The organism is Pseudoalteromonas sp. CO325X (assembly GCF_004208955.1).
In the GTDB taxonomy this organism is placed as follows: domain Bacteria; phylum Pseudomonadota; class Gammaproteobacteria; order Enterobacterales; family Alteromonadaceae; genus Pseudoalteromonas; species Pseudoalteromonas ruthenica.
The window spans coordinates 1-57,671 of record NZ_SGPG01000029.1; the positions used below are offsets into that span (position 1 = coordinate 1).

Consider the following 57,671-nt stretch of genomic DNA (forward strand, 5'->3'; position numbering starts at 1 on the left):
CCCTTCGTCTAGAGGCCTAGGACACCGCCCTTTCACGGCGGTAACAGGGGTTCGAATCCCCTAGGGGACGCCACTTTCTTCAAGTACTTACTTGAAAAACACCATTTCTTCATAGCTATTAATATCCATCGCTTATAAAAAATTCCCGTTATTTTTTCTTTTCTTGCCACAGAAGTGCGAATTAAAGCGTGGTTTATTGGAAAAGGATAGGAGCCAAGGGACAACCTTGACTCAGGAGCGTAGCTTAAAAGCTGTTATCAGCCTTTTTCTGGATCAGTTCAATTGCATAGCCATCAGGGTCTTTAACGAAGGCTATTTCTGTAGTGCCTCCTTTTACCGGGCCCGGTTCGCGGCTTACTACGCCACCGGCGGCACGAATTTGCTCGCAAGCCTGGTAAATGTCGTCATACTCAATGGCAATATGGCCATAAGCATTGCCGAGATCGTAGCTATCTTCATCCCAGTTATACGTAAGCTCTAATACGGTAGTGTCTTTCTCCTCACCATAACCGACGAAGGCGAGGGTGTAGCGGTATTGCTCGTTGTCAGCACGGCGTAGCTCTTTCATGCCCAGTACATTGGTATAAAACTCGATCGAGCGCTCTAAGTTGCCAACACGCAACATGGTGTGTAATAAACGCATTTATGCTACCTCAGTCTTGTCTTTAAATTCACATAAGTCTTCGATAATACAGCTGCCGCAGCGCGGTTTGCGCGCCACGCAGGTGTAGCGGCCATGGAGAATAAGCCAGTGGTGTACATCAACCTTAAATTCTTTCGGCACGACTTTTTCAAGCTTTTGCTCCACCGCGACCACATCTTTACCCATAGCAAACTTGGTACGGTTAGAGACACGGAAAATGTGGGTGTCAACGGCAATGGTTGGCCAGCCAAAGGCGGTATTAAGCACGACATTTGCGGTTTTGCGACCAACGCCGGGTAACGCTTCTAAGGCCTCACGGTTTTCAGGGACTTCCCCCCCATGTTGTGACACCAAAATCTCGCACATTTTGTACACATTATTGGCTTTGGAATTATATAAGCCGATGGTTTTGATACTCTCACGCAGTGCCTCAAGACCGATATCCAAGATAGCTTGCGGCGTATTGGCACGCGGAAAAAGTTTTCTGGTCGCCTTGTTGACCCCGACATCGGTGGCCTGTGCAGATAAAGTCACTGCCACTAAGAGCTCAAAAGGAGAGCTATATTCCAGCTCGGTTTCTGGGTGCGGATTGGCTTCGCGCAACCGCTCAAGGATGAGTCGGCGCTTATCTTTGTTCATTGTTGCCCCTTGATTGTATGTCGTTAAAACGAGCCTAATCTAAACTGGTCACGCGTGCCCTTGGACCTTTTACTTCCTCAGCGCTAGGCGCGTGTTTGGCTTTAAGCTGCGCGTCAATTAAGTTTTTAGCTGCAATCAGCAAGCCTAAACCAATAAATGCTCCCGGAGGTAAGATCGCCAGCAAGAATTGGTTATCAAAGTGAATAATGTCTAGACGCAGGCTTTGTGCCCATGGCCCCAGCAGTAAGTCGGCGCCATCGAATAAGGTACCTTGACCAATGAGTTCACGCATAGCACCCAATAGCACTAAGATCATGGCAAAGCCTAGGCCCATCATGAGCCCATCCCATGCACTCAACAACGCATTGTTTTTAGAAGCAAACGCTTCTGCGCGGCCGATAATGGCACAGTTAGTGACTATCAGAGGGATGAAAATCCCTAAAGACTGGTATAAACCAAAGGTAAAAGCGTTCATCAGCAATTGGATAATGGTTACAAACGCGGCGATGATCATCACAAACACGGGGATGCGGATATCTTTAGGCACCCATTGGCGCACCAGAGAGACCGTTACATTAGAGCCCACTAATACCAGTAATGTCGCTATTCCCAGTCCCAATGCGTTAGTGACTGTGCTGCTGACTGCCAGCAGCGGACAAAGGCCCAGCAATTGCACTAGCGCTGGGTTGTTGCCCCATACACCGTCTTTAAATAAGGTTTTATATTGGCTCATGATTGCTCCTCAGCTAAGCAATGATTGTCTGCTGTTGCGAGCGTGTCAAAATGTTGTTGTGCATATAAAACGGTGCTTTTCACTGTTGTCACTACTGCGCGAGGAGTAATGGTTGCGCCGGTGAACTGATCAAACATGCCGCCATCTTTTTTCACTGCCCAGCGCTCATCGTCTGCGCCTTGCACTTGCTTATTGGCAAACGAGTAAATCCAATCACTGCGTTTAGTTTCTACTTTATCGCCAAGCCCTGGGGTTTCGTTGTGTTTGGTAACTCGCACTCCACTGACGGTGCCGTCAGGATAAACAGCACTGATCATATCTATATTGCCACTGTAGCCATTGGCGGCGGTACTTTGTAGCACTAAGGCGATGACCTTACCTTGCCTGCGAGCACGATACACTGTGTAGCTCTCACGCGGGCCTAACTGCGGGGTATTGACGGTGGTGCAGTCTAAATAAAGGTCGTTGTCATATTGCGATGCCGGCAACACTTGTTGTAACAAGCCTTGTAACTGCTTTTTCTCTTGGATCGCAATTTTGGACGCGGTGTATTGCTGCACTAAGGTCACAGCACCTGTAGTTATAAGCGCGAATGCAGCTAAAATCCCACCATTTTTCGCCATCGAAGAAATAATCATGATTTTGCTCCGTGACCATAAGTACGAGGCTGGGTGTAATGATCTATGAGTGGCACTGCCATATTCATCAGTAACACCGCAAAGGCGACGGCATCGGGGTAGCCACCAAAGCTACGAATAAGATACACAATAACGCCTATGGCAGCGCCATAAATTAACCGGCCGCGATTCGTGGTTGATGCCGAAACCGGGTCGGTAGCAATGAAAAACGCACCGAGCATAGTGGCTCCGCTTAACATATGAAATGCCAGCCCAGGTTGGTTGCCCGAGTCAAAGATATAGCCGATGCTTGCACACACAGCCAAGGCACTGAGCATCGCCACCGGAATGTGCCAATTGATCACGCGTTGTTGTAGCAATAACACGCCACCAACGAGATAGGCCATGTTGACCCATTGCCAAGCTACCCCAGCGTACTCGCCAAACACAGGTTTTTCCATGCTCTCGGCTACAGTTAGGCCATGGCTAATATCGGTGCGTAGGGTGTCCAGTGGCGTGGCCATGGTAACGCCATCAACACCGACACGGATCTGTTCGAGGCTAAAGCCGGCTTCGGTATAGTGTGTGAAGATGAGTGACAGCTCATCGCTAAAACTTAGCGTGTGCTGCATAAGCTCGCTTGGGGGCACCCATAAGGTCATTTGCACCGGGAAGGAGACAAGCAGTAGCACATAGCCTGCCATGGCCGGATTAAATAAATTAAAGCCCAGCCCGCCATAGAGCTGCTTAACAAAGACAATGGCAAAAAAACAGCCAATGACAATAACCCACCACGGGGCGAGGGGAGGAATACTGATAGCCAGCAGAAGTCCCGTGAGCCAAGCGCTGCCATCTTGCAAGGTTGGCCAAATTTTACGCCCGCGAATCGCCAGCATAGCGGCTTCGAATACACTCACGCACACTAAGGCTAAAACTAATTGCACCACTACACCCGCGCCGAAAAAATACCACTGTGTGGCAATGCCTGGAAGCGCCGCGAGCGCCACCAATAGCATTAACTGTGTCACTGATTTATGGCTGTGCTTATAGGGTGAACTCATCATATTGAGCTTCATGATGACTCCTCATCATCGTTTTTATCGGCTTCTCGGGCGGCTTTCTTGGCTTTGGCTCGAGCTATTGCGGCGGCCACAGCGGCTTTTTTCTTTTCCTCAGGCGAGGGGGGAACGCCACTATCTTCGGCTTCGGCTCTTTCAGCTGCCCCATCGGGCTGCTGCGTAGATGCATCGGATTTCGCTGCTTTTTTGGCTTTGGCCCGAGCTATTGCGGCGGCCACAGCGGCCTTTTTGTTATCCTCAGGGGAGGGGGCCTCAGTCTCGTCTGAGGCGCCTTCAGCTTCGGCATCGGGCTGCTGCGTAGATGCATCGGCTTTCGCTGCTTTTTTCGCTTTGGCGCGGGCAATGGCAGCGGCCACAGCGGCTTTTTTGTTATCCTCAGCAGAGGATGCCTCAGTCTTGCTCTCGGCACTTTCAGCTGCCCCATCGGGCTGCTGCGTAGATGCATCGGCTTTTGCTGCTTTTTTCGCTTTGGCGCGGGCAATGGCAGCGGCCACAGCCGCTTTTTTGTTATCCTCAGCAGAGGATGCCTCGGTCTCGCCTTCGGCACTTTCAGCTGCCTCGTGGGGCTGCTGCGTAGATGCATCGGCTTTTGCCGCTTTTTTCGCTTTGGCGCGAGCTATGGCAGCGGCTACGGCAGCCTTTTTATCTTCTGCGGCTGTGGGCTGGCTATCACTTTGTTCACTTTGCTGGGCTTTTTTCGCCTTAGCACGAGCAACAGCTGCGGCGACTGCGGCTTTTTTGTCATCCGCTGTTGCGCTTGGCGCTTGCTCAGGCTGTTGTTTTTGTGCCTTGTATGCACGAGCCTGCTCTTTTCTTTGCGCACGAGCTTGAGCAACCTCTGAGTTATCTGGCTCAGGGGCTTCACCTTGCGCTTTTTTGGCTTTGGCGCGGGCAATCGCTTCGGCGACTTTTTCCTTGTTATTACCTTGCTCTGTTTTCTTTGCTTTCACACGAGCCAGGGCTTCAGCCACTTTTTCCTTACTTTCACTGCTTTTAGCAGCGCTTCGGCTGGGCCGTTTGTGGCGGTTGCGGCGCTCTTCTTGCTCGCGCTCTAAGCGTGCTTTTCTCGCTTCGAAGCGCTCGCGTGCACGCTCAGCTTTTACTTGCTCTATCTGTTGTTCGCGAATTTCAGCTTTTGCGACTCTGTAATACTGTACCAGCGGAATTTCACTTGGGCATACGTAGGCGCAAGCACCGCACTCAATACAATCAAATAACTTATGTTCTTCGAGTTTTTGGTACTCTTTGGTTTTGGCAAACCATTGCAGCTGCTGGGGTAATAAGCTAGCAGGGCAGGCATCTGCGCAGGCACTGCAGCGAATGCAAGCGCGCTCATCACCGGGCGCTGGCATTTCTTGGTTACTGGGAGCTAATATACAGTTGGTGGTTTTGACTACAGGTATGCGCACACTGGGCAGGGTAAAGCCCATCATTGGCCCACCCATAATCACGCGCTGCATTGGCTCAGGATTAAAACCTTGGAAAGCTAATAAATGCTTTATTTCCGTTCCCAGTAAAGCCCAGACGTTACCTTGTAGCTCAAGAGTTTCGCCTGCAAGGGTGACAACACGTTCGATCAGTGGCTTTCCGAGTTCTACAGCCTGTTGAATGGCATATAAGGTGCCCACATTTTGTACCAGCACACCGATATCGGCGGGGATCCCGCCAGCAGGCACCTCTTTGGAGGTGAGTATCTGAATAAGCTGCTTTTCGCCGCCCGAAGGATATTTGGTTTCAATCGCTCGGACGATAATATTGTCGTAGTCGGCGCAGGCCTGAGTCATCGCCTCGATGGCCTTCGGCTTATCATCTTCAATACCAATGATAGTCAACTCAGGACCCAGTAAGTGCTGGATGATATGGATACCGCGCACGATTTCTTCACTGTGCGCTTGCATAAGCACATCATCGGCGCTGATATAAGGTTCACATTCGGCGCCATTAACAATCAAAATATCGATTGGCTGTTTGCTTGCGGTTTTAACATAGGTCGGAAAACCCGCACCGCCCATGCCAGAAATACCAGCATAATGAATGATATCAACTAGTCGCTCGGCACTAAGCTGCTGATAATTAGGGTGAGGCACAAGCTCACACCAAGTCTCTTGGCCATCGGGTTCAATAATAATACTCAGCTCAGGAATGGCTGAAGGGTGCGCCGAGGGCATAGGCGTGATATCCACTATCCGACCCGAGGTGGGTGCATGCACGGGCACTGACCAATTGGCATTGGGGCGAGTGAGAGCCTGGCCTTTTAATACCTGCTCACCTGCGCTTACTAATAACTGCCCCTCGGCACCAATGTGCTGTTTGATTGGCAGCACCAGTTTTTCGGGCAAAGGTAAGCTATGAATAGGGAGCGAGTTCGTTTTATGTTTATGGGTAGGCGGGTGAATACCACCTGGGCTTTGCCACAACTCACCGCGACGAATACGTGATAATAAAGAGTCCACACTACACCTCTTAATCTATCTGAGTCACGGGGATGGCATCGAGCTGCCATTTCCACGTTTGTTTACTTTGCGCTAGGGGGATCATATCAATGCAATCCACCGGACAGGGCTCAACACACAAATCACAGCCAGTGCACTCATCTTTGAGTACGGTATGCATTTGTCGTGTTGCGCCAACAATGGCGTCAACCGGGCATGCTTGAATACACTTAGTGCAGCCAATGCATTCGTCTTCGCGAATGTAGGCAACTTTTTTCTCTGGCTCTGCTTCCTCGCCACCGGCGAGCGGCTTCGCTTCTACTCCCATTAAGTCGGCTAGCTTCTTAACAGTCGCTTCACCCCCTGGCGGGCATTTGTTGACATCATCACCGTTGGCAATGGCTTCGGCATAAGGGCGACAGCCAGGGTAACCGCATTGACCACATTGAGTTTGTGGCAAAATGGCATCAATTTGCTCGACAACAGGATCGCTTTCAACTCGGTAGCGCACAGCAGCAAAACCGAGGATCACGCCAAAAATAAGGGCCAGTACACCAAGGGCGATTAAGGCATAAAATAAGGTCATATTAAAACGTTACCAATCCGCTGAAGCCCATAAAGGCCATCGACATAAGTCCCGCCGTTACCATAGCGATTGCTGCACCTTTGAATGGCACAGGTACATCGGCACCGGCCAAACGCTCACGCATAGCAGCGAATAGAACCAGTACCAGAGAAAAACCAACGGCAGCACCAAAGCCATATACGGCAGATTCAACAAAGCTATGCTGCTCTTTGATATTTAACAGGGCAACGCCGAGTACGGCGCAGTTAGTGGTAATTAACGGCAAAAAGATACCTAACAAGCGATAGAGCGTCGGCGAAGTCTTCTGCACCACCATTTCGGTAAACTGCACCACCACGGCGATCACTAAGATGAAACTCATAGTACGCAAAAAGGTGAGCTCTAAGGGCAGCAAAATATATTGATTAACTAGATAGCTGGTGACGGAGGCCAGCGTCAATACGAAGGTGGTGGCCATAGACATGCCCACGGCGGTGTCCAGCTTACTTGATACACCCATAAAGGGGCATAGGCCAAGAAACTGTACGAGCACGAAATTGTTTACCAACACGGTACTGACGAGCAGTAAGAGATATTCCGTCATAGCTACCTAAAAAACTGAAAAGAACCCGCGTATTATCCTTATTTCTCGGTCATTTCACAACAGTTGTAAGGGCTTATACGAACAATACAGCGGTGACGAGCACCGCTTTTAAGGCGTTTACCTAGCTCAATGGGCCTGAGCTGTCGCGCATCACTAATGAGGGGGTGAAAGTGCGAATAATTTCTTTATCTTGATTACGGGCTCCCCGAGTCTTACTAAAAAGCAAGCGTGCGGCATGCTGAGAGATAACATCATTATCTTGATGCGCGGTGGTCAGCTTTGGCCAAGTTTGTTTGGAGAAGGGTGAGTCTTCAAACCCCGTGATCGATAACTCATCGGGAATAGCCATATCCATAAGCCGTGCTGCAAAGAGTGCGCCTGCTGCAATTTCATCGTTACCACCCATCACCGCACTGATATCCAAACGGTTCCCTTCTTTAAGCAGGGCTTTAGCACCATTGACGCCAGATTCAAATGAGTAGTCGCCGCGATAAATTAGCTCCTCACGCACTTTAATACTATGATCTTGCAAGGCTTGCTCATAGCCAGCGAGTCGTTCGGTGGTTGATTTGTGCCCCTGATCACCGCAAATGAAAGCGATGTTACGGTGTCCTAAACTTATTAAGTGAGACGTAATTTCGTAAGCGGCGGCGTAGTCATTTACATATATACACGGGCTCTTCTGTTCGCTATCACCACGGCCAGAGAGAATGCGTACATAATGCATACCCATCTCATCGAGCATATCAATCAATGCTTGTTGTTCTGAAAGGGGTGGGGTTAACACTAGGCCTGCGATACGCGAGCGCTTGATCATGGTTTTAAGTTCTTCTTGCATAGTGCTATCGGCATAACTGCAAGGGTGAATGACCAGTTCATAACCCTCTTTTCGACAGTGAGACAGTACCCCGTTTTGCATATCAATTACATAATAGGCGTTGGGGTTATCATACACTAGGCCAATGGCATAAGATGATGTGCCTGCAAGGTTGCGGGCAGCTAGGTTGGGTTGGTAGTTTAATTCGTTTACAGCGGCCATAACGATATCGTGCGTTTTCTTGCGCACGGACGGCTCGTTATTTATTACTCGCGAAACCGTTTTCATTGATACACCAGCTAGTTTCGCGACATCATTTATCGTTACTTTCATGTTCTTTTCTTATTATGTCTGTGTTGGCACACAGGTGTTGTCATTAAGAGTAGCAGACACAGAGGTCACTATCGCGGTGGACCTGTTTTGCTTAAGCGTGCTCTATTATTTCCTTGCCGATAAAATCGCTTTGGTGTTGCTGTAGAGCAATTACAATCGCTTAAAACGCATACATAGCCATGCTTCTCCATGAGTGTATCTAAAGTTAAATGCAAATAGCAGAGAAAATTTTAAATTTTCCTCATGATACCGGTGTCAAAGACGAAATTATGCGCTATGATCCCTCCACTAAAATCGCAAATTAGCAGATTGACAGCGTTGTCATTTTAACTTAATGTTAACGCCGTTAGGTTGAATTTCGTATATTTGCAGGTAAAAGAGTCTCTTCGCTGACAATTCACTTTTTCACAGCGAGCCTTTCGTATTTTTACCTAGCGCTAATGATAGTAACAATAGCCCCATAAGCAAGGACTTAAAGGAAGTATAAAATGGTAGCAAGTCGTTCACAACTAGCGAGCTGGCAGAGCCTAGAAAAGCGCGCTCAGGAATTACAAAACACCCATTTAAAAACGCTTTTTGCAAACGATGATGCGCGTTTCAACACTTTCTCCGTTCAGGCTCCTGGCATTTTATTCGATTATTCTAAGCAGCTAATAAACCAGCCGGTGAAGGACGATTTACTTCGTTTGGCTGAGGACTGTGAATTAGCGCAGTGGCGCGACAAGATGTTCGCGGGTGAAAAAATTAATTTTACCGAACAGCGCGCCGTTTTGCATAGCGCGCTGCGCAACCGTGAGCAATCGGCGATTATCGTTGATGGCGAAAATGTGAGCGAGCAAGTCGAGACTGAATTGGAGAAAATGCGCGCCTTTGTTGCTAAAGTGCGCTCAGGTGAGTGGCTCGGATTTAGCGGCAAGGCAATTCGCCATGTTGTGAGTATAGGCGTGGGTGGCTCAAACCTGGGTCCACAAATGGCCACTGAGGCCCTCGCAAGCTTTGCTGATGACACCCTAGACGTACATTATGTTTCCAACGCCGATGGTGTACAAATTGCGAAAGTACTGGATGCGGTTGACCCTGAAACCACACTGTTCGTTATTTCCTCAAAGACTTTTACCACCTCTGAAACCATGACCAATGCTCAAACAGCGGTGCAATGGTTACAAGATGCTACGAGCGAAGCGGGTGCAATTGCTAAGCACTTCGTTGCTGTGAGCACCAATTTAGAGAAAACCTCTGCATTTGGCATTGCGCCTGAGAATGTATTTACCATGTGGGATTGGGTCGGTGGTCGATTTTCAATGTGGAGCGCAATTGGTTTACCTATCGCTTTATATTTAGGTTTCGATGCCTTTATAGAGTTGCTTGAAGGGGCATTTGAAATTGACCAACACTTCAAAAACCAGCCAATGGCGAACAACATCCCGGTGCTGATGGGGCTATTAAGTGTCTGGAATACCACTTTCTTAGACCATAAGGCGCAAGCTATTTTACCCTATGACCAAGCATTGCATATGCTCCCCGCCTATTTACAGCAGGGGGAAATGGAAAGTAACGGTAAGTCAGTTAATTTTTCCGGTTCTCGCGTTAATTACACCACAGTCCCGCTTATTTGGGGCATGACGGGAATAAATGGTCAGCACGCGTTTTACCAATATTTACACCAAGGCACCACCATCGTTCCGGCAGATTTTATTGGCTCGATTAAGCCGCAAGTGGAAGTGGGTGAGCATCATCGCGTATTGATGTCGAACTTTTTTGCGCAAACCGAAGCCATGATGAATGGTGTCAGCGCTGAGCAAATCCGCGATGAGCTCACAGCAAAAGGGATCAGCTCCGAGGAAATTGACCAATTGGTTGCTCACAAAGTACATCAAGGCAATCGTCCTACTTCTTCGATACTGTTAGACACCGTGGATGCGAGAGGACTTGGCCGCCTCATTGCGTTGTATGAACACAAAATTTTTGTCCAAGGTATCATCCTTGAAATTTGCTCTTTTGATCAGTGGGGTGTGGAATTGGGCAAAGGATTGGCTAAAAGCATTGAAGCTGAGCTGAGCGATGGCCAAGTCGGCGATCACGATAGTTCGACAGCCGGATTAATGAATTATTATCAAAGTAAACGATAAACAGAATTTGCTGCCAAGGCAGCACAGCCGAGTAGCGCTGGAGGGCTTAGAGGGGCAGTGTGGTTTTACTGACCCTCTAAGACTCTATTTCCTTTAAGGACCAGCACAAAAGAATACCTTTGAACGGGTAGCGCTGGAGTCTTTAGGGCCTGTATGTTTGTGAGAGGACGTATAGTTACCCTAAGACTCATTTATTCTAAAGCTCCGATAACACGAAAACTGTGTCGGAGCTTTGCCATTTTCATTTAGGTGGATTTGGCCGCTGACTTCGTATTCATCGATGTGAGTGTGAAAACTGTCACAGGATAGAGCCGCGAAAGGTTATACTGTCCTCATAATAACAAGTATTATTGGCTCGATAGATAGCCGATGAGAGCAGCCCCTAGGGTGTGAATATGCACCCACACGAAATGGGCACCAAACAGGTAGAGAGTAAATCATGCTAAATCCTTTTGATATTATCATTTTTGGCGGCGGTGGCGATTTAGCCTTGCGCAAATTGCTTCCGGCGATGTATCGCGCTTATCAGGAAGGGAACCTACCACAAGGGACACGCATCCTCCCCACTGTTCGTGGCGCAGATAAACGTGACGAATATATTGATACCGCGCACAAAGCAATGAAAGAGTACTTGGCCAAAGGTGAGTACAATGCCAAAGATTGGAAGGCGTTCGCTGAGTTCCTTGTACCAGTCGTTGTCAATGTGACCGAGGCTGACAGTCATTGGGATGAGCTAAAAACGATTTTAGATGAGCACGAAGCAGATAAGTCACGTGTATTCTACTTATCATTGCCGCCAGCAGTGTATGGCACCTGCTGTGAAATTCTCTTTGCTAAAGAGTTGATTACTGATACCTCACGTGTGGTAGTTGAAAAGCCCATCGGCTATTGTGGTAAGTCAGCAGAAGAGATTAACGCGAAAATTGCACAATTCTTCAGCGAAGAGCAGATTTTCCGTATTGACCACTATTTAGGCAAAGAGACGGTTCAAAACCTGATGGCGTTGCGCTTCTCTAACTCTTTGTTTGAGAATTTATGGGATGCCAAGTCGATTGATAATATTCAAATTAGCATCTCGGAAACGGTGGGCCTTGAAAGCCGCGCGGGCTTCTATGATAAAGCCGGCGCGCTGCGTGATATGGTGCAGAACCACTTGTTACAATTACTTTGCTTGGTGGCGATGGAGTCGCCGCATAAGCTCAATGCGAACTCCATTCGCACTGAAAAATTAAAAGTGCTTGAGGCGCTAAGGCCGTTGGTGGCTGAGCAAGTCGATGAAAATATCGTGCGTGGCCAATATGTACCAGGCGATCTCGACGGTAAACTAGTGCCGGGGTATTTAGAAGAACTGGGTGAAGGCTCAAGCGCGACAGAAACCTTTGTCGCTATCAAAGCGCATATCGATAACTGGCGTTGGGCTGGCGTGCCATTTTATTTGCGCACAGGCAAGCGTATGCATAAGCGTTGTGCGGAGATTGTTGTTGAATACAAGCCGGTCTCGCACAATGTGTATGAGCAAGATGTCGGTCCCATCCAGCCTAATCGCCTGGTGATCCGCCTGCAACCAGAGGAAAGTATCCAACTTACGCTGATGTCTAAGCGTTTAGACAATCTAGAAATGCAACTAGAGCCTGTTACGTTAAATATCGAGCTTTCAGAAACCTACTCAAAGGGTTTCCATTCAGATGCCTATAAGCGCTTAATGTTGGATGCGGCGGCCAATAACCCAGCGCTATTTATTCATCGTGATGAAGTGCGTCAAGCATGGAAATGGATTGATCCTATTATCGAACGTTGGCAGGAAAAAGGGATCCCGTCCCTATACCGAGCTGGCTCATGGGGCCCAGATGATGCAGATGAGCTTTTAGCAACAAATAACCACCGTTGGTTTAATACCGGGGAGGGTGCGTAATGGCGAATATTACAGAACACTTCTTTGATTCCAAAGAGCAGATGACCGCCAGTTTGGCCGAGTCACTAGAGCAGCGCTTAACCCAAGGTTTAGCTGAGAATAGCCGTGCAGCGCTGATGGTATCTGGCGGCTCATCGCCGGCTCCCGCCTATAAGTACCTATCAAACCTTGATATTGATTGGCACAAAGTGGATGTTGCTATGGTTGATGAGCGCTGGGTTGATGCCAGCCACGAGAAAAGTAACGAGACTTTCATCAACAATACCTTGCTACAAAATAAGGCTGCGCGCGCTAACTTTATCACCATGAAAAACGCAGCCCCGACTGCTGAGCAAGGCGTTGAGGCATGTGAGCAGCACTATCAGCAAGTGCATCGCCCTTATGATGTAACCATCTTGGGCATGGGACCGGATGGTCATACTGCGTCTCTTTTCCCGCATGCGCAAGGTTTAGAAGCTGGGCTTCAAGCTGAGCAACTGGTATGTGCCATTAATGCTATCGAAAGTGAGGTGACAGGAGCGATTACCGAGCGAATGACATTAACGGTGCATGCTATTGCCCAATCAAAGGTCGTGAAGTTACTGATCAGTGGTGAGCAGAAGCTTGCAACTTATAAAGCGGCTAAGCAGCAAGGAGATGTTGCAGAGATGCCACTGCGATCAATATTGCAGCATCCCGATATTGAGCTCGAGGTGTATTGGGCTCCTTAACCGTATGACTATCAATAATGAATAACAAAAGCGCGGCAATAGCCGCGCTTTTGTTATTTAGGGATGTAAGCTAAATGGCTGACTGTTTAGCTTTTGGTATCCTGCTAGAAGGCGCTAATCAATGGCTGCAAAATCGTGCCCCCAAGTTTTTGTAAGCAAATATAGATTTAATTGCAGTGGGCACTAGACGGCAGCAGAATATTTGCATAGAATAACAATGACAGCGCTGTCATTGTTATTGATAATTAATTGTGACCCTTGAAAAGATACAAACGCTTCTGCCCGATGCTCTGTATTAAAGCGCCGCTCAACTATTATCTTTTGTATAAAAATAGTGCTATGAGAATAGTTGTTGTTAAAGTTATCCAAATGGGAGTAGAACAGGGGATACTTTAAGCATTTTAAAATTATTCTTACTTTTACAGGTACTTAGTCGCTCACTTAGCGGTAAGTAGAATCAAATCTGTCCTCTTATTTACCTTAATCAGAAACCAAGTTGCCAATTAGGCTTTACTTTTGTTGTCACATTTGTGTTATATTCATCTCGATTTCACACTAGCAGAGCTAAATTCACCTCTATTAAATGTTCACTAAATCATAGAGTTAAAGATTAACTCGCGGTTTTTTTAAACAAAAAAGCCAAAAAGATGTAGCGAAATTGTAATTTAGGGTGTATGGTTTGTTAGTGGATGACAGCGTTGTCATCATCACTGGGCAGAAGTGATAAAAAAATCAACAAAATGATTCAAGGGGAATCCTGTGTTAGCTAAAAATTTTAAAAAAAGCTTATTAGCAGTGAATATCGGCCTTGCTATGGGTGCTGGTTTTTCCGGCGCAGCAGTAGCGGCTGATGCACAAACTCAAGCAAAAGAAGATGTTGAAGTAATTGAAGTGCGCGGTATCCGCCGCTCATTAGAAGCGTCAATGAATACCAAACGCTTTGCTAATGCCGTGGTAGATGCGGTGTCAGCAGAAGACATTGGTGAATTTCCTGATAATAACCTCGCCGAGGCTCTAGGTCGTGTACCTGGTGTTACTGTTTCTCGTCAGTTTGGTGAAGGTTCAGCCGTCTCTATCCGTGGTGCGTCAAACTCGCTGACATTAACCACGCTAAATGGTCAGAATGTGGCCTCTACAGGCTGGTATTCACAACAAGCCATTGACCGTACCTTCAACTACTCTATGCTTCCACCAGAAATGATCGCTGATATGGAAGTATACAAGTCATCGCAAGCTGACCTGTTAGAAGGTGGTGTTGGCGGTACTGTAATCGTAAATACCCGCAAGCCTCTAGATTTAGAGCCAATGACTATTTTTGGCAGCGTTAAAGGTTCGGGTTCTAGCCAGTCAGATGAAATTGATCCAACCGTTTCTGGGTTAGTCAGTTGGAAAAACGAAGCTGAGAATTTTGGTGCATTAATTTCTGTTGCACAATCGGACTATACACTGGAGCGTCGCGGTGATGAGGCGTTACCTATTTGGGGTGGTCGTATTGCGCCAACTGCTTTTGTGCAGGAGCGTGAGCGCACAGCCTATGATATCCAGCTTCAATACGCACCAACTGATGCACTTGAGTTCGGCGTACACTATATGAATCTTGAGTTGGGTGCAGATGGCGTAAATAACCAGGTATGGATCCCACAAGATACGTCTAACTGCGAAGCGCTGAATGCCGATGGTGTGCCAGAGCGTTGTACTTCATCGCAACAGTGGTTTGACGACACAGGTTTAGGTGCAAACAGCTATTGGGACGTGCGCCCACGTAACGCAACAATGGAAACTGAACTGATTGCCGCAGACATGAAGTTCTTAGGCGATGGCTTCACGGTTGAAGTTCAAGTGGGTACATCAGAAGCCACGGGTGGTACCAATTTTGAAACCAACGTTGCTTATATTTCGGGCCTAGGCGGTTCGGTAGGCACACTTGATGGCACGGGCACGAATTGGATTTTTGATACCGAAGATCAATCTTATCCATTGCCTGCGGCTGGCGAGTACGTTGGCTGGGAAGGCTTACAGCCGGGCGCGATTGTTAATGAGCCGCGTACGGATGAAGAAACGTATGCACAGGTAGATGTTGAGTTCGAAACAGACTTTGAATACATCACGTCAATTAAAACTGGTTTACGTTGGTCCGATCACGATGTTGTTCGTGACAAAAACCGTCCAAACTTGAACTTTGATGGTGCCGCAGAAGCCGAAATCGTTGATGCTGACCGCTTCACCGATGGCCGAATTGATGCTGGCATGAGCGATATCTCTATCCCTAATGGTGATGGCGCTGAGATGATTGCTTATACTCAAGAGTTCATCGAAAGCTGGGCTCGTGAGCGCTCAGGGTATGCATCACTAAACGAAGAGACGGTGGCTGCCTATGTAATGGCGAATTACTCAGGTGAAAATTTCCGTGGTAACTTCGGTTTGCGTTATGTGTCAACTGAAGCAAGCTCGCAAGCCTATGCTTTAGCCCCTGGTTTTGTCGACCCAACGCATGCATTTAATAATGGTTACTCGACAGCTTTAACAACTGAAGAGCATGACTATTCAGAGGTTTTACCTAGCTTTAACTTGGCTTATGACCTTTCTCAAGACATGATCTTACGTGTATCTGCTGCGACCGTTATTTCTCGTCCAAACTACAATGACATGTTCAGTAACGCTGCATTAGCAGGTTATGACGACAACGACGATAACAACCAGTCGGTCACCAAAGGTACTCCGTCACTGAGCCCATTTAAAGCGAACCAAGCTGATGTTGGTGTTGAGTATTACTACGCACCGTCTAGCTTAATTGCAGGTAGCTTCTTTTGGAAAGACGTTGACACCTTTACCACAAATACAGAACAACCAGGTCAAAGTATTGGTATCGTTGACCCAGGAACAAACACCGACAACTGGCGTGTAGAAACGTACACAGACGGTGACGGTGGCACCATTTATGGTGCAGAGTTCCAGTTGCAGCATACGTTTGATAACGGTTTCGGGGCTGTTGTAAACTACACTTACTCTGATTCAGATGCCAATGCAGAGAACTTCGTAGATGGCAACTCTGTATTCTCTGATGCATCAGAGCACACAGTGAATACAGTGGCGTTTTATGAGACCGACGCACTATCACTACGTGCAGCCTATACTTGGCGTTCAGAGTACATGATTCGTGAAACGGGTTTCTACGGTAGTCGTCTACACGAAGACTTTGGAACATTGGACTTAAGTGCGAGTTACGATATCAACGAGAACTTCACTATTATCGCCGATGTTACAAACCTTCTAGAGGAAGACAGTATCCAGGTTGGTAATCACCAAAACTGGACTGACGCTGATAACCCACGCTTCAGTCGTGGATACCCAGCGTATAATTATCAGGGTGAGTCGCGTTACTCTGTTGGTTTACAATTCCGCTTCTAAAGCGATATTGTTGATAAAACCCGAGCTCATGCTCGGGTTTTTTGTTTAGGCAAGTGGCAGTTTGAAAATGAAAAAGTTGAGAAAAGTCGTTATTGTCGGTGGTGGTACATCTGGCTGGTTGGCTGCAAATCACATTGGCAAGAGACTATTAGGCAGCGATATTGAGGTGTGCTTAATTGAGTCACCTACTATTCCAACCATCGGCGTCGGTGAGGGGACTGTACCAATGATGGTCAGTACCTTACAAAGTTTTGGTATTTCTGAGCAAACCTTTATCACCCAGTGCGATGCGACGTTTAAGCAGTCAATAAAGTTCATAAACTGGCTTGATAAACACCACCATGGTGAACATAACTATTATCATCACTTGTTCGAATACCCCTTTCCAAATAATCAAGATGTCACGCAAACTTGGCTCAGTGACACAACTGCCGCTTCATTTGCCGAAACCGTTTCGTTTCAACACATGCTCTGTGAGCAGGGTGTCGGCCCTAAGGCGATAACTCACGCGCAATACACTGGCCATGCCAGTTATGCCTATCACCTCAATGCGCTCAAGTTTGCCCAACTATTAAAGGACAATGCCACATCTCGGTTCAACGTAAAGTTACTGAAAACCAACGTTACAGCGGTAAAGTGCAATGATGAAGGCCATATCAGTGAGCTGCAAACCGACGATAGTGGCCAAGTCAGCGGCGATTTTTTTGTTGATTGCAGTGGCTTTTCGAGCATTTTACATCGACAAGCCTTAGGCGTTAAATCAGTAGATGTAAGTGATCAGCTGCCTATTGATAAAGCCATTACGGCCCAGGTCCCGACCTCTGCAGATGATGCTATTCCACCTTACACGCTGGCCACAGCACATCAGGCAGGGTGGATATGGGACATTGCCCTGACCACACGACGTGGGACCGGCTTTGTGTATGCCAGTGACTATTTAACAAAAGAGCAGGCATATACCAAATTTGAACGTTATTTAGGTCAGCCGTTGTCTGGCTTAAAAGTACGAGAAATTGATATGAAAGCGGGGTTCGCTGAGCGGGCTTGGCATAAGAATTGTGTGGCGTTAGGGCTTGCTCAAGGTTTTGTTGAGCCTTTAGAGGCAACCTCCATTCTGCTGACGGACTTTAGTGCAAAGCTATTGGCCGAGAATTTGCCGGTGCAGCATCATGCGCTTGCGTTAGCCGCCAAGAAGTATAACGAAATTGTCGATTATGCATGGCGCCGAGTCGTCGATTTTATCCAATTGCACTATTATCTTTCAGATCGTCAAGACTCTGCGTTCTGGCGGGCAATGAAGTCAACTGACAGCATGTCTGTGGTGCTCAAAGAACGTCTTGCGTTGTGGCAATACCAAGTCCCTAAAAAGTCTGACTTTAACTCTAAATATGAAGTGTTTGAGCTAGAGAACTACTTGTACATTCTTTATGGTATGCATTTTAAGCCATGCGCTCATTTAGTTGCCAAGCCTGAGCATAAAGAGTTGATTGCTATGCTAACAAGTTATGGTGAGCAGCTACTAAAGCAGCTGCCTAAACACCGAGCCTTGCTTAACAATATAGCCCAACATGGGCTGCAGAAAATTTAGCTTTTACACGATGCACCAAACGCTTCGAGCAATGCTCTGTTTGACAAGAGCTTGCTTGCAGCACTGCGTTTTTGTGCGGCGATTGAGGCAAATGCTTTGTCGATGATCTCCTCATTGATTGGCGCTTTTTCAACGTAGTCAGGCAAAAACTCTAATCCATAAAGAATGTATTGCCAACTAGCGAGAGTAAACAGGTCGTATTTGTAGGGTAAGTCTCCATCGGTAATACCGTAATGCTGCCAAGCCTTGAGCTTTTCCTGTAGTGAGGTAGGAATGGTCTTGGGGTTTTTCTGCTCTCGCCAAAAAGGGGTATCATCGCGCTTGGTGAGACAATAATGCAGCTTAATGAAATCGATAATGTTGTCCCAACGGGATGTGAAAATACGATTGTATTGTTTTTCTCTCTCGAGCATCGCTTCTCGAGTTGCAGGGAAACGGGCGGCAAGAGAGCGCACTCCCGCCTCAACCATGGCTATAGCGGTTGCTTCCAAAGGCTCGACAAAGCCGCTGGAAAAGCCGATAGCACAGCAGTTTTTGGCCCACGATTTTTCTCGGTAGCCGGTTTTGAAGCTGATATGACGATAGCGCTTCTCACTATCATGGGCAATACCGTGATAATCGCACAAGGTTTTCTCAGCCTGCTCTTTGGAGCAGTAGTGTGAATTGTAAACATAACCGGTGCCTCGGCGATTTTGTAAGGCAATATCCCAAATCCATCCGGCGTCTTGCGCAGTGGACACCGTATGGGTCGTGATAGGGGTCTCGGCATCGGCATATTCCACAGGTAAAACAACGGCGGTATCAACTGTGAGGTAGTGGCTTTTATCAACAAAGGGCACGTTTAAAGCTTTTGCTAACAGCAAAGAGGAGAAGCCCGTACAGTCGACAAAAAAATCAGCGTCATGCTGGCGTTGCTGCTTATCAACTAAGTGCGCGATGAAACCTTGTTCATCCAGCTCTACTTGCTCAATATCAGCAACAATATGCTCAACCTGTAACTTGTTCATTGCATGCTTTTTGAGTAACTGACCCAGCTTTGCGGCATCGAGGTGGTATGCATACTTGGCAAGCCAAGCATATTCTCCCGTCTCAGGTGTCTTAGGTGCGAGGTTTTCATCGCACAGGAATGACTGCACCGACGTCGCGTGGGCAAAATCTTGCTGCATCGTGCCTTGATGTTTTCGGCTTACCCAATATGCACTCAAATCAAGGCCTTTTGGTTTGGCAGGGGGATCAAATGGGTGGTAATAGGCATGAGGTTTATCGCTTGGGTTATATAACCAGTTTTTAAAAAGAGCGCCTTGCTTAAAGCTGGCGTCACACGCAGTGATAAACTCTTTTTCAGAGAGGCCAATCTCATACAAGGTATTGACGATAGTGGGGAAGGTGCCTTCACCAACGCCAATTGTGGGGATAGTGTCTGACTCAATAATACTGACTTTAATATCCCGTCCGGTTCGCTTGAAACTGCTGGCTAAGTAGGCCGCGCTAAGCCAGCCAGAAGTGCCGCCGCCAACGACAATAACACGTGATAAATCTTTCATTCTTATTCCTTTATTTTTTATTCTAAGTAGAAAAAGGAAGCGACACTCAGGCGACCATTATCTATGTCATCTTGCTGATTATGTTGTCCCTTTAAATCAGCGCTGTGCAATATATTGCCTTGATAAATAATGATTCTATTGAATTTCGCCGGCACACTCAGTACTCGCTCGAAAAGTGCTGAGTCGCCCTGAATATAACCATCAAAACGATGTGCATGATGCTGAATTGATTTAAGCATGTTTTTGACAGCGTTGTCATCACTAAACTGCGCCATTCCCGTTGGCCGGTAGCAGTAAAAGGAGGTGCCGCCATGTTGCTCAGAGCATAAATAGTGCACGGTTGCATAGTCTTTACTATCTAAGCTATCGATATGGGGAGCTTTTTGAAAGAGCGAAAGTTGAGACTCTTTCACCGTGGTCAGAGATAACTCGTTTCTGTAAATATCTACTTTACCATCAAGTTGCAACACTCCTCTGTCGCGCAGACTATTGAGTAATTCTGATAGCGCGCGTTTATAAGGCAAAGGCATTTTGTCGCGTTTACCTGGATAAAAAGAGCGATCTGTTCCCGGTGGGTTAAAGTATGCGGTGGTTTTGGCATAGTGAATGACTTGTTCAGGGTTAGCTAAGAAGTCATCAACGACCACCACGCTTTCATTGGTTGCAGGAATTGCAATGACGTTCGCTTGGTAATCTAAATTCAGTGTATACATTGGTTTTAGCTTGTAACGGGTTAGACAGCATTATGTTAGCCAAAATCAATTGGAGTCAAATGCGATGTTCCGTTGCCACAAAATTTTCACTTCCTTTTTCCTAGTAAAACCGCTAGCCTTAGTGCCACTAGCTAAGTAACAAATACGTAAAATTAATGGAGCAGTAATATGGCGGAGCAACAAGTGCAGCCTTTGCATAACGAAAAACATGCCAACACAAAAATCAAAAATGGCATTAACCTAGAATTTTTGAAAACTCAGCACCTGGTTCCTGTAGTTGCTCACGAGTTTGGTCGTGTTGCTAACGAATTTCCGATGGCATTCGTTAAAAATAATGAAACTGGCAAATTTCAAGCGGTAGCGATTTTTGGACTTGAACCAGGTGAAAACCTATTTGTAGATGGCGATAAGTGGGTAGCAGGTTTTGCCCCATTAGCTGTAACTCGCTACCCGTTAGGTCTTGTTAAGCACCCAGAAGAAGAGCAGTACGGTGTAGTTATCGATGAAGCTAGCCCGTTGGTAGGCGAGGAAGACGGTAATGCGCTGTTTGAAAATGGCGAAGAAACTGAATACCTGAAGCGTCGTAAAGATGCACTTGTGTCATTCATTGAATTCTCTGGTGTGACTGAAACCTTCACTCAGTATCTTGCAGATAAAGAGCTACTGGTACCACAAACGCTGACTGTGGATATTAAAGGCGAAAAGAAAGATATCTCAGGTATCTATCTAATTGATGAGAAAAAGTTAAATGAGCTAAGCGACGAAGCTTTCTTAGAGCTTCGCAAACGCGGTTACTTAGCGCCTATTTATTCGTTCCTAACGTCTACTCACCAAGTGGGTCGTCTGGCGCGTTTAAAAGCTCAGCGTGATGCTGACGCATAAATCGCATAAAGCGTGAGAAAGCCCAGCAATTGCTGGGCTTTTTTGTACCTGCTTGTTCAGTTATTACACGAATATGAAAATTGGACCAAAGTTTTATCTCTTTACCCTTGAGTAACGTCGGCCCATGTGAAAAAATTTGAGTTTATTTTGTAACCCCAACTCAGACACGAGGAATCAATTATGCGCATCATCCTATTAGGCGCACCCGGTGCAGGTAAAGGCACGCAAGCTCAGTTTTTAATGGACAAATACAACATTCCGCAAATCTCTACCGGCGATATGTTGCGCGCAGCTATTAAAGAGGGCACACCGCTTGGCTTAGAAGCGAAAAAGGTGATGGATGCCGGGCAACTTGTGTCTGACGAGATTATTATTGGTCTTGTAAAAGAGCGTGTCGCTAAGGCTGATTGTGAAAACGGTTTCTTGCTAGATGGTTTCCCACGTACCATCCCTCAAGCCGATGCAATGAAAGAAAATGGCATCGATGTCGATCACGTGATTGAGTTCGATGTGGCTGATGAAGTGATTGTTGAGCGTATGGGCGGACGTCGTGTTCACCCAGGTTCTGGTCGTGTTTACCATGTGGTTTACAATCCACCTAAGGTGGACGGCAAAGATGATGTCACCGGTGAAGATTTGATCATCCGTGACGATGATACTGAAGAAACAGTACGCAAACGTCTTGCTATATATCACGAGCAAACTAAGCCGTTAGTTGATTATTATCAAAAAGAAGCGGCTGCTGGCAACACTCAGTACCATAAACTCGATGGTACCCAAGCTGTTGAAGCAGTCAGCCAGCAGTTAGCCGAACTGCTAGGCTAACCCCGCACTAAAAAAACCGCCTGAAGGCGGTTTTTTTTGATCTTAGCGATTGTTTTCAAAGTATAATCACTTTTAATTTAGCGTTTAGGACTTCATTGCTATGTCACTTGCTTTATCGCAAAGCGCCAGCCGTTACGGGGTGCTGTTAGTTAATCTTGGTACCCCTGATGCGCCCACGTCAAAAGCCGTTCGTGTATATTTGCGCGAGTTTTTATCCGACACTCGCGTCGTTGAGATACCGCCAGCTGTGTGGTTTTTTATTCTCAATGGCATCATTCTTCCTATTCGCTCGCCCAAGGTGGCTAAAGCATACGCATCAATATGGCAGGAGCAAGGCTCGCCGCTGCGTGCAATTACCGAGCAACAAAGCATTGCCTTACGCCAGCACTTAGAACAAGGGACGGGAGAGGCCATTCACGTCGACTATGCCATGACCTATGGCAATCCCAGCATCGCTAGCCGCATTAAAGATATGCAGGCGCGCGGCATCGATAAAATAGCGGTGTTGCCACTGTATCCGCAGTACTCTGCGACGACCACGGCGGCGGTATTCGATAAGCTGATGGCGCATCTAAAAACCGTGCGTAACTTACCGGAAATTCGTTTCCTTAAGCACTACTACGAGAAGCCTAGCTATATTAATGCATTGGCGCAATCTATCGCTGATTACCGCGCTCAGCATGGCGAGGCGGATAAATTGATTTTCTCTTTTCATGGGATCCCTAAGCGCTGTGTTAAAAAAGGCGACCCCTACTTCGAGCATTGCCAAGCTACGGCGCAAAATACAGCAACCAAGTTGGGGCTCAGTGATGAGCAATGGATGATGACCTTCCAATCGCGTTTTGGTGCTGAAGAGTGGTTAAAACCCTATACCGATGAAACTTTGGAAGCGTTGCCAGAGCAAGGGGTGAAAACAGTGCAGGTGGTTTGCCCGGCTTTTGCTGCAGACTGCTTAGAAACCTTGGAAGAGATTTCCGTGGAAAACGCCGAAGTGTTTAAAGAGGCGGGAGGCGAGAGCCTAGACTATATTCCCGCGCTTAATGATAGCGAGGCTCATATCGCTTTACTGGCTGAGCTAGCCCAGCAGCAATTGCAGAATTGGTAATACGAAAGGCGCCACACAAGGCGCCTTTTTACTATCACGAATAAAACCGAGTCTATAAGCTATTGAGTGCTCTGATCGCATGATCGTAATTAGGCTCTTTGGATAGGTCGCTAACAAGTTGTTTGTAGATGACTTTATGGTCTTTATCCAACACCAATACGGCACGGCTAAGCAAGCCCATATCTTTGATAAGTAAACCATACTGCTCACCGAAATCTCGCCATACTGCATCTGAGAGAGTCTCTAGCTTGTCAATTCCCTCTGCGGCGCAATAACGTTTTTGCGCAAAAGGTAAATCAGTGCTGACAGTTAACATAGCGACTTGAGGGAATTCGCTGGCCACTTTCTCATTAAAGTGCTTTGTTTGAATACTGCACACGCCAGTGTCTAAGCTCGGAACTACACTCAATAGAACCGCTTTGCCTTGGTAGTCATTTAAGCTGCGTGGTTCAAATTGGGCATTCACGGTACGAAAATCCGGTGCGGCATCACCCACTTTGACTCCTTTTCCTAACAGGGTGACAGGCTTTCCTTGGGCTGTGACTTTACCAGCATCAATGGTATTGATAGTCTCGCTTTGCTGAGCTAGCGCCACAGTGCTGCAGGTCAACAGGGTGCACAGTGCTAATTTCTTAAACATAACGCTCTCTTTTCTAGTTTCTGCAAAATCCTATGAACTATTATATCTATACGCCAGTACAAAAGGATATAGCGGCGGTGGATATTTAAATTGTGTTTATTGTTATCTTTTATTAACATTAATACAGGCTAGTTTGCGATCAACAACAATAACAACGCATTCCGATACGACTAACCACCATTCAACGATCATGCGAGTGAGGTACTGCCTGTCATGAAAACACCAGTGTTAATTTGTGATGACTCCACAGTTGCTCGCAGGCAGTTAGCCCGATCCCTACCCGAAGATTGGGAGATAAAACTGGAATACGCCGTCAACGGCGAAGACTGCCTAGACAAATTGCAGTCGTTTTCACCGGAAATCTTGTTTCTCGACCTCAACATGCCAGGCATGGATGGTTATCAAGTCTTGCAGGCCATCAAAGAGCGTAATATTCAGGTGCTCGTTGTGGTGGTCTCTGGTGATATCCAACCGACAGCGCACGAGCGTGTTCTTGCGCTTGGTGCGATTGATTTCATTGCCAAACCGTGCGATGCCAGCAAATTAGAGCAAATTATTGATCAGCACGGCATAAAAGATAAGGCGGCACGCCAACGTTTAGCCTTGCAGCTCGGGGAACAGCTTGACCCGGATATTCGTGACATTTATCAAGAGATCACCAATGTGGCGATGGGGCAAGCGGGTGACTTGCTCGCGCGGCTACTTAATGTATTCGTAAAGCTGCCCATTCCTAATGTAAACGTACTTGAAGTGAATGAGCTGGCAATGGCACTTCGCTCAATCGACCAAAATGCGGCAACTTCAGGCATCTGTCAGGGCTTTATTGGTGGGGGGATCTCGGGCGAGGCATTATTATTGCTTAATGACTCCAGCTTTAAAGAAATTGCGTCACTGATGAATTACGAGGGAGAGATCACCGATGCGGTCGAGCTCGAACTATTAATGGATGTCAGCAATATTTTAGTGGGCTCGGTACTTACCGGCTTAGCCAAGCAGCTTGATGTGGGTTTTTCCCAAGGGCACCCAGTGGTGCTCGGTCAGCATCGTGAAGTTGAAGAATTGGTCTCGGCCAACCGCTCGCGTTGGCAACGTACATTGGCGATAGAAATCAGCTATGGAATCGAGGACCATGATATAAATTGCGACCTCATGTTGTTGTTCACAGAAGATTCCCTAAAAACTCTCAAATACAAAGTCGAATACCTATTGGAAGATTAATTTATGCCTGCAGCTGATTTTAATATGCACGAAATACACTGGCTCATGGACATGTTCAATACTGTGGATGTGGGCCTTGTGGTATTGGATCGCAAATACCGGGTGTGCATATGGAATGGCTTTATGGAGAATCACTCTGGGCTGCTGCCTAGTGCGGTGAAAGACAAAGACTTATTCGACTTGTTCCCCAGCATTGATGAGAAGTGGTTTCGAACTAAAACCGAGTCAGTGTTTGTACTAAAAAACCGCTCATTCACTATTTGGGAGCAAAAACCCTATATTTTTCGCTTTAAGAACTACCGTCCGATCACTGGTAAAGCGAATCATATGTACCAAAATGCGACCTTCATCCCGTTAACCAGTACCACCGGAGATGTGACCCACGTATGCATCATTATTTATGATGTAACTGACGAGGCAGTGAATAAAATCGAATTGGAAGAAGCCAATCGCATGCTCGAGCAAATCAGTCGCACTGACGGGTTAACGCAATTACCTAATCGCAGCTTTTGGGAAGAAAGTCTGCAAAAAGAGTTTAAGCGTGTGAGTCGCTCACAAGGGCATGATAGCTTGTTAATGCTAGATATCGATCACTTCAAAAATATTAATGACAGCCATGGCCATGCGGCAGGAGATGAGGCGTTAAGACACATAGCCAACATTATAAGCAACACCTTACGCGAAAGTGATATGGCTGGGCGTTATGGCGGTGAAGAGTTTGCAATTACTTTATATGATACAGATGCAGAAGGCGCCAAAGTATTTGCCGAGCGCTTGCGGGCACAGGTTGAAAGTTCGCAAGTGGTTGTTGACGAGGAAGTCATTAAAATGACTATTAGTGTAGGGATCGCTCAGTACGACAGCGCTTTTGAGCAACATGAGCAGTGGGTCGCCGCAGCAGACAAAGCGCTGTACAAGTCAAAACAAGAAGGGCGAAACCGCATTTCTATCGCTAACAACGGCGCTTAATTAAGCGTCGCTGTTTTGCGCAGCAGGGCACTGACTGAGCAGTTGGGTGCTGCCATCTTGCTGCTCTTGCTCTAACTTCACTGCAAACCCCCACAACCGATATAGGTGCTTCATCACCTCATCGCTTGAGTCCGCTAAAGGAATCGATTGATGTGGTACGTAACGTAAAGTTAAAGAACGATCTCCTCTAATATCAACATCATAAATCTGAATATTGGGCTCATGGTTACTGAGGTTGTACTGCGCTGACAGGGTTTCCCTAATGGCTTGGTAACCCGCTTCATCGTGAATAGCCCCGACTTCCAAGTGAGGTTGTTGAGCATCATCAACGATGGAAAACAGTTTGAACTCCCGCATCATACGAGGAGAAAGGAATTGACTGATGAAGCTCTCATCTTTGAAGTTTTGCATGGCAAAATGCAGGGTCTCCAGCCAGTCACTGCCAGCATACTCCGGAAACCATTGTTTATCCTCATCCGTTGGGTTTTCGCAGATTCGGCGAATATCCGTCATCATGTTAAACCCTAAAGCATAAGGATTAATCCCCGAATAGTAGTTGCTGTTGTAGGGAGGTTGATACACCACATTAGTGTGGCTTTGTAGTACTTCGAGCATAAAGCCGTCGGTGACTTTTCCCTCATCATACAAGTGATTAAGTATGGTGTAATGCCAAAAAGTAGCCCACCCTTCATTCATTACTTGGGTCTGTTTTTGTGGATAAAAGTACTGCGAGATTTTGCGTACAATACGCACAATTTCTCGTTGCCAAGGTTCCAGTAAGGGCGCATTTTTTTCGATGAAATAAAGAATATTTTCTTGCGGCTCACGAGGAAAACGCTCGCGCTTTTGTTTGCTGTGCGACTCAGCCTCTGGAATTGTGCGCCATAACTCATTAACCTGAGACTGTAAGTAGTCTGCTCGCTCTTTCTGTCGTCTCTTTTCTTCGAACAAAGAGATTTGCTGTGGCCTTTTATAGCGATCCACACCGTAATTCATTAGCGCATGGCAGGAGTCGAGAATATTCTCCACTTCATCAATACCGTATTTTTGCTCGCATTCGCCAATGTAGTTTTTGGCAAAGAGTAAGTAGTCAATAATGGAACCGGCATCCGTCCAGGTTTTAAACAGATAGTTACCCTTAAAAAATGAGTTGTGGCCATAGCAGGCGTGAGCCATGACTAGGGCCTGCATCGGCATGGTGTTTTCTTCCATCAGGTATGCGATACAAGGGTTGGAGTTAATCACAATCTCATAGGCCAGTCCCATTTGTCCGCGCTTGTAGTTTTGCTCAGTTTGGATAAATTTCTTACCGTACGACCAATGGTTGTAGCCAATAGGCATACCGACACTGGAGTACGCATCCATCATTTGCTCAGCGGTGATCACTTCAATTTGGTTCGGGTAAGTATCAAGCTTATAGTTTTGTGCAACGCGTTTTATTTCGTCGCGGTATTGCTCAAGCAAATCAAAGGTCCAATCTGGACCATCACTTAATGGCTTTCGAGTCATAATCGCCCCTCATTACTAGGCGCTACGCGCCGTTTTGTTGGCGTTTTTCTTAAATAGCTCTCGGAAAATAGGATAAATATCATCAACAGCACGAATGTGCTCTATGGCAAAGTTGCCGAATTGAGCCGCGAGTTGCTCATATTCTCGCCACAAGCTTTGGTGTGCACGATTGGTGATTTCGACATAGGCATAGTATCGCACCATGGGTAAGATTTTGTTGCTCAACAAATCGGCGCATTGCGGTGAATCATCTGCCCAGTTGTCGCCATCGGACGCCTGCGCTGCGTAGATATTCCATTCACTGGATGCGTATCGCTCACTCACTATTTGATGCATCAGTTTTAATGCGCTGGAGACAATGGTGCCGCCAGTCTCTTGGGAGTAAAAAAACTCTTGTTCGTCGACCTCCTTGGCTTGAGTATGATGGCGGATATACACCACCTCAATGTTTTCATAGCTGCGGGTAAGAAATAGGTAGAGAAGAATATAAAAGCGTTTCGCCATGTCTTTGGTGGCTTGATCCATCGAACCAGAGACATCCATAAGGCAAAACATAACGGCCTTAGAAGTGGGGTGCGGACGCTTTTCGTAGTTGCGAAAGCGTAAGTCGTAATTATCAATAAAAGGCACCGCAGATATTTTTCGCTCAAGTACTTCTATCTGCTCAAGGAGCGCGTTAATTTTGGTTTGCTCTGGTACGGGGGCATGCTCAAGTTCAATCAATTGCGCTTTTAGTTCAGCGAGTTCGCGTCGCTTTGCTGCGGTCATCGCCACTCTTCGGGCAAGTGAACCTTGTAAAGAACGAACAATATCAATATTGCTTGGCATGCCATCGCTGCAAAAACCAGCGCGGTGCGTTTTCATTTGTACCAGCTTATCGACACTGGTTTCTTGTAAGTTCGGTAGTTCTAAATCTTCAAATAATAAGTCTAGATACTCATCCTTTGAAATTGAGAATACAAACTCATCTCGCCCTTCGCCTTGATCGCTGGCTTCGCCCTCACCAGCGCCGCCGCCTTGACCCTGCGGCGGGCGTTTTATTTTATCGCCTTTATTAAATTGGTCGTTGCCCGGGTGCACCTGCTCACGATGCCCCCCGCGACCTTGATGAAAAAAAGGCTCCTTGATGTCTTTGGCGGGGATAGAAATGCTTTCCCCGCTAGAGACATCAGTAACACTGCGTTTATTTATCGCGTCTGAAACGGCTTCTTTAATTTGCTTTTTATAGCGGCGAATAAAGCGCTGTCTATTTAACGTGCTTTTATTCTTGCCGTTCAGGCGCCTGTCGATAAAGTGCGCCATAAAACCTCCCTCAACTCACTACGTGCTGGTTACTGCGATTTGCGAACGCGCAAATACCACTCAGACAGTAAGCGCACTTGTTTCTGGGTGTAGCCTTTTTCAACCATTCGGTTAACGAAGTCTTCGTGTTTTTTCTGATCCTCTGCTGACGTCTTGGTATTAAATGAGATAACCGGCAGTAAGTCCTCGGTGTTGGAGAACATTTTTTTCTCAATCACGGTGCGCAGTTTCTCGTAGCTAGTCCATAGCGGGTTCTTACCATTGTTGTGAGCGCGCGCTCGTAAAACAAAATTAACGATCTCGTTGCGGAAGTCTTTGGGGTTAGAAATACCCGCAGGTTTTTCGATTTTCTCCAGCTCAGCATTGAGTGCGGCGCGGTCGAATAGCTGTCCGGTGTCAGGGTCGCGGTATTCTTGATCTTGGATCCAAAAGTCGGCATAGGTGACGTAGCGATCGAAGATATTTTGCCCGTACTCGGAGTACGACTCTAAATAAGCTGTTTGTAGCTCTTTACCGATAAATTCGACATATTGAGGGATCAGGTAGCCTTTTAAGTGCGACAAGTAACGTTCTTGCACTTCAGCGCTGTATTGCTCCCGCTCTATCTGCTGTTCCAATACATAGAAAAGATGGACCGGATTGGCAGCCACTTCACTGTGATCAAAGTTAAACACGCGCGACAAGATTTTAAATGCAAAACGGGTTGATAGCCCTGTCATGCCCTCGTCGACGCCGGCATAGTCGCGGTACTCTTGGTAGGATTTGGCTTTGGGGTCGGTATCTTTCAGGCTTTCACCATCGTAGACCCGCATTTTTGAGTAAATGCTGGAGTTTTCAGGCTCTTTTAGCCGCGATAACACCGAGAACTTCGCTAAGGTTTCTAAAGTGCCTGGAGCACACGGAGCGTCGCTTAGCTCGCTGTTGTGTAGTAACTTATCGTAAATTTTTACCTCTTCAGTGACACGTAAGCAATACGGCACTTTCACGATGTAAACCCTGTCTAAAAAGGCTTCATTATTCTTATTATTTTTAAACGTTTGCCACTCTGATTCATTTGAGTGGGCCAAAATAATGCCATTAAAGGGCAGGGCGGAAATCCCTTCAGTACCGTTGTAGTTGCCTTCTTGGGTGGCAGTTAGCAGCGGATGCAGTACTTTAATGGGCGCTTTGAACATTTCGACGAATTCCATCAAGCCTTGGTTGGCAAGACATAAAGCGCCTGAGTACGCGTACGCATCTGGATCGTTTTGCGCGTAATGTTCAAGTTTACGAATATCAACTTTACCCACTAGGGCGGAGATATCTTGGTTGTTTTCATCACCAGGCTCAGTTTTGGCAATGGCCACTTGATTTAAAATAGAGGGGTAGCGCTTTACCACCTTAAATTGACTGATGTCACCATTGTATTCTTTTAATCTTTTTGCTGCCCAAGGTGACATGATGGTACGCAAATAACGCTTTTTAATGCCGTATTCTTTTTCTAGCAGTTCGCCGTCTTCAATGGCATTAAAAAGGCTCAGGGGGTGATCATTCACCGGTGAGCCTTTGAGACAGTAAATAGGCACTTGTTGCATCAAGTACTTAAGCTTTTCAGCAATCGATGATTTACCACCGCCTACAGGGCCAAGCAAGTATAATACTTGTTTACACTCCTCTAGGCCTTGTGCGGCGTGTTTTAGGTAGGAAACAATCTGCTCAATGGCATCTTCCATACCATAAAACTCATTGAAAGCGGGGTATCTTGGTACAACTCGGTTAGAGAAAAGCCGACTTAACACCGCATCTTGCGATGTATCGACCATTTCTGGCTCGCCTATGGCTGTTAGCAGGCGCTCTGGTGCCGTGACATAGGCTGTCTTGTCTTTTTTGCACAGCTCTAGAAACTCGCTAATGCTGTACTCTTCTTCCTGGGATGCTTCAAATCGTGATTGATAATGCTCGAAAATTGTCATACCGACCTCCAAGTTACCCGAAGCTGAGATGAAAGGGTGGAAAGATGCGACTCGGTACTTAAAGCGTAGACAGTAAAGTGAAATTTTGCGAAATATATTAGGAATTTAGTTATTCATATTTAGCGCTATGAACAGCCACAAAAAAGCCGCATGAGCATGGTGCGCACACGGCTTTTATCAACTTAGAACAAGCAGGTGAAAAAATTTCACCTATTTATATCAGCGGAAAAATTAAGCGCTGAAGTTCTGGTTTGCGAAGTCCCAGTTTACTAGCGACCAGAAGCCTTTAAGGTAATCTGGACGTACATTGCGGTAGTCAATGTAGTAAGCATGTTCCCAAAGGTCAACGGTCAGAATTGGAGTTACGCCTTGCTCAGTTAGAGGCGTAGCTGCATTTGAGGTGTTAACGATATCCAATGAACCGTCTGCAGTTTTAACTAGCCAAGTCCAGCTCGAACCGAAGTTGTTTACTGCTTTGTCATTGAATGCTTCTTGGAACGCTTCAAAAGAGCCCCATTTAGCGTTAATCGCATCGGCTACAGCGCCGGTTGGTGCACCACCACCGTTTGGAGAAAGGCTGTGCCAGTAGAACGTGTGGTTCCAGATCTGAGCAGCATTATTGAAAACACCGCCTTCAGATGAGCACACGATTTCTTCGAGAGATTTACCTTCGAAATCAGTACCAGCAATAAGGCCATTTAGCTTTTGCACGTAGGTGTTGTGGTGTTTACCGTGGTGATACTCAAGCGTCTCTTGAGAGATATGTGGCTCTAATGCATTGATTTCGTATGGTAGTGACGGTAGTTCAAATGCCATGTTTTTCTCCATCTATCATTATTTGAAAAAAGGGCAAGCAGCTGCGCGCGGACTGCGCAAAGTGTACTGAATGCCATTATAGTGGTACTATAATTCCTGAGTATTTTACTCAAGTTTTAGCAAACAGCAACGCCAAAACGGCGACAAGTGCCTGAACCTGCGTTTACAGTAGACGTCTTATACGACGATTTTGCTACATCAGAGCAAAAAATATCGTGGTTGCCTTCATCACCGTTATGCTACGGTATCAACAGCGCGCTGTTTGCTTTAAAATTACTGCTAACGATAGACATTGTGGTCAAAGTGATGGATTTCAACACTTACCGTCACATTTAACAGAAATTGAGGTTGTACATGGAAACCGTTGAAAAGATTAAACAGCAAATTGCTGAAAATCCCATTCTGCTTTATATGAAAGGCTCTCCAAAACTACCAAGCTGTGGCTTTTCTTCTCAAGCAGCGCAAGCGATGATTTCTTGCGGCGAGCAGTTTGCTTACGTTGATATCCTACAAAACCCGGATATTCGTGCTGAGTTACCAAAATATGCGAACTGGCCAACTTTTCCGCAGTTATGGGTGGAAGGTGAGTTAGTCGGTGGTTGCGACATTATTATTGAGATGTTCCAACGCGGCGAGTTGCAGCCTCTCATTGAGCAAACAGCGGCAAAGTACAAAGACGCTGATAGCGAATAAGAGTAAAAAAGCCAGGTTCTCCTGGCTTTTTTATTAAGAGCCCTGTCCAGAGGCTTTGACTGATACCATCGATCAGCAACGCATTTCTCACTAAAAAAGCAATTTTTCGAATCCCTCGGTAAAAACTTTCCATCTGCACATCTTCGGTTAAACTTTGTTATTAATAGCAGTTTATTGGGCGTGCCTTGTATGTTCATGCTTTATATTCGTATGACCGTTTTAATTTTGGCAGTGGCCATACTCCCCGCTAGCTACTCCTACGCGCAAGGTCAATCTATTACGATTGACTATCAAGTAAATGATGCAACCATGAGTTACACAGGCTTTTGGCGCGGCAGTACCTTTATTGTCGATGCGGGGTTCGAGCGTAATGTGGTCGTCGCGACGCTTGATTGGCCTCCTTACTTGGGGCGTAATCAATGTCAGGGGGGCTGGCTATTGCATTATATGGCGGCGTTGCTATTGCAGGCTGGGTATAATCCTGAGTTCAGGTTTTTGCCTTGGGCTCGAGCGGTGCGCATGACTGAATTGGGTCATGCGGACATTTTAGCCCCTGAGTATGAAATAGAATCATCCGCGCCCTCAGACGTCATCCCTGGCAGCACGCGGCTTAATCACCTCGCATTGTCCTCAGCACTTGCGCATGCACCGGTGCATTATGTGGCTGCAGCAGACAGTGCTATCATCCAGGCCCCGCAAATATCGGAATTGCCCAATTACTCTCTTGGTATCGTTCGTGGCTATCAAAATGCCCCCCAGGTAGATCAAGTGATCGACAGTGGTCAAGTCATTGTTCAGCAAGCTATAGATGATGCGCAAAACCTTAACTTAGTGGTTAACGGGCGCGTTAACCTCATTATTGGCGATCCCTTGGTATTACATACCGTTGCCAGTGCAAACGGTATTGACCGCGCTGCCTATCGAGTATTGCAACCAAGCATAACCAATCAGCCATTGTATTTTGCGCTATCGAAAACGCGGCCACAGTGGCAAGTGTTGATGCAAGATATCAATCAAACCATTCCTGTTGCCAATGCTCAGCAATTGCGCCAACAGCTTACTGAGCGTATTGACGAGCACTGTGCAGCTCAGGGCGCACATTGAGGTGAATTTTTATTCGCAATACGAATAATTATTCACATGCACCCCATCTTTACGTTAACGTAAACGTCCGTTTTTAGGCTCGCTATTTACACGATTTGTAAATATGACACTGGTGTCATATAAAAAATAACGAGTATAAATAGTAAAAATACCTCTATACCCCCTTGCTTTGCATATGTTTACAAAGCGTGAAAAATATTCAAGAATGTGAATATGTATTCATGATTTCATTGACACTCTGTTTGCAAAGCGTTAGCGTTGACGGTCTGCTAGGCCGCCTGTGAGGGTTGCTTGCAACGCGGTTAGCACGCAGTAGCAAGGGGGAGAGGAGTCCGCAAATGTTATATGACTCAGCATTAGAAAAAGATAATTGTGGCTTTGGCTTGATAGCCCAAGTCAATGGGCAAGCCAGCCATAAGTTGATTCGCACCGCGATCACGGGTCTTGCCCGTATGGAACACCGGGGTGGTATTTCTGCAGACGGTAAAACCGGTGATGGTTGTGGCTTGCTGATGCAAAAGCCAGACAGCTTTTTTCGAGCTGTAGCCAAAGAAAACAACTGGTTACTGGGCAAGAACTATGCTGTGGGAATGGTTTTCCTAAGCCAAGATCCGGTTCAAGCCGAAGCGGCAAAACGCGTTATCACTAAAGAACTAGAACAAGAAACACTGACCCTACAAGGGTGGCGTGAAGTGCCGACCGATACCAGTTACTTAGGCGATATTGCCTTAAAGCAATTGCCACAGTTTATGCAGGTTTTTGTCAGCGCCCCGGAAGGATGGCGACCAAAAGATTTGGAACGTCGGCTGTACATTGCCCGCCGACGTATCGAAAAACAGCTAGAACAGGATAAGGATTTTTACATTGCTAGCCTGTCTGGGCTAGTCACCGTATATAAAGGCTTGATGATGCCAGAGGATTTGCCAAATTTTTATCTCGATTTGGCAGATATCCGCATGACCTCGGCAATTTGTGTTTTTCACCAACGTTTTTCCACCAATACCCAGCCGCGATGGCCTCTAGCACAGCCGTTCCGCTATTTGGCTCATAACGGTGAAATCAACACCATAACGGGCAATCGACAATGGGCTCGGGCCCGTGCTTATAAGTTTTCCTCGCCACTGCTGCCTGATTTGCAAAGTGCCGCCCCTTTTGTCAACGAGAGTGGCTCAGACTCCTCAAGCTTGGACAACATGCTGGAGTTGTTTTTAGCCGGGGGGATGGACCTGTTCCGCGCGATGCGCATGTTAGTGCCACCGGCATGGCAAAAGAACCGAGCGATGGATGATGATCTGCGCGCTTTTTATGATTTCAACTCTATGCATATGGAGCCTTGGGATGGACCTGCGGGCATTGTGATGTCCGATGGTCGCTTTGCGGCATGTAACCTCGACCGTAACGGCTTGCGACCTGCTCGCTATGTGGTGACCCAAGACGGGTTTATCACCTTGGCTTCAGAGGTCGGGATTTGGGATTATGCCGCCGATGAGGTGGTGGAGAAGGGCCGTGTTGGTCCCGGTGAACTGATGGTGGTTGATACCCTGCATGGCAAGGTATGGCACTCAGGGGAGATCGATCAAGACCTTAAAGCAAGGCATCCTTACAAACAATGGCTGGAGCAAAACGTTAAGCGCCTCACGCCTTTTGAGAAGCTGACCGACAAAGAAGCCGGTAACCGTTCGTTTGACGCTGATACGCTACTGATTTATCAGAAAATGTTTGCGTACACCAATGAGGAGTTGGACCAGGTCATTCGGGTAATGGGTGAAAATGGCCAAGAAGCCACCGGTTCAATGGGCGATGACACGCCATTTGCGGTACTTTCTGAAGGCCATCGCTCCTTATATGATTATTTTCGACAAAAGTTTGCTCAGGTCACGAATCCGCCTATCGATCCACTGCGGGAAAACCATGTCATGTCACTAACGACCTGCATTGGTCGTGAGCAAAATGTTTTCAATGAGACCACAGGACACGCTAAGCGCTTGCAATTTGATTCGCCAGTGCTGATGTACTCGGATATGGTGCAGCTGCGCAGTGCCAATGATGAGCACTATAGCCACAGCCAAGTGGACCTAAACTACACCAGTGATGAGACCTTAGAGCAGGCGTTGGAACGCGTTTGTGATGAGGCGCAGCGTAAGGCTGAAGAAGGCGCGGTGATGGTGATTTTAACCGACCGCCATATTACCCAAGACAGCCTGCCTATTCCGGCGGCAATGGCCGTTGGTGCGGTTCAGCAACGTTTAGTGAATAACAACTTGCGTTGTGACACTAACATAATTATCGAAACTGCAAGCGCACGCGATCCTCATCATTTCGCGGTGTTACTTGGTTTTGGTGCAACCGCTATTTACCCTTACCTCGCCTATGAGTCGCTGGTGGCGATGAGCGATAACAAGGTGATCGACAAGAGCTACCGCGAAGTGACGCTGTCTTATCGTAACGCTATCAACAAAGGGTTGTTTAAGATTATGTCGAAAATGGGGATCAGTACCATTTCGTCATACCGGTGCTCTATGTTGTTCGAAGCGGTGGGGCTATCCGATATAGTGGTCGAGCTATGCTTTAAAGGCGTGGCGAGTCGTATCGCTGGTGCCTGTTTTGAGGATTTTGAGCACGACCAAGGCAAGTTGCGCAAACTGGCATTTAGTGCACGTAAACTGCTCTCCCATGGTGGGCTGTTAAAATACGTTCATGGCGGCGAATATCACGCTTATAACCCCGATGTGATCCAAACACTGCAAACCGCAGTGCGCTCAGGAGACTATGCGGACTATCAACGTTATGCGGCCCTGGTAAACAATCGTCCCATCACTAATTTGCGCGATATGCTCTCGCTGCGCAGCGATACAAAGGCCATTAGTGTCGATGATGTTGAGCCGGCAGAGGCGCTTTATCAGCGTTTTGATTCCGCCGCCATGAGTATCGGCGCGTTATCGCCAGAAGCGCATGAAGCTCTGGCAATTGCGATGAACCGCTTAGGCGGGTGTTCTAACTCGGGCGAGGGTGGCGAGGACAAGCTGCGCTTTGGTACCGAGAAAAATTCACGTATTAAACAAGTGGCATCAGGACGCTTTGGCGTCACTCCGCACTATCTGCGCAGTGCTGATGTTATCCAAATCAAAGTCGCCCAAGGCGCTAAGCCCGGCGAGGGAGGCCAGCTGCCCGGTGAGAAGGTCACACCTTATATCGCAAAACTTCGGTATTCGGTACCAGGTGTGACCTTAATTTCACCTCCACCACACCACGATATTTACTCTATTGAGGATTTGGCGCAGCTGATATTCGACCTCAAGCAGGTGAATCCAAGTGCGATGATCTCGGTTAAGTTGGTATCAGAGCCAGGGGTCGGCACCATTGCTACCGGTGTGGCCAAAGCTTACGCCGACCTTATCACCATAGCCGGGTACGACGGTGGCACCGGGGCCAGCCCACTGACATCAGTAAAGTATGCGGGTAGCCCGTGGGAGTTGGGATTAGCGGAAACGCAGCAAGCCCTAGTTGAAAATGGCTTGCGTCACCGTATTCGCTTGCAAACAGACGGCGGTTTAAAAACCGGCCTAGATATCATTAAGGCGGCCATACTCGGCGCTGAAAGCTTTGGTTTTGGCACCGGACCTATGGTGGCTCTGGGATGTAAATACCTGCGTATTTGTCACCTCAATAACTGCGCAACCGGTGTAGCGACGCAAGACGAGACATTACGGGCCAAGCATTATCATGGCTTGCCTGAGATGGCGATGAACTACTTTAAGTTTATTGCCCAAGAAGCGCGAGAAATCATGGCATCGCTCGGCGTCACGCGGCTAGTGGATTTAATTGGTCGCACCGAATTACTCGAAGCCATTGAGGGCAAAACGCCGAAACAGCAAAAAGTCGACCTCAGTCATTTATTGGAGAAGCCCAATAATATCAGCGGTGAGACCCTATACCGCTCGGTGCACAATACTTCGCATTATACGGGGCGCTTGAATGAGGAGCTGCTCGATAAAGCCAAGGAGGCCATTGATAACTTATCGGGTTTAAATTTGGTGAGCCGCATTAATAACACCGATCGTTCCATTGGTGGCATGCTTTCCGGCTATATTGCCTCGAAGCACGGTAACCAGGGTATGGCCGCTGATCCAATTCGCCTTGAGCTACATGGCACTGCCGGGCAATCCTTTGGTGTGTTTAATGCCGGTGGCCTCGAGATGACCCTTATTGGCGATGCCAATGATTATGTCGGTAAAGGCATGGCCGGTGGGCGCTTAGTCGTTCGCCCACCAATGGGCTCATGTTTCCAATCACACCAAGCGGCAATTATTGGCAATACCTGCCTATATGGTGCAACTGGGGGTCATTTATATGCTGCTGGTTGTGCTGGCGAGCGCTTTGGTGTGCGTAACTCCGGCGTCACCGCTGTGGTTGAAGGCTTAGGAGATAATGGCTGCGAATACATGACCGGCGGCGTCGTATGTGTGCTTGGTAAGGTTGGGGTGAACTTTGGTGCAGGGATGACAGGTGGTTTTGCCTATGTACTCGACGAAGCCCAAGACTTTGATAAACGCATCAACCCAGAGCTGGTGGAAATTGTCGAACTGGATAACTTAGTAACACATCATGAGCACCTCCGTGGATTGATAGCTGAACACTTAGAACTCACCGGTTCGCAGCGAGCCGAGGCTATTCTTGCTAGCTTTGATCTGTATCTACCGCTGTTTAAGTTGGTGAAACCAAGATCCAGTGATGTGCAGAGTTTATTGGGCCACCGCGCCCGCAGTAGCGCGGAGTTGCGCGTACAGGCGCAATAGGAGGAAGTATGAGTCAGAATGTTTATCAATTTATTGACGTGCAGCGCGTGGATCCAAGGAAAAAGCCGATTTCCACACGCAAGCAACAGTTTGTCGAGATTTACGAACCATTTTCGCAAAACCAAGTCGACTCTCAGGCCGATCGCTGCTTGGATTGCGGCAACCCCTATTGTGAGTGGCAGTGCCCGGTCCATAATTACATCCCGCAGTGGCTAAAGCTGATCCGCACTGGGCGTATACTCGAGGCAGCTGAGCTGTCTCACCGCACCAATAGCCTGCCAGAGGTGTGTGGGCGGGTATGCCCGCAAGACCGTCTTTGTGAAGGCGCTTGTACGCTCAATGAAGACTTCGGCGCGGTGACTATAGGGAATATAGAAAAATACATCACCGATACCGCGTTTGCTATGGGCTGGAAGCCTGATATGAAGCACGTAGTGTGGACCGATAAAAAAGTCGCCGTTATTGGTGCTGGCCCCGCTGGCTTGGGGTGTGCTGATGTGTTGGTACGCAATGGCGTTAAGCCGGTGGTATTTGACCGTCATCCGGAAATCGGGGGGTTGCTAACCTTTGGTATTCCTTCTTTCAAGCTCGAAAAAGAAGTAATGCAGCGTCGTCGTGAAATCTTCACCGAGATGGGAGTGGAGTTTCAACTGAATACCGAAATAGGCAAAGATATTGAATTGCAAAGTATTATTGATCAATACGATGCAGTCTTTTTAGGTGTTGGCACATACCAAAGCATGCGCGGCAATTTAGCCAATGAGGATGCCGAAGGCGTCTATGACGCATTACCCTTTTTAATTGGTAATACTAATCGCGTGATGGGCTATGACGAAAGCCAAACGCCTTTTGTTGATATGCAAGGCAAGCGCGTTGTCGTGCTCGGCGGTGGAGACACCGCGATGGATTGTGTGCGTACTTCGGTGCGTCAACAGGCAAGCCATGTGATCTGTGCCTATCGTCGCGATGAAGAAAATATGCCAGGCTCAAAGCGCGAGGTGAAAAACGCCAAAGAAGAAGGCGTGGAATTCATGTTCAACGTGCAACCCAAAGGTATTGAGGTGAATGAACAAGGCATCGTCACCGGTGTGAAAATGATAAAAACCCAACTCGCAGAGGCGGATGAAAATGGTCGTCGCCGCGCCGAAGAAGTCGCGGGCTCTGAACATGTCGTGGCCGCTGACGCCGTGCTCATAGCTTTTGGCTTTAAGCCCCACAAGATGGAGTGGTTATCGCCGTTTGGTGTCGAAATCAATAGTTGGGGTGGGATCACTGCGCCTGAGCAAGGCGAATATACTCACCAAACGACTAATCCAAAGATTTTCGCTGGCGGTGACGCGGTACGAGGATCCGATCTGGTCGTCACCGCGATCTTTGAAGGTCGAAACGCCGCCGAGGGCATCATGGACTACCTCGAGGTATAAAGTTCTTTTCTGGGAAAATCAAAGCGGGCCCTTGTTGGCCCGTTTTTTTATAGCTAACAGTGACTGAAAAAGGATAAGCTAAAAACCGCTCAACCGGTTTTTCATCCGTAAGTGCAAATTATGACAGGGAGGTAATGAGCTATGGAATATGTGTTAGCGGTGACTCTGTTTGCCATTTCTGCTTCCATCACCCCAGGACCCAACAATATTTTAGTGATGACTTCTGGCGTTAACTTTGGCGTTAAGCGCAGTCTGCCGTTACTGACAGGCATTTGCGTGGGCTTTGCTGTTATGTTGTTGCTTGTCGGCCTAGGATTTTCTTATGTATTTAGCAGATACCCAAGCCTGCACTTTGTCATAAAGTGTTTAGGTGTTCTTTATTTACTCTATCTTGCGTTTGTTATTGCTTTTTCATCCGCTGCCATTGAGGGGAAGGAGCAGCATCGACCTTTATCATTTATCAATGGTGCGTTATTTCAATGGGTTAATGGTAAAGCTTGGGTTGTTGCTAGCGGCGCTATTGCCGCTTTTACGAGTGTTGGAGGGGAATTTAGTGGCGACAATATTGTTATCGTCCTGACTTTCTTATTGGTGTCATTTCCCTGCGTTGGCGTGTGGCTAATGTTCGGTTCAATGCTTAAAAATCTACTCAACACCGCAAACAGACGTCGCTGGTTTAACCTGGCAATGGCATTGTTACTGGTGTTATCGGTGATACCTGTGCTCAAGGAAATAGTAACAGCACTTTAGTGCACAGCCTCAATCCATAAGACCGTACACTGGCTAATGTCGAGTTGTTAGCGCTCTGAGCGCTCATATAGAGTTAATCGAGTGTAATCCCTCACCCGTGTGCGGCAATCAACTCTTTGGCGTTAGCCAGAGTTGCTTTACTAATGTTGTCTCCTGCTAATAACCGTGCAATTTCATCGACTCGTCCTTGCTTATTCAATGGCTGCATCTGTGTATAGGTCTCATCATTGGCCACTTCTTTGGCGACAAAAAACTGGTTCATAGCACTGGAAGCCACTTGCGGTAAATGGGTCACACAGATTACTTGTGTTGATTCACCCAAACGACGTAATAACTTACCTACCGCAGCGGCTGTCGGGCCAGAAATACCCACATCCACTTCATCAAAAATAAGAGTAGGCGTGGTAACCCGTTGAGCGATAATTACTTGAATCGCTAAACTGATGCGCGATAACTCGCCTCCGGATGCTACTTTGCTAAGCGCCTGTAAGGGCTGGCCTGGGTTGGTACTGACCATAAACTCTATGCGGTCTTGGCCTAGCTTACTGGGGGGTCGTTCGTTGTCGTAATCAAGCTCAATGGCAAAGCGGCCATTTTCCATCGATAATTCATGCATACTGGCGCCAATTAACTCGCCCAGTTGCTCAGCCGCGTGTTTGCGGCTGTCTGAAAGCGCTAAACTGTGCTGCTGATAAGCAGCCAGTGCCGAGGCTATTTCTTCGTCTAATTGGGCTAAACGTTGGTCATCAACGCAAATAGCTTCTAACTCAGCCTTAATATGCTGATGGTGCTCTACTAAGGCGTCGGGTTCAACCATGTGCTTTCTTGCCAGAGTTACTGCGGTGCCAAGACGCTCATCTAGATACTGTAAGCGCTGTGGATCCAGCTCGGCGCCATCGCAATAAGCGCGTAACTCGCGGCTAGCCTCTTCCACTTGCACACACGCATCATTGAGCATAGTCGCTACGCCCTCGAGCGCGTTATCAATGTTGGCCAGTTCGGCGATAGCAGCGGCGCTTTGTTGCAATGCACCGTTAATGGTTTGTTCTTCGCCCTCATACAAGGCATAAAGCTGTTGTTGTGAGCCTTCTAGTAACTGCTGTGAATGACTGAGTTTGTGATGCTCAGCTTCAATGTCAGCGTATTCACCCTCATTGAGGGAGAACTCATCAAGCTCAGCAACTTGATATTCAAGCAGTTGCTTCTGTGCTTGTTGTTGGGCGTGCTTAGCTTCTAGCTGCTGGCGTTCGCGATGGAGATTGGTATAGGTATGATGTGCGCTGGCCACTTGTTCAAGTAGTGCACCGTGGCCTGCGTATTCGTCTAGCAAATGCAGCTGCTGATCGCTTTTTAACAACAGTTGATGAGCATGTTGGCCGTGGATGGAAAGTAAATATTGGCCCAACTCCTTTAGCTGTCCAGCGGTGACGGCAATGCCATTAACGTAACTTTTACTACGGCCATTTTTAGCAACCACGCGACGCAGCAAACACTCGTCATCATCGCCCTCTAACATATGCTCTTGCAAATACTGTTGTGCTTTAGGCAGCTGGCTAATATCAAACCGCGCGCTAATATCGGCTTGCTTTGCCCCTGGGCGCACTGCGCCAGCGTCAGCACGTTCACCTAAACACAGCGACAGCGCATCAATAGCAATGGATTTACCGGCCCCTGTTTCACCGGTTATGGCGGTCATGCCACTGCGCCATTGGGTTTCCAATTCGCTTACAATGGCAAAATTAGTAATTTTTAATCCACACAGCATACTGTTCATCCATCCAGTTATGTATAACTGTTAATCTATACAGTGTTTGTGGTTTTTGCAAATTAAATTTTAAACAGTTTCGTGCCGAGCTGATGAGTGCTCTTGCTGCTCATCGACGTCGTCCTCAGTCTCATCAGGCTCGTCTTTAAGCTGCTCGTGGTCACTGAGATCGGCGGAGGTAAGCTGCGTCAGCAGGGTAGGGAGGATGTCATGGTAAAACGCAGCATTAAACTCGATACCGCGTGTGGGTAATTCACTAATAAAGTATTGAATCCGCTCTGCTAGGGTATCTATGTCGTTACGCACATAAGACTTAGCTAATTCGCTGTCCAACGTCTGCAGCACACGTTCACTGATGTATTCTAAATACGTGAGGTTATCCTCATTGTGCCCTTGAACAACGAAGAAGTTGCTGCAGATAGCATTGAGTTGCGGCACATGTTTGGGACGTAGAATGCGAGCTTCTTCATACTCATGCAGATGGCTTTGAAAGCGTTGTTGAACTTGCTTGACCCGAGCGTTAAACATACGTCGTTGAGCCTCTCGCGCTTTCTCACGGTTGCGCTCAATGACCATGTACACACCAAGCAAGGTAATAAGTAAAATAAGTGTCAAGATGACGACGAAAACCATGAGGATACGAGTGGGAACCGAAAACAACGAATGCCCTATTCTTATGTAAATAGGGCCTAATTGCAATAAAAACTGAACGTTAAGTTAACGCTGGCTAATACAAGCGTGAGCCCCAGTTTAGCTTTTGCCTCAACACGTTATAGTACGAATAGTCAGTTGGATGGACTAGCCGCAAAGGCTTTTCAGCCTTTTTAATAACGACCTCATCACCAGGGAGCAGGGCCAGTACCACATGACTATCACAACTCACTTGCAGGCTATCGGTATTACTAGGACTGAGTTGCAAACGCACCACACTGTCGCCATCAACGACGAGCGGGCGGCTGGAGAGGGTGTGTGGGAACATAGGTACTAGCGACATGGCATTTAGACCTGGCGTGAGTATGGGCCCGCCACCAGAAAGTGAATAGGCGGTAGAACCCGTGGGCGTGGACACTATCAGGCCATCTGATTTTTGCGAAAAGACAAAATCATCGTTGATAAAACACTCAAATTCAATCATATGAGCCACTTTATCGGCGTGCAGTACGGCCTCATTCATGGCTGAGTTGGCACTTTTTAGCTCAGCATGGCGAAACACTTCGACTTCCAATAAAAAGCGTTTTTCTTCTATATACTGACCGCTGAGAACCTGCTCTAAAGAGGCTTCAAAGCTATCGGGGTTTAAATCGGTTAGAAAGCCTAAGTTACCTCGGTTGACGCCGATCACCCCAACATCAAAGCGGGCAAGCACCCGAGCAGCACCAAGCATGTTACCATCACCGCCGACAACAATCGCCAAATCGGCCCGTTCACCCAACTCCACTAAGTCCACCAAAGTGGCTTCTTTCGCGTCTTCAAGTTGGCCGCCATAGTGGCGCTCGACCAAAACCTTGTAGCCTAGTGCTTGCAAAAAGGTATAGAGGCGTTGTAATGTCAGCGCCGCGCCTTCATGATTGGCTTTACCAATTAAGCCTATGGTTTTAAAAGATGCGCTCATAAATGTGCCAAGACCGAACTAACTCCTTATAGAGTAACGCAAAAGTCAGGGTGTTGAAACTGAGGCAAAGAGCCTAAATTATAACTATATGAAATTATCACCACGTGACGAGCAGATTTTCTCTGCTGTAATGAGCTTGTATTGCGACGGCGAAGGTAATCCTGTCGCCTCGACCCGCATTGCTAAGCAAAAAGGCATGGCGGTGTGCAGTGCCACCGTGCGCAATGCCATGTCTCGACTTGAAAAGCTCGGTTTACTGTACTCACCTCATACCTCTGCGGGGCGTATTCCTACTGAGCAGGGGTTTGCGTTTTGGTTTGACAGCTATTTCGACCTTGACCAACTCGGCTTGTATTGGCAGCCCCCGCAGGACAAACTGATTGAGTTTGCGCATCACCTCGCGCGACGCTTTAAAGTGTGCGTCTGTGTCGGCCTACCACAGGTAACGACGCAAGTTGTATTTCGAGTTGAAGTACTTGATTTTGACCGCAAACATTGGCTAGTGCTGCTGCTTGACCGGCACGGGCAAAGCCATAACATTCTTATTACTAAGCCCGTCGAAGCCAATGACGACATTCGCTATCAGTTTGCAACTTGGCTGAATTCGGTGTTTGCCCAGCAAAACCTGCTCGAGGGGATCCACCGCATGAAAGCAATGAGTCGCACTGCACCGCATTATTGTCATGGTTCACTGGCTCAGTGGACGCGAGAGCTGGGTAATAAATTGGGCACTGATAACAGCATCGTGGTGGGCGAGAATAACCTCTACGCTCACAGCCAGCACGACCAAGAATATGCTATTGGAGTGCGCTTTTTACATGCGGTTGAAGACAAGCTGGCCTTTCGCAATGGCGTGTCGGTGCTACTAGGTAACAGTGTGCCGATGCCGGGATTTGATGACTTCTTAATATTGAGTTTGGCTTACTTTGCGAATCACGAATACCAAAGCCGGTTTTGTGTGATTGCCCCAAAATCAGCAGAGATCGAAGCAATTATTCAAGAATTTGCGCAAATCGAAGAAGTGGACCTTGAAACCACTTAAACCATCCCCATAATGAAACGCAGTTAAGCAGTTTTTGGAGAACAGATAAATGTCCGAGCAAACACAGGCGAAAGAAAACGAACAGGACAACCCGCAAGAAGCGGTGGAACAAGAGCAGGCGAGTGAGCAACAAGCTCAAGGCGATGATAACAGCGCAGAAGCTGAAATCGCTGCGCTTCACGCAGAATTAGAAGCGGCGAAGCAAACGATAGAAGATCAAAAAGATAGCGTTGTTCGCGCTGCTGCCGAAGTGGAAAACATTCGTCGCCGTGCAGCTCAAGATGTCGACAAGGCGCACAAGTTTGCACTGGAAAAGTTTGCCGGTGATCTGCTTCCTGTGCTCGATAACCTTGAACGTGCCATTGAGTTCGCTGATAAAGACAACGAGGCTATTAAGCCTATGCTCGAAGGCGTTGAAATGACAGCAAAAAGCTTTGTTGAAGCGCTTGGCAAATTTAACGTTGAAGTGGTTGAGCCTCAAGGCGAAACATTCAACCCTGATTTACATCAGGCAATGAGTATGCAACCCAGTGAAGACGTAGCACCTAATACTGTGCTTGCAGTGATGCAAAAGGGCTACACACTCAACGGTCGCTTGTTGCGCCCGGCTATGGTGATGGTGTCAAAGGCACCGTAATAGCCTTTAGATAATGTTTTAAATGCCCGCTTAGCGGGCATTTTTTTTGTGGTGCCAAAACTGGGTAAGCAGAATCAGTACTAGGGCACTGAACATCATACTTGAAAATGGCACCGCATTTTCAGGATGGATCAGGGCGAGAATAGGCCCTACCAGCGCGCCGCTACCAAAACGCAAGGTACCAATCACGGCGGTTGCCGTGCCGGAGTTGCGTTCGAATTCCATTAAAATAAGGGCATCAGCATTGCTGGCAATGATACCCAAACTCATCATTAATGGCGCAATACTAAAGACAATAAAGTACAGTGACTGCTGCATTAGGCTCACTGTGAGTAAGGTGCCGCCGGCCATAAAAGCCAGAGCTAAGCCGATAAACAACATGCGCCGAGAACCCACTTTTGGCACCACACGGGTATTGACGAAGTTGCCTATCATCAGCGCTATTACGTTAAAGGCAAATAACACCCCAAATAATTGCTCTGACACTTCAAAGTAATCTAAATAGATAAACGGCACCGAGGTCAAAAAGCAAAAGAAAGCGAATGACGCCAACATTGAGGAAAGTATATCTGCCCGGGCTTTAGGTTCGCTCAGTACTACCGAGTAGCTTTCAAAAAACAGCCTCAAGCCACGCTTTTCGCTGCGATAAATGGGAATGTCGATCAGGTGCATTTGCACCCACACAAGAATAAATACGGCATAGCCCGCTAACGTTAAGAAAATCACTTGCCACTGCGCAAGGCCGAGGATCAGCGAGCCAATACTCGGGGCAATGAGCGGCGCAATCATCATAATCATCGACACATAGCTCATGCCTTTAGCGGTATTTTGCTGATATATATGACGAATAATGCCAGGCACCACAACGGTAGCAGCGGCGCCGGTAAAGGCTTGCGCAGCACGTAATGCCCAAAAAAGATGGATGTCTTGGCAAAATGCCAATGCCAATGAGCACAGCGCGAATAGCCCAAGGCCAATGCGGGCAAGGCGACGACGGCCCATTTGATCGGCTATGGGGCCAAAAAACAGCATACCTAACGCATAACCACCTAAGTACACACTCAGTGAAATTTGTACTTGTGGCATGGTCGCGCCTAAATCAGCGGCAATTTGCACCATCGCCGGCAGATACATATCCACCGCAAGCGGGGTAATAGCAACAATACTGGCTAACAGCGGCAGTAATAAACGCCGACTAGGCGTTCTTATATCGTCTGTGGACATAGAATTCAGTCTTCAATTTGATAGTGTGGAGAAACCAAGGCTGGCTTGATACTTTTAACGTATTGGGGTTCAGCGCAGACGGATAAAACACCTTGGTTTGTTCACTATATCACCCGCTGCCAGTAGGTAACAGCCAAATGTTATTAAGATAATGTTAATTATACAGTTTTATACTTTTGCGTAGAGCTAGGCGAGCCCCATCACACTTTGCTATGCTAACCTCATTCGGTAAATAGGGAACAAATCATGAAACATGCTTTAATCGCGCTGGCGCTTGTCGCCGCGCTTGGTGGATGCAAAACATCGCCAACAGGGCGCACCCAAGTGGCTTTATATTCAGACAGTGAGATGAGCCAACTCGGCGGTGCTAGCTTTGAACAAATGAAAAAAGAACAGAAGATCAACAAAGATCCGGCCACCAATGCCTATGTGCAGTGTGTGGCTGATGCGGTGATCACCGTTCTACCGCAGCAATACGCGCAACAAGAGTGGGAAGTGGTGGTGTTTGATGAACCCTCGGCGAATGCCTTCGCATTACCAGGTGGCTACATTGGTGTGCACACCGGGCTATTAGATGTCGCGCAGAATCAAGATCAACTCGCGACGGTGTTGGGTCATGAGGTGGGACACGTGATTGCTGAGCATTCAAATGAACGCGTTTCGCAAAGCCAACTACTGCAAACGGGTATGCAGTTAGGCGCCGTGGCTCTGGATATGAGCGAGGTGAGCTATCGCAATGAGATTATGCAGGCCTTGGGTCTAGGAGCCCAATTTGGGGTGGTGTTGCCTTTTAGTCGTACTCATGAAAGCGAAGCCGATGAAATCGGTCTTGAGTTGATGGCCAAAGCAGGCTTTGAGCCCCAACAGTCAGTGGCATTGTGGCAGAATATGGCCAAGCAAGGTGGCGCTCGTCAGCCAGAGTTTTTATCAACCCACCCGGCGCCATCAAGTCGCATTACGCAGTTGCAAAAGCAAATGACCAATGCACAAAGCTTGTATAGCAGTGCTCAAAAGCAAGGCAAGCGCCCGCAATGCCGTTAGTCGCTCGGTAAGCACTTAAATGCTCAGCGCCTATAAAAAACTTAAACAAAGGCCGCCAGTATTTATCCCACTGTTACTGGCGCTTGTGCTTATTACTGATAGTTTGATTAGCGCGCCGGTATTTGCCATACAGTGGCACAGTCCCATGCTGATGTATCGTATCGGTGTGGTGTTTAGCTCGGTTAAGTTAGTACTGGCTGGTGGTTTGAGCGCATATTTGTGGTGGGCGATAGAAAAGCGCAGCTACAGGCCTTTGGCTACTATCGCCGCGCAAGCGGTCATGCTAATGAGTGCCTTACATGGCATTTTACTGCTTGTGGGTATGCAGAGTGTGATCGATAAATCAAAGCACTATGAGCAGATTGGCCCTTATGTGTTGGCGCAACAGCACAATGATAACGAGCCTGGCTACATGCAGGTGCTCTATGCATATTGCCCTAAAGCACTGGGTTTTTACCGCTTAACAGAGGTTCAGCGCCAGCCCGGGCCTCCTGCGATGCTGTTAGTCAAGCGAGATAAACAATGGTTTGTGCAAGGCACTGACCATGCACTGCCATCACCTGGAGAAATCTGTGGCCAATAATTACTTAGTGACACTATTGATAGCCGTGGCGAGTTATAGCGGTTTTAGCGATGCCAAGGGCAGTGATAGCGCTTTGCATCTAGACCCTAGTTTGCCAACAAACTTAGCGCTTGCCTTTGCTAATGATAACAATATTGAGCCGGATATCAGTGCTTTCAAAGTATTAAATGTGGTGCCTATGAGCAGTCGCTCTGGGCGTCGTGTGGCGATGCTGACCATTGAAAACACTGAAAGCGGCCAACGCAGTTTGAATCATCAGCAGGTCATGGGGCTGTTTGCCGATGGTACGCGGCGCTCGCCAGAGGCCTTTAAGTATTTATTTACGGGGCACCAACGTTTGTCTATTACCGTTGACTTTGCACGCTACGATCATCCACTGCTGCAGGTGTACACACGTAATGAATAGCCAATGGGCCAGGGGAATTTGGAACAAAGAGGTAAGCGTGCGCTTACCTCTGAAAAAAAACAGCGCTAAGCGCGGCTGATAAACTTGCTCTCAGCGGTGTTAATTTTAATCTTATCGCCGCTGGAAATGTGTTCAGGCACTTGTACTACCAGCCCTGTACTCAAGGTTGCCGGTTTGGTGCGTGCACTGGCCGACGCCCCTTTAATGGATGGTGAGGTGTCTTCAATCACTAATTCAACGCTAGTTGGTAGGTCGATGGACACAGGGCGTCCTTCAACTAACACCACCTGTAAACCTTTGGTCGACTCGTCAATAAACAGTAGCTGTTCAGCAATGCTGTCTTTGTTGAGATGATAGGGGGTGTAGTCCTCTTCATCCATAAACACATGCTCATCACCGTCAACATACGAAAACATCGCAGCACGACGCTGTAAATCGGCAAAATTAAGCATGTCTTCGGCTTTGAACGTTTCATCCACCTTGGTGCCATCAACCACATCATACATACGCATGCGGTATAGGCTCCCACCGGCACGGCCTTGAGGCACAGAGCGCTCAATGTCGCGTACAATCATCACCCGACCTTGATACTCAATAGCCGCGTGTTTTTTTATCTCACTTGCCTTGGGCATTATTATTATTCCTCGATTATCTAAGAGCTGTAAGTTACCTGATCAAAAGGTCCAAGCCAAGTGAATTTGCGGAACCGACTCAGAGGTATTGGTGCCCAGTTTATTGTGCCAATATTGCCATTCGATACCTAGCATCAAGGTGCGTTCTTTGGCGTTAAGCGCGTGGCCCAAATCCCACTGCAGGATCGGTTGTGCTAGTACCCAGTTTTGTACTTTTTCGCCAAACTCATTAGTGCGGCCATCGATGTACTCAACGTGGCCGGTAAAGTAGAACTTTTGCTCGCCGAGGCTAAAAGGTGCGCCCCAGGCAATATCCAGCATCCAACTGTCGCTTTCGGTTGGCGCGCCGCCGGCACTAACGCCATCGCTATCATCAATATAAGCCGTGACTAAGGTAGAGAAAAAGTCAAAGCCATCCACCTGCCAGTCGAGTTTCACCCCGGGTAGGTATTTCAGCACCTTGGCATCGCCTGCGGCATTAAAGCCCATTACAAAACCGACATCCTTGAGAGGGCCGGCACTGATATTTTCGCCAGAGATTTTTGATAGGCTGAAATTCGAGTACCACTCACCGTAGAAATCACTGTCTTGGTAGCCATCATCAAGGTCATCATGAATAACATCGATAAAAAAGAAGTTATCGCCGTAATCGTAAGCCGACGCGTGTTGCAAAGACACGACGCTGGTATCTGCTTTTTGGCCCGAGAAAGGATTTTTAAAGTCGCCATAATTCACGTGCAGTTGAGTCTGACTCCAATTGGCCGCGAACGCTGGCATGCTCAGCAAGCTACAGCCTGTCAATGCACAGGCGACAAGGTTACGTGTATTGATTTTCATAACAAGATGTTTCTAAAAGGAAAGTCAACGCAATTATAGCAGATGATGGCGAACAACCACCATCTGCATGGCGTTGATTTAACCGCGATGGCGCCGCAGTATGATGGTAATAATTGCCGTAACAGCCAAGATGAAGCAGTAATAAGCCGAGGTTGATACCTGCCATGGACTAATGCTAAACGTTGCACCTAGTAGCAGAGCTTGGGCGCCGTAAGGCAATGAGCCTTGTAGTACACAGGCGAAAATATCCAGTAAGCTGGCCGAGCGCTTTGCTGCAATGTCGCCATCGTCTGCGAGCTTCTTAGCCACCGGGCCTGCGACAATAATGGAGACCGTGTTATTGGCAATACACAAATTCGATGTCATCACTAGCAGCGCAATACCAATTTGGTCAGCCACCTTGCGATTGAAACGGGCAATGATTTTGGTCAACGCTTGAATTTTATTGGCAAGGTAATCCAGCCCCCCACCTCGGCGAATAAACTCCGACAGGCCACCGATGAACATGGATAACAAGAAAATCTCTTGCATGTCACTGAAACCCTGATAAACGTCTTTTACAAAGGCACCGCCTTGGTAGTCGCCTGTAAAGCCCATTATTGCTGCGAAGATAATGCCGCTAAAGAGCACTACAAAGACATTCAATCCCATCACTGCAAGCACAAGAATAAAGAAATACGGCAACACTAAGAGCCAATCAAATTCCGCAACTTCTACCTGTTGTGGCGGTGGTGTGAGCATGACCAATAATGTAATTGTTAAAATGGCGGCAGGCAGGGCGATTTTTAAATTCTCACGGAATTTGTCTTTCATCTCGCAGCCTTGGGTGCGTGTAGCCGCAATGGTGGTATCAGATATGATCGATAAGTTATCGCCAAACATGGCCCCGGAGACGATAGTACCCGCCATAAGTGCAGGGTCGATGCCTGTTTTCGCCGAGACGGCAAGGGCGATTGGGCCGATGGCGCCAATGGTGCCCATAGACGTGCCCATGGCCGTCGATACTATCGCGGCTATTAGGAACAGCCCAGGTAATAGCATACTTGCAGGAATAAAAGACAGGCCGGCATTGACCACAGCATCAACGCCGCCGGTGGCTCCAGCAACAGCGGAAAATGCGCCGGCCAATAGATAAATCAAACACATGGTGATGATGTTGCTATGCCCAGCACCACGAATAAAGGTTTCCACCGAGGCATTAATGCTTTGTTTTGTTATCAAAAAGGCGATAACGATGGCTGGTAGAATCGCGACTGGGGCAGGGAGTTGGTAAAACGCATAATCGACACCTTGCGATTGCAAATACAATCCAGTGCCCAAAAATAGCGCGACAAAAATAAGCAGTGGAAGCAACGACAGTTTTGCCGTTGTTGCGTTGTAAGTAGGCTGCATGAATACCTCAAAAAATGATCGCCAACAGCCAAAAGTTCTTCTTTTAGCTGTATTTCTTTCGCATGATTTGTCCATCAAACCCTGCGTGCGCCCGCAAGCCAAAGACCAAATCGGCGCGTAATTTTGGGCAGTTTATACGTATGGACGGCTAAAGTCTACGGCGTTCATTGTGGTTGTTGTTATTTTACTCAGTAGTAACACAAAAAATTAACATTATCGAGCGCTTAGCCATAATTAGCGGGCTTACCTTGGGCCTAAATTGCAATCGCACACGACATGACTGCAGGGCATTGTTTTGAATCTTTCTCACTCGCGCACCCTGTGCATCTGCGTTAGCATAGAGGCTATCAGTATTTCATTGATTGAAGGAAAATATATGTCTGCTCGTGTAGGGGTACTCGGTGCCAATGGCCGAATGGGGCAAGTGTTATTAGCTGCAACCAATAATGATGGTGACACGCAGCTCGCAGGCGCTTATGTACGCGCGCACTCGCAACTGCTCGGTGTCAACGTCAACAATGTAGTTAAAGACCTAAACGAACACGCTGAGGGCTTAGCTTTTAGCGCCTTCGATGAGCAAAGTCAGTGTGACGTGCTGATTGATTTCACCCTTCCTGCTGGCATGCTGGCCCACCTTGATATCGCCGTTGCTAAAGGCACGCCGATGGTGATTGGTACCACTGGGCTTGATGAGCAACAAATGCAGCGTCTGTATGATGCCAGCGAGCATATCCCCATTGTTTTTGCCCGTAACTTTAGCGTCGGTATTAATTTATTACTTAATTTGGTGCAAACGGCAGCGCAGAAAATAGGTGATGACGCCGACATAGAGGTTTTCGAAGCTCACCACCGCCATAAGATTGATGCACCATCAGGGACCGCATTAGCCCTTGGTGAAGCCATTGCCGAAGCCAAACAATGGCAACATGATGACGTCGCTGTGTATGACCGCTCACAAAGTGAGCAGGCCAAATCTCAAAAGGAAATTGGCTATTCGGTGCTACGAGGTGGCGATATAGTTGGTGAACATACGGCTTACTTTGCATTAATGGGTGAAAGGCTTGAATTAACACACAAAGCAAGCTCAAGAATGACGTTCGCGCAAGGAGCTGTGAGGGCTGCGAAGTGGGTGCAAAATAAGCAACCTGGCTTTTATACTATGCAAGATGTGCTCGAACTATAGAACTTTAAGGGTGTTTTTACGAGTTTCGGGAGTTTTTCATTGAATAGGTGCTGTTTTTTATATTTACAAACTTTTAATTAGATCTTTCTCCGACTCTCGTGTAGAATATCGTCAATTTGCCAAAATTTCATAATGCGTATAACCAAGCGCTGCAAACGGGTAGTAAATCGGTCATTTTTACTCCCGTTTTTTACTGTTAGGAGGTTAACTTGACTAAATCCGCTCTGTTAGTCCTAGAAGACGGCACAGTGTTTCGCGGTACTGCGATCGGCGCTGACGGCATGTCAGTGGGTGAAGTAGTATTCAACACGTCGATGACTGGTTACCAAGAAATCTTGACTGATCCGTCATATGCCGAACAAATCGTTACCCTGACTTACCCGCATATCGGGAACACGGGTACTAACAGCGAAGACGAAGAAGCGGCACGTATCTGGGCTAAAGGCCTAGTTATCCGCGATTTGCCACTGCTAGCGAGTAATTTCCGCAACCAACAATCGCTCGACGATTACCTAAAAGAACGTAACATTTTAGGCATCGCCGATATCGATACCCGTAAGTTGACTCGTATCCTTCGTGATAAAGGGGCGCAAAACGGGTGTATCATCGCGGGCGATGAGGTTGATGAGAATAAAGCCCTGGAAGCGGCGCAAGCCTTCCCTGGGTTGAAAGGCATGGATTTAGCCAAAGAAGTCTGTACCAGCGAGCCATTCGAGTGGCGCGAAACCAGCTGGACACTGGGCGAGGGCTTTAAAACCCTAAGCGCTGAGGATGAAAAGTTTCATGTGGTTGCCTACGACTTTGGCGTTAAGCGCAACATTCTCAGGATGTTGGTGGATAGAGGCTGTAAGCTCACGGTGGTGCCGGCACAAACCTCGGCAGAAGAGGTGTTAAAGCTTAATCCCGATGGCATTTTCCTCTCTAACGGCCCAGGCGACCCAGAACCTTGTACTTACGCCATTGACGCCATTAAAACCTTCCTAGATAAAAACATCCCTATTTTCGGCATTTGCCTTGGCCACCAATTATTAGCACTGGCTTCAGGTGCAAGCACTGCAAAAATGAAATTTGGCCACCATGGTGGTAACCACCCGGTAAAAGACCTTGACCGTGGGGTAGTGATGATCACTGCGCAAAACCATGGCTTCGCGGCGGATGAAGCAAGCTTGCCAGAGAACCTTAGAGCGACACATAAATCGTTGTTTGATGGTACCTTACAAGGTATCCACCGCACCGATAAGCCTGCGTTTAGTTTCCAAGGCCACCCAGAAGCTAGCCCAGGCCCCCATGACGCAGCCCCGTTGTTCGATCACTTTATCGAACTGATGCAAGCGCAATCTAACTAATTTAAGACCGGAGTAATAATGCCAAAACGTACTGACATAAAAAGCATTCTTATCTTAGGCGCAGGCCCGATCGTTATCGGTCAAGCTTGCGAATTTGACTACTCGGGTGCTCAAGCCTGTAAAGCGCTTAAAGAGGAGGGTTACCGAGTAATCCTTGTTAACTCTAACCCTGCTACGATTATGACCGACCCAGAAATGGCCGATGCCACCTACATCGAGCCTATTCACTGGGAAGTAGTAGAGAAAATCATCGCCAAAGAGAAGCCTGATGCGGTGCTGCCAACCATGGGCGGACAAACCGCATTGAACTGTGCACTCGAGCTGGATAAGCACGGCGTGCTTGCTAAGTATGACGTTGAGCTTATCGGTGCCACGGCGGATGCCATTGATAAAGCGGAAAACCGTGAGCGTTTTGACGCCGCGATGAAAAATATTGGCCTTGAGTGTCCGCGTGCGGAAATTGCGCGCTCTATGGATGAAGCCCACGATGTGCTTTCGCGCATTGGCTTTCCATGTATTATTCGCCCGTCATTTACCATGGGCGGCACCGGCGGCGGTGTGGCTTACAACATGGAAGAGTTCGACGAAATCTGTACGCGAGGTCTTGACCTATCGCCGACCAATGAGCTGTTGATTGACGAAAGCTTACTGGGCTGGAAAGAGTACGAAATGGAAGTCGTGCGGGACAAAAATGATAACTGCATCATTGTCTGCTCAATTGAAAACTTCGACCCTATGGGCGTACACACCGGTGACTCAATCACTGTAGCGCCGGCACAAACACTGACCGACAAAGAATACCAAATCATGCGTAACGCCTCGATGGCGGTACTGCGTGAAATCGGCGTAGAAACCGGTGGCTCTAACGTACAATTTGGCGTTAATCCAGATAACGGCCGCGTGGTCATTATTGAAATGAACCCTCGAGTGTCACGCTCATCGGCATTGGCTTCAAAAGCGACTGGTTTCCCGATTGCAAAAATCGCTGCCAAACTGGCTGTGGGTTATACCCTGGACGAGCTGCAAAATGATATCACCGGTGGCAAAACTCCGGCGTCATTCGAGCCGTCTATTGACTACGTTGTTACGAAAATTCCACGTTTTAACTTTGAAAAGTTTGCCGGCTCTAATGACCGCCTAACCACACAGATGAAGTCGGTGGGTGAGGTAATGGCTATTGGTCGTAATCAGCAAGAGTCACTGCACAAGGCACTACGTGGATTAGAAGTAGGCGCGACCGGCTTTAACCCGGTATTGCCTATTGGTGAAAAAGGCGCGATTGAGAAAATCACTCGCGAGCTACGTGAGCCGGGCGCTGAGCGTATCTGGTACATCGCCGATGCGATGCGCCATGGTATGAGCGTGGAAGATGTATTTAATTTAACCAAGATTGACCGCTGGTATCTGGTGCAAATTGAAGACATCATCAAAGACGAAGAAAAAGTCAAAGAAGGCGGCCTAGCTGGCCTTACTGGCGACTTCTTACGTGCTTTAAAACGTAAAGGTTTTGCCGATGCGCGTATTGCTGAGCTTGCCGGTGTGTCGGAAAAAGAAATCCGTAAAAAGCGTCAGCAGCTGAATATTCTGCCCGTATACAAGCGCGTGGATACCTGTGCAGCTGAGTTTAGCTCAGACACTGCCTACATGTACTCAAGCTATGATGAAGAGTGTGAAGCGGCGCCTTCAGACAAAGACAAAATCATGGTTATCGGTGGTGGTCCAAACCGTATTGGTCAAGGTATCGAATTCGACTACTGCTGTGTGCACGCAGCACTGGCGATGCGTGAAGACGGTTATGAGACCATCATGGTGAACTGTAACCCTGAGACAGTGTCAACAGACTACGACACCTCAGATCGCCTATACTTCGAGCCAATCACCCTTGAAGATGTTCTGGAAATTGCGCGTGTTGAAAAGCCAAAAGGCGTTATCGTGCAATACGGTGGACAAACGCCATTGAAACTGGCGCGCGCTCTAGAAGCGAACGGTGTGCCAATCATTGGTACCTCACCGGATGCCATTGACCGTGCAGAAGACCGTGAGCGTTTCCAGCAAATGGTTGAGCGTTTGAACCTGCTGCAACCTGAAAATGCCACCGTCACGTCGCAAGAAGAGGCGATTGCCAAATCAAAAGAAATTGGCTTCCCGCTGGTGGTTCGTCCCTCTTATGTACTGGGTGGCCGAGCGATGGAAATCGTTTATGATGAAGACGACCTACGCCGCTACATGAATGAAGCGGTATCGGTGTCTAATGAAGCCCCAGTGCTTTTGGACCACTTCCTTGATGATGCCATTGAGGTTGACGTAGACGCGGTGTGTGATGGTGAAACCGTTATTATCGGCGGTATTATGGAGCACATCGAGCAAGCAGGGGTACACTCTGGTGACTCAGCATGTTCTCTACCTGCCCATACACTGAGCCAAGACATTCAAGATGTTATGCGTGAGCAAGTGCGCAACATGGCGCTTGAGCTGGGCGTAATTGGTCTTATGAATACTCAGTTCGCAGTTAAAGACGGTGAAGTTTACCTGATTGAAGTGAACCCTCGTGCCGCGCGTACAATTCCGTTCGTATCAAAGGCGACGGGCGTGCCACTAGCTAAGGTAGCGGCGCGTTGTATGGCTGGTCAAAGCCTAGCGAGCCAAGGCATCAGCAAAGAAACCATTCCACCTTATTACAGTGTTAAAGAGGTGGTGTTACCCTTTGCTAAATTCCAAGGTGTTGACCCAATTCGTGGCCCAGAGATGCGTTCTACCGGTGAAGTGATGGGCGTTGGTGATACTTTCGCCGAAGCCTTTGCAAAAGCGCAGCTTGGAGCAGGTAATGCTTTACCACGCGGTGGTCGCGCGTTACTATCAGTACGTAATGGTGACAAAGCGCGAGCTATCGAGCTTGCTAAAACCATGACTGAACTAGGCTTTGAACTAGACGCAACCTCAGGGACAGCGCAAGCGCTTGAAGATGCGGGCATCGCAGTTCGCCGTGTAAACAAGGTATTTGAGGGCCGTCCTCATATCCTTGACCGCATTAAAAACGGCGAGTACAGCTACATCGTAAACACCACCGAAGGTCGCCAAGCGATTGAGGATTCCAAAGTGTTACGTCGTGGCGCCTTGATGCACAAGACAAACTACACCACCACCTTGAATGCTGCGTTTGCCAACTGTACGGCTAACTCAGCAGACGATCGTGGCCACGTAGCGTCAGTTCAAGAGTTACACCAACGAGTAAACTAAGCGCTTGGCCGCAGTGTTGCTGCGGCCTACCGTAAGTGGGAAAACTATGCAAAAAATTCCAATGACCGCACGCGGTGCAGAGCTATTGCGTGAAGAGTTAAACGAATTAAAGACAGTAACGCGTCCAAAGATCATCGCTGATATCGCCGAAGCGCGTGAACACGGAGATTTGAAAGAGAACGCCGAGTATCACGCTGCCCGTGAGCAACAAGGGTTCTGTGAAGGTCGTATTCAAGAAATTGAAGCGAAACTGTCGAATGCGCAAATTATCGACGTCACTAAA

The 57,671-nt window shown here is 47.6% G+C and carries 49 protein-coding genes (1 of these 49 running past the window's edge); 26 read left to right on the forward strand and 23 right to left on the reverse strand.

The features are described 5' to 3' along the window. Positions 1–244 precede the first annotated feature (244 nt). The 9 genes from gloA to EXT46_RS15175 all read right to left on the reverse strand — a co-directional run bounded on the left by gloA (position 245) and on the right by EXT46_RS15175 (position 8,462). On the reverse strand, positions 245–643 hold the full coding sequence (gene gloA / locus EXT46_RS15135) for a lactoylglutathione lyase (protein WP_022944716.1): 399 nt from the start codon (positions 641–643) through the stop codon (positions 245–247). After that, positions 644–1,282, reverse strand: a complete 639-nt coding sequence (gene nth, locus EXT46_RS15140) for an endonuclease III (protein ID WP_022944717.1) — start codon at positions 1,280–1,282, stop codon at positions 644–646. Positions 1,283–1,316: 34 nt separating this feature from the next. Then, on the reverse strand, positions 1,317–2,015 hold the full coding sequence (locus EXT46_RS15145) for an electron transport complex subunit E (RefSeq protein WP_130148290.1): 699 nt from the start codon (positions 2,013–2,015) through the stop codon (positions 1,317–1,319). Next, complete coding sequence (gene rsxG, locus EXT46_RS15150) at positions 2,012–2,653, reverse strand: electron transport complex subunit RsxG (protein WP_130148292.1); 642 nt, start codon at positions 2,651–2,653, stop codon at positions 2,012–2,014. The genes EXT46_RS15145 and rsxG overlap by 4 nt, the downstream gene beginning before the upstream one ends. Beyond that, positions 2,650–3,708 (reverse strand): electron transport complex subunit RsxD, encoded by a 1,059-nt coding sequence (rsxD, locus tag EXT46_RS15155; protein ID WP_130148294.1) that lies wholly within the window; start codon positions 3,706–3,708, stop codon positions 2,650–2,652. The genes rsxG and rsxD overlap by 4 nt, the downstream gene beginning before the upstream one ends. After that, positions 3,705–6,164 (reverse strand): electron transport complex subunit RsxC, encoded by a 2,460-nt coding sequence (gene rsxC, locus EXT46_RS15160; RefSeq protein ID WP_130148296.1) that lies wholly within the window; start codon positions 6,162–6,164, stop codon positions 3,705–3,707. The genes rsxD and rsxC overlap by 4 nt, the downstream gene beginning before the upstream one ends. A 10-nt stretch (positions 6,165–6,174) precedes the next feature. After that, a complete protein-coding gene (rsxB, locus tag EXT46_RS15165; protein WP_022946146.1) occupies positions 6,175–6,729 on the reverse strand; it encodes an electron transport complex subunit RsxB in 555 nt (184 codons plus the stop codon). Between the two features lies 1 nt (position 6,730). Further along, a complete protein-coding gene (gene rsxA, locus EXT46_RS15170; protein ID WP_022946147.1) occupies positions 6,731–7,312 on the reverse strand; it encodes an electron transport complex subunit RsxA in 582 nt (193 codons plus the stop codon). A 121-nt stretch (positions 7,313–7,433) separates the two neighbouring features. Continuing rightward, entirely contained in the window at positions 7,434–8,462 is a 1,029-nt protein-coding gene (locus EXT46_RS15175; RefSeq protein ID WP_130148298.1) for a LacI family DNA-binding transcriptional regulator, read from the reverse strand. Positions 8,463–8,950: 488 nt separating this feature from the next. On the opposite strand from EXT46_RS15175, the gene pgi reads away from it, so the two are divergent. The 5 genes from pgi to EXT46_RS15200 all read left to right on the forward strand — a co-directional run bounded on the left by pgi (position 8,951) and on the right by EXT46_RS15200 (position 18,209). Then, the gene (pgi, locus tag EXT46_RS15180) at positions 8,951–10,591 is read left to right on the forward strand and encodes a glucose-6-phosphate isomerase (RefSeq protein WP_130148300.1); all 1,641 of its coding nucleotides are present in this window, start codon (positions 8,951–8,953) and stop codon (positions 10,589–10,591) included. 439 nt (positions 10,592–11,030) lie between these two features. After that, a complete protein-coding gene (zwf, locus tag EXT46_RS15185; protein WP_130148302.1) occupies positions 11,031–12,503 on the forward strand; it encodes a glucose-6-phosphate dehydrogenase in 1,473 nt (490 codons plus the stop codon). Then, positions 12,503–13,213, forward strand: a complete 711-nt coding sequence (gene pgl / locus EXT46_RS15190; protein WP_130148304.1) for a 6-phosphogluconolactonase — start codon at positions 12,503–12,505, stop codon at positions 13,211–13,213. The genes zwf and pgl overlap by 1 nt, the downstream gene beginning before the upstream one ends. A gap of 759 nt (positions 13,214–13,972) precedes the next feature. Beyond that, positions 13,973–16,621, forward strand: a complete 2,649-nt coding sequence (locus tag EXT46_RS15195) for a TonB-dependent receptor (protein ID WP_130148306.1) — start codon at positions 13,973–13,975, stop codon at positions 16,619–16,621. Between the two features lie 67 nt (positions 16,622–16,688). Then, on the forward strand, positions 16,689–18,209 hold the full coding sequence (locus EXT46_RS15200; RefSeq protein ID WP_130148308.1) for a tryptophan halogenase family protein: 1,521 nt from the start codon (positions 16,689–16,691) through the stop codon (positions 18,207–18,209). Here the strand turns inward: EXT46_RS15200 and EXT46_RS15205 are convergent. Both EXT46_RS15205 and EXT46_RS15210 read right to left on the reverse strand, forming a co-directional pair. Continuing rightward, positions 18,206–19,753, reverse strand: coding sequence for a tryptophan halogenase family protein (locus EXT46_RS15205; protein ID WP_130148310.1), 1,548 nt, complete (start codon positions 19,751–19,753; stop codon positions 18,206–18,208). The two genes, EXT46_RS15200 and EXT46_RS15205, sit on opposite strands and share 4 nt — an antisense overlap. A gap of 17 nt (positions 19,754–19,770) precedes the next feature. Further along, positions 19,771–20,466, reverse strand: a complete 696-nt coding sequence (locus EXT46_RS15210; RefSeq protein ID WP_130148312.1) for a DUF6445 family protein — start codon at positions 20,464–20,466, stop codon at positions 19,771–19,773. 168 nt (positions 20,467–20,634) lie between these two features. Between EXT46_RS15210 and EXT46_RS15215 the strand changes: the two genes are divergently transcribed. From EXT46_RS15215 to hemH, 3 genes are all read left to right on the forward strand, one after another. After that, positions 20,635–21,348 (forward strand): SapC family protein, encoded by a 714-nt coding sequence (locus EXT46_RS15215; protein WP_053911505.1) that lies wholly within the window; start codon positions 20,635–20,637, stop codon positions 21,346–21,348. Between the two features lie 180 nt (positions 21,349–21,528). Beyond that, entirely contained in the window at positions 21,529–22,173 is a 645-nt protein-coding gene (gene adk / locus EXT46_RS15220; protein ID WP_022946156.1) for an adenylate kinase, read from the forward strand. Between the two features lie 100 nt (positions 22,174–22,273). Next, positions 22,274–23,278 (forward strand): ferrochelatase, encoded by a 1,005-nt coding sequence (hemH, locus tag EXT46_RS15225; protein ID WP_130148314.1) that lies wholly within the window; start codon positions 22,274–22,276, stop codon positions 23,276–23,278. 52 nt (positions 23,279–23,330) lie between these two features. On the opposite strand, the gene tpx is transcribed toward hemH, so the two are convergent. Then, a complete protein-coding gene (gene tpx / locus EXT46_RS15230) occupies positions 23,331–23,918 on the reverse strand; it encodes a thiol peroxidase (protein ID WP_022946158.1) in 588 nt (195 codons plus the stop codon). Between the two features lie 213 nt (positions 23,919–24,131). On the opposite strand from tpx, the gene EXT46_RS15235 reads away from it, so the two are divergent. Both EXT46_RS15235 and EXT46_RS15240 read left to right on the forward strand, forming a co-directional pair. Then, positions 24,132–25,136 carry a response regulator gene (locus EXT46_RS15235; RefSeq protein ID WP_022946159.1) on the forward strand — a complete coding sequence of 335 codons (1,005 nt, stop codon included), beginning with the start codon at positions 24,132–24,134 and terminating at the stop codon, positions 25,134–25,136. A 3-nt stretch (positions 25,137–25,139) separates the two neighbouring features. After that, complete coding sequence (locus EXT46_RS15240; protein WP_022946160.1) at positions 25,140–26,105, forward strand: diguanylate cyclase; 966 nt, start codon at positions 25,140–25,142, stop codon at positions 26,103–26,105. On the opposite strand, the gene EXT46_RS15245 is transcribed toward EXT46_RS15240, so the two are convergent. The 4 genes from EXT46_RS15245 to EXT46_RS15260 form a co-directional block, all read right to left on the reverse strand. After that, entirely contained in the window at positions 26,106–27,614 is a 1,509-nt protein-coding gene (locus EXT46_RS15245) for a SpoVR family protein (protein ID WP_130148316.1), read from the reverse strand. Positions 27,615–27,629: 15 nt separating this feature from the next. Then, the gene (locus EXT46_RS15250) at positions 27,630–28,916 is read right to left on the reverse strand and encodes a YeaH/YhbH family protein (protein WP_130148318.1); all 1,287 of its coding nucleotides are present in this window, start codon (positions 28,914–28,916) and stop codon (positions 27,630–27,632) included. Positions 28,917–28,945: 29 nt separating this feature from the next. After that, positions 28,946–30,868 carry a PrkA family serine protein kinase gene (locus EXT46_RS15255; protein WP_022946163.1) on the reverse strand — a complete coding sequence of 641 codons (1,923 nt, stop codon included), beginning with the start codon at positions 30,866–30,868 and terminating at the stop codon, positions 28,946–28,948. Between the two features lie 231 nt (positions 30,869–31,099). Continuing rightward, entirely contained in the window at positions 31,100–31,684 is a 585-nt protein-coding gene (locus tag EXT46_RS15260; RefSeq protein WP_022946164.1) for a Fe-Mn family superoxide dismutase, read from the reverse strand. A 147-nt stretch (positions 31,685–31,831) separates the two neighbouring features. On the opposite strand from EXT46_RS15260, the gene EXT46_RS15265 reads away from it, so the two are divergent. The 6 genes from EXT46_RS15265 to EXT46_RS15290 all read left to right on the forward strand — a co-directional run bounded on the left by EXT46_RS15265 (position 31,832) and on the right by EXT46_RS15290 (position 40,451). Then, positions 31,832–32,020 carry a hypothetical protein gene (locus tag EXT46_RS15265; protein ID WP_130148320.1) on the forward strand — a complete coding sequence of 63 codons (189 nt, stop codon included), beginning with the start codon at positions 31,832–31,834 and terminating at the stop codon, positions 32,018–32,020. 18 nt (positions 32,021–32,038) lie between these two features. Next, entirely contained in the window at positions 32,039–32,377 is a 339-nt protein-coding gene (locus EXT46_RS15270; RefSeq protein WP_022946165.1) for a Grx4 family monothiol glutaredoxin, read from the forward strand. Between the two features lie 189 nt (positions 32,378–32,566). Then, entirely contained in the window at positions 32,567–33,481 is a 915-nt protein-coding gene (locus tag EXT46_RS15275) for a transporter substrate-binding domain-containing protein (RefSeq protein WP_130148322.1), read from the forward strand. A 338-nt stretch (positions 33,482–33,819) separates the two neighbouring features. Further along, positions 33,820–38,277 (forward strand): glutamate synthase large subunit, encoded by a 4,458-nt coding sequence (gene gltB / locus EXT46_RS15280; protein WP_130148324.1) that lies wholly within the window; start codon positions 33,820–33,822, stop codon positions 38,275–38,277. An 8-nt stretch (positions 38,278–38,285) separates the two neighbouring features. After that, the gene (locus tag EXT46_RS15285; RefSeq protein ID WP_130148326.1) at positions 38,286–39,701 is read left to right on the forward strand and encodes an FAD-dependent oxidoreductase; all 1,416 of its coding nucleotides are present in this window, start codon (positions 38,286–38,288) and stop codon (positions 39,699–39,701) included. Positions 39,702–39,842: 141 nt separating this feature from the next. Beyond that, entirely contained in the window at positions 39,843–40,451 is a 609-nt protein-coding gene (locus EXT46_RS15290) for a LysE family translocator (RefSeq protein ID WP_130148328.1), read from the forward strand. Positions 40,452–40,542: 91 nt separating this feature from the next. Here EXT46_RS15290 and recN read toward each other — a convergent pair whose 3' ends face one another. The 3 genes from recN to nadK form a co-directional block, all read right to left on the reverse strand. Then, positions 40,543–42,216 carry a DNA repair protein RecN gene (gene recN / locus EXT46_RS15295; RefSeq protein ID WP_130148330.1) on the reverse strand — a complete coding sequence of 558 codons (1,674 nt, stop codon included), beginning with the start codon at positions 42,214–42,216 and terminating at the stop codon, positions 40,543–40,545. A 69-nt stretch (positions 42,217–42,285) separates the two neighbouring features. Beyond that, entirely contained in the window at positions 42,286–42,831 is a 546-nt protein-coding gene (locus EXT46_RS15300) for a hypothetical protein (RefSeq protein ID WP_205988248.1), read from the reverse strand. Between the two features lie 112 nt (positions 42,832–42,943). Then, complete coding sequence (gene nadK / locus EXT46_RS15305) at positions 42,944–43,828, reverse strand: NAD(+) kinase (protein WP_022946172.1); 885 nt, start codon at positions 43,826–43,828, stop codon at positions 42,944–42,946. Between the two features lie 88 nt (positions 43,829–43,916). Between nadK and EXT46_RS15310 the strand changes: the two genes are divergently transcribed. After that, positions 43,917–44,870, forward strand: coding sequence for an HrcA family transcriptional regulator (locus EXT46_RS15310; RefSeq protein ID WP_053911515.1), 954 nt, complete (start codon positions 43,917–43,919; stop codon positions 44,868–44,870). A gap of 49 nt (positions 44,871–44,919) precedes the next feature. Further along, entirely contained in the window at positions 44,920–45,507 is a 588-nt protein-coding gene (gene grpE / locus EXT46_RS15315; protein WP_022946174.1) for a nucleotide exchange factor GrpE, read from the forward strand. A 30-nt stretch (positions 45,508–45,537) separates the two neighbouring features. On the opposite strand, the gene EXT46_RS15320 is transcribed toward grpE, so the two are convergent. Then, complete coding sequence (locus EXT46_RS15320) at positions 45,538–46,731, reverse strand: multidrug effflux MFS transporter (RefSeq protein ID WP_130148331.1); 1,194 nt, start codon at positions 46,729–46,731, stop codon at positions 45,538–45,540. A gap of 246 nt (positions 46,732–46,977) precedes the next feature. Between EXT46_RS15320 and EXT46_RS15325 the strand changes: the two genes are divergently transcribed. From EXT46_RS15325 to EXT46_RS15335, 3 genes are read left to right on the forward strand one after another with little or no spacing between them, the layout of a single operon-like run. Beyond that, on the forward strand, positions 46,978–47,772 hold the full coding sequence (locus tag EXT46_RS15325) for a M48 family metallopeptidase (protein ID WP_045980319.1): 795 nt from the start codon (positions 46,978–46,980) through the stop codon (positions 47,770–47,772). A 19-nt stretch (positions 47,773–47,791) separates the two neighbouring features. Continuing rightward, positions 47,792–48,355, forward strand: coding sequence for a hypothetical protein (locus EXT46_RS15330; RefSeq protein WP_130148333.1), 564 nt, complete (start codon positions 47,792–47,794; stop codon positions 48,353–48,355). Next, on the forward strand, positions 48,345–48,761 hold the full coding sequence (locus EXT46_RS15335) for a hypothetical protein (protein WP_130148335.1): 417 nt from the start codon (positions 48,345–48,347) through the stop codon (positions 48,759–48,761). The genes EXT46_RS15330 and EXT46_RS15335 overlap by 11 nt, the downstream gene beginning before the upstream one ends. 65 nt (positions 48,762–48,826) lie before the next feature. On the opposite strand, the gene yeiP is transcribed toward EXT46_RS15335, so the two are convergent. The 3 genes from yeiP to EXT46_RS15350 all read right to left on the reverse strand — a co-directional run bounded on the left by yeiP (position 48,827) and on the right by EXT46_RS15350 (position 51,622). Next, positions 48,827–49,393: an elongation factor P-like protein YeiP gene (yeiP, locus tag EXT46_RS15340; protein ID WP_045980321.1), complete on the reverse strand. Its 567-nt coding sequence runs from the start codon at positions 49,391–49,393 to the stop codon at positions 48,827–48,829. Positions 49,394–49,435: 42 nt separating this feature from the next. Further along, a complete protein-coding gene (locus EXT46_RS15345; RefSeq protein WP_045980322.1) occupies positions 49,436–50,230 on the reverse strand; it encodes a nucleoside-binding outer membrane protein in 795 nt (264 codons plus the stop codon). Positions 50,231–50,308: 78 nt separating this feature from the next. Further along, positions 50,309–51,622 carry a Na+/H+ antiporter NhaC family protein gene (locus tag EXT46_RS15350; RefSeq protein WP_022946181.1) on the reverse strand — a complete coding sequence of 438 codons (1,314 nt, stop codon included), beginning with the start codon at positions 51,620–51,622 and terminating at the stop codon, positions 50,309–50,311. Between EXT46_RS15350 and EXT46_RS19115 the strand changes: the two genes are divergently transcribed. The 5 genes from EXT46_RS19115 to greA form a co-directional block, all read left to right on the forward strand. Next, on the forward strand, positions 51,621–51,743 hold the full coding sequence (locus EXT46_RS19115) for a hypothetical protein (protein WP_268838372.1): 123 nt from the start codon (positions 51,621–51,623) through the stop codon (positions 51,741–51,743). The two genes, EXT46_RS15350 and EXT46_RS19115, sit on opposite strands and share 2 nt — an antisense overlap. A gap of 255 nt (positions 51,744–51,998) precedes the next feature. Further along, entirely contained in the window at positions 51,999–52,805 is an 807-nt protein-coding gene (gene dapB, locus EXT46_RS15355; protein WP_130148338.1) for a 4-hydroxy-tetrahydrodipicolinate reductase, read from the forward strand. A gap of 209 nt (positions 52,806–53,014) precedes the next feature. Continuing rightward, positions 53,015–54,151, forward strand: a complete 1,137-nt coding sequence (gene carA, locus EXT46_RS15360; protein WP_022946183.1) for a glutamine-hydrolyzing carbamoyl-phosphate synthase small subunit — start codon at positions 53,015–53,017, stop codon at positions 54,149–54,151. 18 nt (positions 54,152–54,169) lie between these two features. Continuing rightward, positions 54,170–57,388: a carbamoyl-phosphate synthase large subunit gene (gene carB, locus EXT46_RS15365; RefSeq protein ID WP_022946184.1), complete on the forward strand. Its 3,219-nt coding sequence runs from the start codon at positions 54,170–54,172 to the stop codon at positions 57,386–57,388. Positions 57,389–57,434: 46 nt separating this feature from the next. Next, positions 57,435–57,671 carry the start of a transcription elongation factor GreA gene (gene greA / locus EXT46_RS15370; protein ID WP_022946185.1) on the forward strand. 240 nt of this gene lie beyond the right edge of the window, so 237 of the gene's 477 nt are visible here — the first part of the coding sequence; the start codon lies at positions 57,435–57,437; its stop codon lies beyond the right edge, outside the window.

What these genes read in the sequence shown, in the direction of transcription:
- EXT46_RS15215 (WP_053911505.1), top strand. Translation starts at nt 20,635, where the DNA reads ATGGCGGAGCAACAAGTGCAGCCTTTGCATAACGAAAAACATGCCAAC.
- EXT46_RS15255 (WP_022946163.1), bottom strand. Translation starts at nt 30,868, where the DNA reads ATGACAATTTTCGAGCATTATCAATCACGATTTGAAGCATCCCAGGAA.
- rsxG (WP_130148292.1), bottom strand. Translation starts at nt 2,653, where the DNA reads ATGATTATTTCTTCGATGGCGAAAAATGGTGGGATTTTAGCTGCATTC.
- rsxA (WP_022946147.1), bottom strand. Translation starts at nt 7,312, where the DNA reads ATGACGGAATATCTCTTACTGCTCGTCAGTACCGTGTTGGTAAACAAT.
- EXT46_RS15260 (WP_022946164.1), bottom strand. Translation starts at nt 31,684, where the DNA reads ATGGCATTTGAACTACCGTCACTACCATACGAAATCAATGCATTAGAG.
- EXT46_RS15240 (WP_022946160.1), top strand. Translation starts at nt 25,140, where the DNA reads ATGCCTGCAGCTGATTTTAATATGCACGAAATACACTGGCTCATGGAC.
- EXT46_RS15205 (WP_130148310.1), bottom strand. Translation starts at nt 19,753, where the DNA reads ATGAAAGATTTATCACGTGTTATTGTCGTTGGCGGCGGCACTTCTGGC.
- EXT46_RS15330 (WP_130148333.1), top strand. Translation starts at nt 47,792, where the DNA reads ATGCTCAGCGCCTATAAAAAACTTAAACAAAGGCCGCCAGTATTTATC.
- EXT46_RS15200 (WP_130148308.1), top strand. Translation starts at nt 16,689, where the DNA reads ATGAAAAAGTTGAGAAAAGTCGTTATTGTCGGTGGTGGTACATCTGGC.
- EXT46_RS15275 (WP_130148322.1), top strand. Translation starts at nt 32,567, where the DNA reads ATGTTCATGCTTTATATTCGTATGACCGTTTTAATTTTGGCAGTGGCC.
- EXT46_RS15245 (WP_130148316.1), bottom strand. Translation starts at nt 27,614, where the DNA reads ATGACTCGAAAGCCATTAAGTGATGGTCCAGATTGGACCTTTGATTTG.
- pgl (WP_130148304.1), top strand. Translation starts at nt 12,503, where the DNA reads ATGGCGAATATTACAGAACACTTCTTTGATTCCAAAGAGCAGATGACC.
- EXT46_RS19115 (WP_268838372.1), top strand. Translation starts at nt 51,621, where the DNA reads ATGAATACCTCAAAAAATGATCGCCAACAGCCAAAAGTTCTTCTTTTA.
- EXT46_RS15285 (WP_130148326.1), top strand. Translation starts at nt 38,286, where the DNA reads ATGAGTCAGAATGTTTATCAATTTATTGACGTGCAGCGCGTGGATCCA.
- dapB (WP_130148338.1), top strand. Translation starts at nt 51,999, where the DNA reads ATGTCTGCTCGTGTAGGGGTACTCGGTGCCAATGGCCGAATGGGGCAA.
- yeiP (WP_045980321.1), bottom strand. Translation starts at nt 49,393, where the DNA reads ATGCCCAAGGCAAGTGAGATAAAAAAACACGCGGCTATTGAGTATCAA.
- adk (WP_022946156.1), top strand. Translation starts at nt 21,529, where the DNA reads ATGCGCATCATCCTATTAGGCGCACCCGGTGCAGGTAAAGGCACGCAA.
- EXT46_RS15270 (WP_022946165.1), top strand. Translation starts at nt 32,039, where the DNA reads ATGGAAACCGTTGAAAAGATTAAACAGCAAATTGCTGAAAATCCCATT.
- EXT46_RS15175 (WP_130148298.1), bottom strand. Translation starts at nt 8,462, where the DNA reads ATGAAAGTAACGATAAATGATGTCGCGAAACTAGCTGGTGTATCAATG.
- EXT46_RS15325 (WP_045980319.1), top strand. Translation starts at nt 46,978, where the DNA reads ATGAAACATGCTTTAATCGCGCTGGCGCTTGTCGCCGCGCTTGGTGGA.
- EXT46_RS15320 (WP_130148331.1), bottom strand. Translation starts at nt 46,731, where the DNA reads ATGTCCACAGACGATATAAGAACGCCTAGTCGGCGTTTATTACTGCCG.
- tpx (WP_022946158.1), bottom strand. Translation starts at nt 23,918, where the DNA reads ATGTTTAAGAAATTAGCACTGTGCACCCTGTTGACCTGCAGCACTGTG.
- recN (WP_130148330.1), bottom strand. Translation starts at nt 42,216, where the DNA reads ATGCTGTGTGGATTAAAAATTACTAATTTTGCCATTGTAAGCGAATTG.
- EXT46_RS15290 (WP_130148328.1), top strand. Translation starts at nt 39,843, where the DNA reads ATGGAATATGTGTTAGCGGTGACTCTGTTTGCCATTTCTGCTTCCATC.
- EXT46_RS15210 (WP_130148312.1), bottom strand. Translation starts at nt 20,466, where the DNA reads ATGTATACACTGAATTTAGATTACCAAGCGAACGTCATTGCAATTCCT.
- hemH (WP_130148314.1), top strand. Translation starts at nt 22,274, where the DNA reads ATGTCACTTGCTTTATCGCAAAGCGCCAGCCGTTACGGGGTGCTGTTA.
- carB (WP_022946184.1), top strand. Translation starts at nt 54,170, where the DNA reads ATGCCAAAACGTACTGACATAAAAAGCATTCTTATCTTAGGCGCAGGC.
- EXT46_RS15235 (WP_022946159.1), top strand. Translation starts at nt 24,132, where the DNA reads ATGAAAACACCAGTGTTAATTTGTGATGACTCCACAGTTGCTCGCAGG.
- rsxB (WP_022946146.1), bottom strand. Translation starts at nt 6,729, where the DNA reads ATGACCTTATTTTATGCCTTAATCGCCCTTGGTGTACTGGCCCTTATT.
- EXT46_RS15145 (WP_130148290.1), bottom strand. Translation starts at nt 2,015, where the DNA reads ATGAGCCAATATAAAACCTTATTTAAAGACGGTGTATGGGGCAACAAC.
- EXT46_RS15345 (WP_045980322.1), bottom strand. Translation starts at nt 50,230, where the DNA reads ATGAAAATCAATACACGTAACCTTGTCGCCTGTGCATTGACAGGCTGT.
- zwf (WP_130148302.1), top strand. Translation starts at nt 11,031, where the DNA reads ATGCTAAATCCTTTTGATATTATCATTTTTGGCGGCGGTGGCGATTTA.
- EXT46_RS15350 (WP_022946181.1), bottom strand. Translation starts at nt 51,622, where the DNA reads ATGCAGCCTACTTACAACGCAACAACGGCAAAACTGTCGTTGCTTCCA.
- gloA (WP_022944716.1), bottom strand. Translation starts at nt 643, where the DNA reads ATGCGTTTATTACACACCATGTTGCGTGTTGGCAACTTAGAGCGCTCG.
- pgi (WP_130148300.1), top strand. Translation starts at nt 8,951, where the DNA reads ATGGTAGCAAGTCGTTCACAACTAGCGAGCTGGCAGAGCCTAGAAAAG.
- nth (WP_022944717.1), bottom strand. Translation starts at nt 1,282, where the DNA reads ATGAACAAAGATAAGCGCCGACTCATCCTTGAGCGGTTGCGCGAAGCC.
- grpE (WP_022946174.1), top strand. Translation starts at nt 44,920, where the DNA reads ATGTCCGAGCAAACACAGGCGAAAGAAAACGAACAGGACAACCCGCAA.
- gltB (WP_130148324.1), top strand. Translation starts at nt 33,820, where the DNA reads ATGTTATATGACTCAGCATTAGAAAAAGATAATTGTGGCTTTGGCTTG.
- nadK (WP_022946172.1), bottom strand. Translation starts at nt 43,828, where the DNA reads ATGAGCGCATCTTTTAAAACCATAGGCTTAATTGGTAAAGCCAATCAT.
- EXT46_RS15310 (WP_053911515.1), top strand. Translation starts at nt 43,917, where the DNA reads ATGAAATTATCACCACGTGACGAGCAGATTTTCTCTGCTGTAATGAGC.
- EXT46_RS15250 (WP_130148318.1), bottom strand. Translation starts at nt 28,916, where the DNA reads ATGGCGCACTTTATCGACAGGCGCCTGAACGGCAAGAATAAAAGCACG.
- rsxD (WP_130148294.1), bottom strand. Translation starts at nt 3,708, where the DNA reads ATGAAGCTCAATATGATGAGTTCACCCTATAAGCACAGCCATAAATCA.